The sequence below is a fragment of the Desulfuromonas soudanensis genome, assembly GCF_001278055.1.
Classification (GTDB): domain Bacteria; phylum Desulfobacterota; class Desulfuromonadia; order Desulfuromonadales; family WTL; genus Deferrimonas; species Deferrimonas soudanensis.
In genome coordinates this window covers 569106-626180 of record NZ_CP010802.1, presented here as the reverse complement: position 1 = coordinate 626180, position 57075 = coordinate 569106, and the positions used below count along the sequence as shown (strand labels likewise).

General features: G+C 60.1%; 49 protein-coding genes, 3 pseudogenes and 2 riboswitches (2 of these 54 running past the window's edge). Of the genes and pseudogenes, 23 read left to right on the top strand and 29 right to left on the bottom strand.

Going from position 1 to position 57075, the window contains the following annotated elements:
* The 8 genes and pseudogenes from DSOUD_RS02685 to DSOUD_RS02645 all read left to right on the top strand — a co-directional run.
* Positions 1-56, top strand: a pseudogene (locus DSOUD_RS02685) (DsbA family protein); its annotated part reaches 370 nt to the left of the window's first position; the annotation flags it as partial.
* Positions 53-1144, top strand: coding sequence for a cytochrome-c peroxidase (locus tag DSOUD_RS02680; protein WP_053549552.1), 1092 nt, complete (start codon positions 53-55; stop codon positions 1142-1144). The pseudogene DSOUD_RS02685 and the gene DSOUD_RS02680, both read left to right, overlap by 4 nt.
* A 70-nt stretch (positions 1145-1214) precedes the next feature.
* Positions 1215-2066, top strand: a complete 852-nt coding sequence (locus DSOUD_RS02675) for a formate dehydrogenase accessory protein FdhE (protein WP_053549551.1) — start codon at positions 1215-1217, stop codon at positions 2064-2066.
* A gap of 13 nt (positions 2067-2079) precedes the next feature.
* Positions 2080-3489: a formate dehydrogenase accessory sulfurtransferase FdhD gene (gene fdhD, locus DSOUD_RS02670; protein WP_053549550.1), complete on the top strand. Its 1410-nt coding sequence runs from the start codon at positions 2080-2082 to the stop codon at positions 3487-3489.
* A 103-nt stretch (positions 3490-3592) separates the two neighbouring features.
* Positions 3593-4795 (top strand): amylo-alpha-1,6-glucosidase, encoded by a 1203-nt coding sequence (locus tag DSOUD_RS02665; protein ID WP_232426488.1) that lies wholly within the window; start codon positions 3593-3595, stop codon positions 4793-4795.
* Between the two features lie 88 nt (positions 4796-4883).
* A complete protein-coding gene (locus tag DSOUD_RS02660) occupies positions 4884-5552 on the top strand; it encodes a hypothetical protein (RefSeq protein ID WP_053549549.1) in 669 nt (222 codons plus the stop codon).
* Positions 5553-5841: 289 nt separating this feature from the next.
* On the top strand, positions 5842-6087 hold the full coding sequence (locus tag DSOUD_RS02650) for a type II toxin-antitoxin system Phd/YefM family antitoxin (protein ID WP_053549547.1): 246 nt from the start codon (positions 5842-5844) through the stop codon (positions 6085-6087).
* Entirely contained in the window at positions 6077-6367 is a 291-nt protein-coding gene (locus DSOUD_RS02645; protein WP_053549546.1) for a type II toxin-antitoxin system RelE family toxin, read from the top strand. The genes DSOUD_RS02650 and DSOUD_RS02645 overlap by 11 nt, the downstream gene beginning before the upstream one ends.
* A 297-nt stretch (positions 6368-6664) precedes the next feature.
* Here the strand turns inward: DSOUD_RS02645 and DSOUD_RS02640 are convergent, their stop codons facing one another.
* The 9 genes and pseudogenes from DSOUD_RS02640 to DSOUD_RS18265 all read right to left on the bottom strand — a co-directional run bounded on the left by DSOUD_RS02640 (position 6665) and on the right by DSOUD_RS18265 (position 12972).
* Positions 6665-6874 (bottom strand): hypothetical protein, encoded by a 210-nt coding sequence (locus DSOUD_RS02640; RefSeq protein ID WP_053549545.1) that lies wholly within the window; start codon positions 6872-6874, stop codon positions 6665-6667.
* Positions 6875-6947: 73 nt separating this feature from the next.
* A complete protein-coding gene (locus DSOUD_RS02635; protein WP_053549544.1) occupies positions 6948-7226 on the bottom strand; it encodes a type II toxin-antitoxin system RelE family toxin in 279 nt (92 codons plus the stop codon).
* A 3-nt stretch (positions 7227-7229) separates the two neighbouring features.
* Entirely contained in the window at positions 7230-7487 is a 258-nt protein-coding gene (locus DSOUD_RS02630; RefSeq protein ID WP_053552266.1) for a type II toxin-antitoxin system Phd/YefM family antitoxin, read from the bottom strand.
* Between the two features lie 523 nt (positions 7488-8010).
* The gene (locus tag DSOUD_RS02625) at positions 8011-8205 is read right to left on the bottom strand and encodes a hypothetical protein (RefSeq protein ID WP_053549543.1); all 195 of its coding nucleotides are present in this window, start codon (positions 8203-8205) and stop codon (positions 8011-8013) included.
* Positions 8206-8294: 89 nt separating this feature from the next.
* Entirely contained in the window at positions 8295-8519 is a 225-nt protein-coding gene (locus tag DSOUD_RS02620) for a tetratricopeptide repeat protein (RefSeq protein WP_053549542.1), read from the bottom strand.
* A gap of 185 nt (positions 8520-8704) precedes the next feature.
* Positions 8705-9946, bottom strand: a complete 1242-nt coding sequence (locus tag DSOUD_RS17680; RefSeq protein ID WP_082351029.1) for a type II restriction endonuclease — start codon at positions 9944-9946, stop codon at positions 8705-8707.
* Position 9947: 1 nt separating this feature from the next.
* Positions 9948-10400 carry a very short patch repair endonuclease gene (locus tag DSOUD_RS17675; protein ID WP_082351028.1) on the bottom strand — a complete coding sequence of 151 codons (453 nt, stop codon included), beginning with the start codon at positions 10398-10400 and terminating at the stop codon, positions 9948-9950.
* A gap of 271 nt (positions 10401-10671) precedes the next feature.
* Positions 10672-11841 (bottom strand): annotated as a pseudogene (gene dcm / locus DSOUD_RS02610) (DNA (cytosine-5-)-methyltransferase); the annotation flags it as partial.
* A gap of 243 nt (positions 11842-12084) precedes the next feature.
* Entirely contained in the window at positions 12085-12972 is an 888-nt protein-coding gene (locus DSOUD_RS18265) for a hypothetical protein (protein ID WP_157671705.1), read from the bottom strand.
* Between the two features lie 397 nt (positions 12973-13369).
* Between DSOUD_RS18265 and DSOUD_RS18780 the strand changes: the two are divergent.
* A pseudogene (locus DSOUD_RS18780) lies at positions 13370-13579 on the top strand (IS4 family transposase); the annotation flags it as partial.
* A 79-nt stretch (positions 13580-13658) separates the two neighbouring features.
* Here DSOUD_RS18780 and DSOUD_RS02605 read toward each other — a convergent pair.
* The 10 genes from DSOUD_RS02605 to DSOUD_RS02570 all read right to left on the bottom strand — a co-directional run bounded on the left by DSOUD_RS02605 (position 13659) and on the right by DSOUD_RS02570 (position 23488).
* Entirely contained in the window at positions 13659-15767 is a 2109-nt protein-coding gene (locus DSOUD_RS02605; RefSeq protein ID WP_053549541.1) for a hypothetical protein, read from the bottom strand.
* A gap of 683 nt (positions 15768-16450) precedes the next feature.
* On the bottom strand, positions 16451-16951 hold the full coding sequence (locus DSOUD_RS18255) for a hypothetical protein (protein WP_157671703.1): 501 nt from the start codon (positions 16949-16951) through the stop codon (positions 16451-16453).
* Positions 16952-17132: 181 nt separating this feature from the next.
* The gene (locus DSOUD_RS02600) at positions 17133-17546 is read right to left on the bottom strand and encodes a (deoxy)nucleoside triphosphate pyrophosphohydrolase (RefSeq protein WP_053549540.1); all 414 of its coding nucleotides are present in this window, start codon (positions 17544-17546) and stop codon (positions 17133-17135) included.
* 97 nt (positions 17547-17643) lie between these two features.
* Positions 17644-17721, bottom strand: a riboswitch (cyclic di-GMP riboswitch).
* Positions 17722-18523: 802 nt separating this feature from the next.
* Entirely contained in the window at positions 18524-18853 is a 330-nt protein-coding gene (locus DSOUD_RS02595; RefSeq protein WP_053549539.1) for a type II toxin-antitoxin system HicB family antitoxin, read from the bottom strand.
* Positions 18850-19104: a type II toxin-antitoxin system HicA family toxin gene (locus tag DSOUD_RS17670; RefSeq protein WP_082351026.1), complete on the bottom strand. Its 255-nt coding sequence runs from the start codon at positions 19102-19104 to the stop codon at positions 18850-18852. The genes DSOUD_RS02595 and DSOUD_RS17670 overlap by 4 nt, the downstream gene beginning before the upstream one ends.
* A gap of 403 nt (positions 19105-19507) precedes the next feature.
* Positions 19508-19912, bottom strand: a complete 405-nt coding sequence (locus DSOUD_RS02590) for a PaaI family thioesterase (protein ID WP_053549538.1) — start codon at positions 19910-19912, stop codon at positions 19508-19510.
* Positions 19913-19974: 62 nt separating this feature from the next.
* Positions 19975-21885 (bottom strand): diguanylate cyclase domain-containing protein, encoded by a 1911-nt coding sequence (locus tag DSOUD_RS18660; RefSeq protein WP_269745871.1) that lies wholly within the window; start codon positions 21883-21885, stop codon positions 19975-19977.
* A 141-nt stretch (positions 21886-22026) separates the two neighbouring features.
* Positions 22027-22407, bottom strand: coding sequence for a putative signal transducing protein (locus DSOUD_RS02580; protein WP_053549536.1), 381 nt, complete (start codon positions 22405-22407; stop codon positions 22027-22029).
* Between the two features lie 91 nt (positions 22408-22498).
* Positions 22499-22576, bottom strand: a riboswitch (cyclic di-GMP riboswitch).
* A 140-nt stretch (positions 22577-22716) separates the two neighbouring features.
* Entirely contained in the window at positions 22717-23223 is a 507-nt protein-coding gene (locus DSOUD_RS02575; protein WP_053549535.1) for a GNAT family N-acetyltransferase, read from the bottom strand.
* Positions 23210-23488, bottom strand: a complete 279-nt coding sequence (locus DSOUD_RS02570) for a type II toxin-antitoxin system TacA family antitoxin (RefSeq protein WP_053549534.1) — start codon at positions 23486-23488, stop codon at positions 23210-23212. The genes DSOUD_RS02575 and DSOUD_RS02570 overlap by 14 nt, the downstream gene beginning before the upstream one ends.
* Positions 23489-23826: 338 nt before the next feature.
* Between DSOUD_RS02570 and DSOUD_RS02565 the strand changes: the two genes are divergently transcribed.
* From DSOUD_RS02565 to DSOUD_RS02555, 3 genes are all read left to right on the top strand, one after another.
* Positions 23827-26643 carry a hypothetical protein gene (locus tag DSOUD_RS02565; RefSeq protein ID WP_053549533.1) on the top strand — a complete coding sequence of 939 codons (2817 nt, stop codon included), beginning with the start codon at positions 23827-23829 and terminating at the stop codon, positions 26641-26643.
* Between the two features lie 85 nt (positions 26644-26728).
* Positions 26729-27301 (top strand): DUF1318 domain-containing protein, encoded by a 573-nt coding sequence (locus DSOUD_RS02560; protein WP_157671702.1) that lies wholly within the window; start codon positions 26729-26731, stop codon positions 27299-27301.
* A gap of 53 nt (positions 27302-27354) precedes the next feature.
* Entirely contained in the window at positions 27355-28833 is a 1479-nt protein-coding gene (locus tag DSOUD_RS02555; protein WP_053549531.1) for a helicase HerA-like domain-containing protein, read from the top strand.
* 120 nt (positions 28834-28953) lie between these two features.
* On the opposite strand, the gene DSOUD_RS02550 is transcribed toward DSOUD_RS02555, so the two are convergent.
* Together DSOUD_RS02550 and DSOUD_RS02545 are read right to left on the bottom strand one after the other, a co-directional pair.
* Positions 28954-31302, bottom strand: coding sequence for an Lcl C-terminal domain-containing protein (locus tag DSOUD_RS02550; RefSeq protein ID WP_157671701.1), 2349 nt, complete (start codon positions 31300-31302; stop codon positions 28954-28956).
* Positions 31303-31767: 465 nt separating this feature from the next.
* Positions 31768-32250 carry a hypothetical protein gene (locus tag DSOUD_RS02545; RefSeq protein WP_053549529.1) on the bottom strand — a complete coding sequence of 161 codons (483 nt, stop codon included), beginning with the start codon at positions 32248-32250 and terminating at the stop codon, positions 31768-31770.
* A 446-nt stretch (positions 32251-32696) separates the two neighbouring features.
* Here DSOUD_RS02545 and DSOUD_RS02540 point away from each other — a divergent pair, with 446 nt between their 5' ends.
* On the top strand, positions 32697-34607 hold the full coding sequence (locus tag DSOUD_RS02540; RefSeq protein ID WP_053549528.1) for a tetratricopeptide repeat protein: 1911 nt from the start codon (positions 32697-32699) through the stop codon (positions 34605-34607).
* 580 nt (positions 34608-35187) lie between these two features.
* On the opposite strand, the gene DSOUD_RS02535 is transcribed toward DSOUD_RS02540, so the two are convergent.
* The 6 genes from DSOUD_RS02535 to DSOUD_RS02510 form a co-directional block, all read right to left on the bottom strand.
* On the bottom strand, positions 35188-35589 hold the full coding sequence (locus tag DSOUD_RS02535; protein ID WP_053549527.1) for a HEPN domain-containing protein: 402 nt from the start codon (positions 35587-35589) through the stop codon (positions 35188-35190).
* Positions 35586-35903, bottom strand: a complete 318-nt coding sequence (locus DSOUD_RS02530; protein ID WP_053549526.1) for a nucleotidyltransferase domain-containing protein — start codon at positions 35901-35903, stop codon at positions 35586-35588. The genes DSOUD_RS02535 and DSOUD_RS02530 overlap by 4 nt, the downstream gene beginning before the upstream one ends.
* A 181-nt stretch (positions 35904-36084) precedes the next feature.
* Complete coding sequence (locus tag DSOUD_RS02525; protein ID WP_232426487.1) at positions 36085-39237, bottom strand: efflux RND transporter permease subunit; 3153 nt, start codon at positions 39235-39237, stop codon at positions 36085-36087.
* Positions 39238-39254: 17 nt separating this feature from the next.
* Positions 39255-40430 (bottom strand): efflux RND transporter periplasmic adaptor subunit, encoded by a 1176-nt coding sequence (locus tag DSOUD_RS02520; protein ID WP_053549524.1) that lies wholly within the window; start codon positions 40428-40430, stop codon positions 39255-39257.
* Positions 40427-41851, bottom strand: a complete 1425-nt coding sequence (locus DSOUD_RS02515; protein ID WP_082351022.1) for an efflux transporter outer membrane subunit — start codon at positions 41849-41851, stop codon at positions 40427-40429. Before DSOUD_RS02515 ends, DSOUD_RS02520 begins: the two co-directional genes overlap by 4 nt.
* Positions 41848-42474, bottom strand: coding sequence for a TetR/AcrR family transcriptional regulator (locus DSOUD_RS02510; protein ID WP_053549522.1), 627 nt, complete (start codon positions 42472-42474; stop codon positions 41848-41850). The genes DSOUD_RS02515 and DSOUD_RS02510 overlap by 4 nt, the downstream gene beginning before the upstream one ends.
* Positions 42475-42638: 164 nt before the next feature.
* Between DSOUD_RS02510 and DSOUD_RS02505 the strand changes: the two genes are divergently transcribed.
* Positions 42639-45272, top strand: coding sequence for a DUF2339 domain-containing protein (locus tag DSOUD_RS02505; RefSeq protein WP_053549521.1), 2634 nt, complete (start codon positions 42639-42641; stop codon positions 45270-45272).
* 764 nt (positions 45273-46036) lie between these two features.
* On the opposite strand, the gene DSOUD_RS02500 is transcribed toward DSOUD_RS02505, so the two are convergent.
* The gene (locus DSOUD_RS02500) at positions 46037-46660 is read right to left on the bottom strand and encodes a carbonic anhydrase (protein ID WP_053552264.1); all 624 of its coding nucleotides are present in this window, start codon (positions 46658-46660) and stop codon (positions 46037-46039) included.
* Between the two features lie 125 nt (positions 46661-46785).
* Complete coding sequence (locus DSOUD_RS02495; RefSeq protein WP_053549520.1) at positions 46786-47508, bottom strand: phosphatase; 723 nt, start codon at positions 47506-47508, stop codon at positions 46786-46788.
* Between the two features lie 174 nt (positions 47509-47682).
* On the opposite strand from DSOUD_RS02495, the gene DSOUD_RS02490 reads away from it, so the two are divergent.
* The 9 genes from DSOUD_RS02490 to rsfS all read left to right on the top strand — a co-directional run.
* Complete coding sequence (locus DSOUD_RS02490; protein ID WP_053549519.1) at positions 47683-50175, top strand: TIGR03960 family B12-binding radical SAM protein; 2493 nt, start codon at positions 47683-47685, stop codon at positions 50173-50175.
* A gap of 77 nt (positions 50176-50252) precedes the next feature.
* Positions 50253-51761, top strand: a complete 1509-nt coding sequence (locus DSOUD_RS02485; RefSeq protein ID WP_053549518.1) for an Rne/Rng family ribonuclease — start codon at positions 50253-50255, stop codon at positions 51759-51761.
* A 93-nt stretch (positions 51762-51854) separates the two neighbouring features.
* Positions 51855-52163 carry a 50S ribosomal protein L21 gene (gene rplU, locus DSOUD_RS02480; RefSeq protein WP_053549517.1) on the top strand — a complete coding sequence of 103 codons (309 nt, stop codon included), beginning with the start codon at positions 51855-51857 and terminating at the stop codon, positions 52161-52163.
* Between the two features lie 12 nt (positions 52164-52175).
* Positions 52176-52430, top strand: a complete 255-nt coding sequence (gene rpmA / locus DSOUD_RS02475; RefSeq protein WP_053549516.1) for a 50S ribosomal protein L27 — start codon at positions 52176-52178, stop codon at positions 52428-52430.
* A 174-nt stretch (positions 52431-52604) separates the two neighbouring features.
* Positions 52605-53648: a GTPase ObgE gene (obgE, locus tag DSOUD_RS02470; protein WP_053549515.1), complete on the top strand. Its 1044-nt coding sequence runs from the start codon at positions 52605-52607 to the stop codon at positions 53646-53648.
* 76 nt (positions 53649-53724) lie between these two features.
* The gene (gene proB, locus DSOUD_RS02465; protein WP_053549514.1) at positions 53725-54858 is read left to right on the top strand and encodes a glutamate 5-kinase; all 1134 of its coding nucleotides are present in this window, start codon (positions 53725-53727) and stop codon (positions 54856-54858) included.
* Between the two features lie 72 nt (positions 54859-54930).
* A complete protein-coding gene (locus tag DSOUD_RS02460) occupies positions 54931-56187 on the top strand; it encodes a glutamate-5-semialdehyde dehydrogenase (RefSeq protein WP_053549513.1) in 1257 nt (418 codons plus the stop codon).
* Positions 56188-56210: 23 nt separating this feature from the next.
* Complete coding sequence (gene nadD, locus DSOUD_RS02455) at positions 56211-56867, top strand: nicotinate-nucleotide adenylyltransferase (protein ID WP_053549512.1); 657 nt, start codon at positions 56211-56213, stop codon at positions 56865-56867.
* Between the two features lie 3 nt (positions 56868-56870).
* Positions 56871-57075 carry the 5' portion of a ribosome silencing factor gene (gene rsfS, locus DSOUD_RS02450; RefSeq protein ID WP_053549511.1) on the top strand. 176 nt of this gene lie beyond the right edge of the window, so the window shows 205 of its 381 coding nt (coding positions 1-205); its start codon is at positions 56871-56873; its stop codon lies beyond the right edge, outside the window.

Below are 57075 nucleotides of genomic sequence, written 5' to 3'. Positions count from 1 at the left end.
TCAAGATGTTTCGCACATTGATCGATCAGGCCCTTACCGAGGCGGCAAAACCATGACCCTGCCCCCCTTGAAAGGCCTCGGCTACAGCCGGAGGCTCTGTCAGCTCGGCCTCCTGGTCCTCCTCTTGTTCGGGACCCGGACCTGGGCGCAACTGGGCATCGTACTCCCTGCCCCCCTGGCCCCGATCGAGCTCCAGAGCACGGCCAAAATCGAGCTCGGTCACAGGCTCTTTTTCGACCGGCGGCTCTCCGGGGACGGCACCATGAGCTGCGCCGTCTGCCATCTTCCGGATCAGGCCTTTGCCGATGGCCGCGACATTTCGGGGGCGTATCCGACCACCAAACACTGGCGCAACACGCCGACCCTGCTCAACGCCGCCTACCTGAAAACCTTTTTCTGGGATGGGCGCAGTGACAGCCTGGCTCATCAGGCCGCCGAACCGATCGAGACTCCCTTCGAAATGAACAGCAACCTCCCCTATATCGTCGCCAAACTGGCGGAGATCCCTGAATACCGGGAGGCCTTTGAAAAGGCATATTCCGCCGAGATCAGCAAGGAACTGATTCTCTCGGCCCTGGCCGCCTTTGAGCAGACCCTGACCTCTCTCGACAGTCCCTTCGAGCGCTACCTGAAAGGGGAGCCGCAGCTTCTCAGCCGGCAGGCGCGCCAGGGGATGGAAATCTTTTTTGGTCCGCGTGGCGGATGCAGCCAATGTCACGCCGGGGCGATGCTCAGCGACGAGCAATTTCACAACCTCGGCGTCGCCGAAAGGAGCGACCTGCAGGAAGATTGGCAGCAGCGCGCCACCCGACGATTTGTTCTCGCCGAGAAAGGGCTGCCGATGCTGCCGCGGGATCCTGGGCGTTATGGGGTGAGTAAAGAGCCGTCGGACATGGGGTCTTTTCGCACCCCGCCCCTGCACCAGGTGGCGCAGACCGCCCCCTACATGCATAACGGCAGCATGAATACCCTGAAGGACGTGGTCGCCTTTTTCAGCCGCGGCGGGGGACATGACGCACAGAAGAGCAGACAGCTCAAATCCCCTGATTTTTCCCCCGAGGAACAGGCGGCCCTGGTCGCGTTCCTCGAAAGTCTTTCGGGAACCGTCCCCGAGGTGCACCGCCCGCACCTGCCTGGGGATTGACACCGGTCCCGAGGTTCCTTCAACCGTTGACCCTGGGCCTCAGCCCCGGGTTGACTTTAAGGAGAATACGATGCTGCAGAAACGCCTCCAACGCCTCGAGAATTTAGCCGCAGCAAAACCGGCGCTGACCGCTGTCTGCCGCTTTTACACGCGACTCTACCAACTCTTCGCCGACGCCCCCCCCTTTTTGGCCGTCGAGGCCGACCTCAAGGACGCAAAATCCCGGCAGGAACAGGGGTTCCCCCTCCTGCGCGGCGAGATGCTGCGGATCGATGCGCCTGCGGCGCAACGCTTTTTCGCCGACCTGCTGCAGGTCCTGCGCGACCACGGTCAGCAGGGGCAGGAGGAGCTTGCGTCCCTGCAAACCGCCCTGGCGGCTGGCGGCCTCGATCTGCCGAAACTGCTGCGCGCCGTTTTCGAGCGCGACCGCGAACCGCTGGCCAGAACGGCCGAGAGACTTCAGGTCCAGCCGGCTCTCCTCGAATACTCCCTGACCACCGCCCTCGGCGCGGCGCTGGAGCGCTGTCGCCACCAGGGGCTCGAAAGTGCGGTCCAGGGTTGGGATCACGGCTACTGTCCGATCTGCGGAGGGCTGCCGTCCATCGCCGAACTCAGCGGCGAGGAGGGGAAAAAGCGCCTGCAGTGCGGCCTTTGCGGCAACCACTGGGCCTTCAAGCGCCTGACCTGTATCCACTGCGGCAACACCGACCACGAAACCCTGGCCTATTTTACGGCAGAAGGCGAATCCGGCTGTCGGGTCGACGTCTGCCGCAAGTGCAGCGGCTATCTCAAAGTCGTCAACAGTCGTGAAGGCAGCGAGGACCTCCCCCTGGAGGTGGAGGATGTCGCCACCCTGCACCTCGACCTGATGGCCGCCAGAGAAGGGTTTTGCCGCGGCAAAAAAGAGACTCCGGGGAACTGAAGGAGAAGAAGGGATGAGCGAAGAGCAGCCGTTGATCATCCACCGCTATGAAAGGGGAAAGCTCCTGCCGGCCGTCCGCCCCCTGGTCGCCGAGTATCCGCTGCAACTGACCATCAACAACCGGCTTCTGGCCACCCTGATCGCCTCGCCCCACCAGCTCAACTTTCTCGTGGTGGGGTTTCTGCGCCTGCAGGGGATCATCGCCTCCCTCGACGATATCCGCTGCCTCGGAGTCTGCAGCGAACAGGGGGCTGCACGGGTGCAGATCCGCGGCGAGGTTCCGCATAATCTGCGCCCGACCCTGACCTCCGGCTGCGGCACCGGCATCAGCTTCCATCTCGATCTGCCGGAAGATCGTCCGCCGCTGGAAAGAAGACACTATCCCGCCGCGGGAGTTTTCGACCTCATGCGGCTCCTGGCGGAAAAGACCGAACTCTACGGCCGCCATGGGGGGGTCCATTCCGCCGCGGTCGGCAATACCGCCGGCCGGCTGCTGCTGCACGCCGAAGATCTCGGCCGGCACAACACTCTCGACCGGATCGCCGGGGAGGCGTTGTGCAAAGGGATCGACCTCAGCGGCTGCATGCTGGTCAGTTCCGGACGCATCTCCACGGAAATGGTCGCCAAGGCGGCCCGTCTCGGCATCGGCCTGATCGCCTCCCGGACCTCGGCCACCGAAGCGGCGGTCAGGGTCGCCCGCCAGGCCGGAATCACCCTCATCGGCTACCTGCGCGGCGAGCGCTTCGAGGTTTACACCCATCCGATACAGCTCACGCTGCCGAACTCCGCCGGCCTGATTCCGGCGACCACCGGAATCATCCTGGCCGGCGGGGAAAGCCGCCGCATGGGGAGCGACAAATCGCTCCTCCCCCTCGACGGCGAACGCTTTATCGAGCGCAGCTATCAGCTCATGGCGAGCCTCTTCGAAGAGGTTTTGATCGTCACCAATTCCCCGACGCTCTACACCGACATCCCCTGCCGCAAGGTCCCCGACCTCCATCGCGGCAAGGGAGCCCTGGCGGGGATTCATGCCGGCCTCCATCACGCCACGGAGCCCCGGATCTTTGTCGCCGCCTGCGACATGCCTTTTCTCGTTCCGGAACTGATCCGGCATCTCTGCCTGGAAAATCATGCGGCCGACGTGCACATTCCCCGCAGTCACCACGGCCTCGAACCGCTTCACGCCTGCTACGGCAAAGCCTGCCTTCCCGCCATGGAAGCCGTGCTGCAGAAGGATGGACGACGTATTGTCGACTTTTTTTCCGCCGTCAGGGTCACAGAACTCCCCGCCGAAGAATGGATGCGTTTCGATCCCGAGGGGCTCTCCTTCCGCAATATCAATACGCCGCAGGATTACTTTACCCTGCGGGAAACCCGCCCGACGATAACCCAAAAGGAGAAGAGGGTTTTGCCGGCGGAGTGAACGCGAAAAGGGGGGAGGATTGAAACGCCCCGCGACGTCGCACTTGTGCCGGACTCCGTTTCCCTGTACCTTAGGCGGCAAACCGAGACGGAGAAAACCGTTCATGAATCAGACACTTCGCGCGCCCTCCCTGGACCGGCCGCTCATCGACGCCTGCTACCTCCAGGCCCTGACCCTTTTGCGCCGCAATGCGACGCCGGCCGGCATCCTGGCGGCCAGCCGGACCGAGTCGGCCCGCGCCCGCAACTACGACACCATCTTCGGCCGCGACGCCGCCATCTGCGCCCTCGGCATGGCCGCCTCGAAGGAGCCCGATCTGATCTCCTGCGCCCGCGCCGGGCTGTTGACCCTCGGACGGAGGCAGGCGGCCAACGGACAGATCGCCAACTTCGTCCGCCCCGATTCGGGGGAGGTCGATTTCTGGTACACCGGCTGCATCGACGCCACCCTCTGGTGGCTCATCGCCCTTCACAGCTTCGACGAACGGGTGCCGGGGAGCGATCTCGGCGCACAGCTCGCGCCGCAGATCGAAGGGAGCCTCCGCTGGCTTGCCTGCCAGGAGCACCCCGCCTGGGGGCTGCTGCAGCAGAACGAAGCCAGCGACTGGGCCGACATCATGCCCCGCTCCGGCTTTGTCCTCTACACCAACGCCCTCTGGTTCCGGGTCAAGGAGCTCTACGGACTCGCCGGGGCCGGACAGACCCGCCAGAGCGCCGGCGAGCTCTTCTACCCCTTCGCCGAGACGCTCCCGACGTCCCAGCGGATGCGGCGGATGACGGATAACATCCGCGAGGGGATGCCCCCCTCCCCCTTCTTCCTGAGCTTCGTCAATTTCACCTCCTGGGGGCTGGAGGCCGATCTCCTCGCCAACACCCTCGCCCTCCTCACCGGCCTGGCCGACCCCTCCCACGGCGAACGGATCGTTTCGGCCGTGATCGAAGGGGGCGCCCACCGCCCCTATCCCCTGCGCGTCGTCGGGACCCCCATCGAACCGGGCGATCCCCACTGGCGCCCCTACATGCTGCGCCACGAGCAGAATCTCCCCTGGCAGTACCACAACGGCGGCAGCTGGCCCTTCGCCGGCGCCTTCTGGATTCTCGCCCTCGACCGGCTGGGGAAAAGGGAGGAGGCCTGGGAGGAGCTGGAAGTACTCGCCCTGGCCAATCAGGTCAACGACTGGGAGTTCAACGAGTGGTTCCACGGCACGAGCGGCGCCCCCATGGGGATGGCCGGACAGTCGTGGAACGCGGCGATGTTCCTCCTTGCCTACCACACCCTGACCGACCGCACCCCCCGAATGACGTGATGCAGGCGCTTTCGCCCCGGCATGTTCGGGTTCAATCGGCCCCTATTCGAAACGAGAATGCCCCCAACAACACAGAGAGGTGAATATCATGGTGAAGATTTTTCCAAGGATGGCCGCGACAGTCTGTTTTCTTCTGCTGGCGGCGGTTTCCTATGCCAAGCCTGCACCGCCCCAAAATCTCACAGCGATTCTCGAAGAAGTCTCTGAGCTGGAAGAACACTTCGAGGGAGGTCAATGGACTGAGGCGCGTGCGACCTTAAGCGAAATACAAAAGATGTATGCTGACGTTTACCGATCGTTCGAGAAGCAGGTGCCCGCCGACCTGCATGACCGATTCATTGCGTCGATCACTGCCCTCGGCCAGTTTCTTGAATCCGAACATGAGGAGAAATCTGAAAAAAGCTTTATTGCAATGCAGGTTCTGTTGTTCGAAATCATGGGGCATTTCGACTACAAGGTTCATCCGGTCATTCAAACGTTAAAAAAGTATATCGGAGAGGAGGCACAGGAGTCCTTGGAAAAGAAGAATTTTTCCAATGTGCTCTCGGAATTGAAAGAGGTGGTGACCTTTTTTTCAAAAAACACGGCATTGTTTCAGCAGAATGGAATTCCCAATGCCGATCTTCAATTGTTCATGTCGACCCTTGGCGAAGCAATCAAACAGGCCAGGAACAAGGAGGCAACACCGCTGAAATCCTCACTTGATGACCTGGAAAGGCAGATCGACGCTTTTCAGAAAGCATTTGCCAAGTCTTAGGGTCACCGGAATCTCCCCGGCCGTCGCATCTTGACGGCCTGGGGGCCTGGGGCCGGCGATGCGGTGTTCGACGGTTGGCGTGGTGGCGGTCAGCCCGAGGCGGCTGCCGGTCTGGCGGGTGGGTGAAATGGTACTGGAGGCTGCTGAGGGCTTTTTCAGGATGACTCAGGGAGAGGCGACATCTCTCCTGACCCGGGGGGGCCTTCCCCCGGCAGAGAGGGGCCTTGCTATCTGCGAAAATATGACCTATATTTAGCACTACATACAGCACTCAAAAGAGGTCTTAAAAATGGAACGTCTTTATGCCCGCGCCTCCGTCAGTATCAGCGACCTGAAGAAAAATCCTTCTCGAATCATCCATGAAGCAGAGGGGACCCCCGTCGCGATTCTGAACCACAATAAACCCAGCGCCTATCTCGTCCCCGCCGAGGCTTTCGAGGCCCTCATGGAAAAGCTCGAAGACTACGAGCTCTCCCGCATCGTCAAAGAGCGGGAGAGTGAACCGACTGTGCCGGTTTCCCTCGATGACCTTTAACCTCGAATTCAAGGAATCGGCGCTGAAGGAGTGGAAGAAGCTCGATGGGACGATCCGTGAACAGTTCAAGAAGAAGCTTGCCGAGCGCCTGGTCCGGCCGTGTGTCGAATCTTCCCGGCTCAAGGGAATGGCCGACTGCTATAAGATCAAACTGAAAAATGCCGGCTATCGGCTGGTTTATCAGGTAGATAACAGCCGGGTGGTGGTCATCGTCGTGGCGGTGGGAAAGCGGGAGAATCTGACGGTGTACAAGGTGGCGGGTAAGCGGGTGAGGGAGTGAGATCCAAGGCCGTTATTTTGGTCTGATCCCCGCAGCATTAGCCCCGGTGTGTTTAGCTTCAATCGTACCCATATTGAGGAACGATCAACAGAATAAATCCCATGTTTCAGCTAAAACATGGGGAGTTTCCCTTATTTCCACTGCCGGGCTCCCGGAAGTCACCGGGGGTAGAAAAGCACCCCGTTACTCCCCTGAACCCGGATAATTGACACGACAGAAAACCACGCGCCAGAAATGCTCCATGCCATGGCCGCCGTTTTCTTTGCTGACTTTCTTTTCGGCGGGATAAAAAGAAAGTCAGGCGGGTGCAGGGCGTAGCGCCTGCGGTCCTGTAAGTTGCCAGATGAATACCGGCGAGAAGAGGAGGATGGTAAACCACCAGAGGTAGAAAACATCCCTGAAAATATTGATGAGGGCGACCAGGCCCAGGGCCTTGAGAACAAATACCTGTTCGGGATGTTCACCCAGGTAATCCCAGAGTCTTTTGGAAACCTGTTTGTTCAGCACTGAGAGCACACCATGGTTGGGATTGACCCTCGCAACTTATGAACTTATGGGCATCCCCCTGCTCCGGGAGCCCTCACTTGAGTACGCGATAGATATCCTTCCGGTGCCCAACGTGGATGACCGAAACCAGAACAACATCATCATGGACCTCGTAAATGATCCGGTAATTACCCACCCGGATGCGGTACAGAGGCGGTTCTTTGGAACCGGCAAGCTGCTTACAGCCGGCTGGGCGGGGATTTTCGGCGAGGGCACGGATGGCGCTGTCGATGGCAAGGACGAGGCGACGGTCGGCCCGGGATAGCTTGATGAGGCTCTTTTGAGCCGCGGGGAGGATTCTGATTTCGAACACGGATCACTTTTCCCCGAGTCCGAGGGTCTTCCGGAATTCCTCATAGGAGACGGCCTTGTCGCGTTCCTTCAAGGCTTCCCGGACCGCCGCCAGATCGACGCGGTCCTCCAGCTCTTCCAGTAGCTCCAGGTCTTCGACAGGTACCACCGCCGCCAGTTTGCGCCCGCGACGGGTGATGATGGTCCGCTCCCCGGTGTGCCGGGCCTTCTCAAGCAGGTCGGCAAAATGCTCGCGGGCATCAGATGCAGTCAAGGTGGTCATGAGGGGCTCCAACGGTTTGGGTTTGGCTTCCGTCCAATTCCAGCAGGCGCCAGCCGCCTGCGATTCATGGCCTGGGTAAAATACCAGCCGTACAAATTGTACGTTTCGATAGCTTCGAAGTCAAGTCGGAAAAGAGGGGATGGGGAAGAGGTTCGGCCGGGTTTCAACAGAATGTTTAAATGCTGAATTCGACCCCGGTGGGGGCCCCATCCCCCGCAACCATTTCCAATCTTGACATCTTGGAAGCCTGACCCGGATGTCCAGACGCAGCCCGAAAAGCTGGCGACGAAGATCCGATTAATTCCCCTAAAATCTGGCGCGATTCACTCTAAAACCCTCCCCTTGCAGAACCTGAGCTCCTCTTCGTCCATCTCCGTGGGCGACCAACCCCAGGGCCTTGAGAACAAACCTGCTCAGAAAACTCAGAAGAGATCGCTTAGCCGCACCGCCTCGGGAAAATGGACCTGCAGCTGCCAGGCGCAGAGGGTGGCGATGACCAGCACCACGGCAAAAGGGAACCAGGTCATGCGGAAGACGCTCCCCAGCCAGTCAGGTTGAGGGGGTAGCGGAGGAGGACGTTCTCCACCCCGCTCCACAGGAGGATCTTCGTTCCGGCGAGGCCGCTCAGGCCGGTGGCGAGGAGGATGAGGGTCATGTGGAAGCGGAGGAAGAAGTGTTTTTTGAAGGTCCGGAAAAATCGGGTTTTGGGGCTGACCATGAGGGGTCCCTGAGGGGAAGGAGAAGGTCCGGCGCGTTTAGAATTCGGGTGGATGGTTAGGTCCGACTCCGAAGCAGGTGTGCCCTGACTTACTTGTCCTCCTTCAGCGCGTTCAAACGTTCCTGAGCAAGCTTTGCATTTGGCGAGCCGGCATACTTACTCACCACCTCTTCGTACAGTTTTATAGCATGCTCTTTGTTGTTCTGTTTTTCCTCGAACTGCGCAATTTCAATTTGCTGTCTCCCTGGATCGTTGGAACAGGCGGGCAAGGCGGAGCAACAGATAAACAGCAGTATCCAGAGGTATTTTTTCATACAGGCCCCTTTAAAATTATCTATCACTGCGTTGAGATGCGTCACTTTCTTCTCGGATTAAGCGGTTATAGGGCTATTTTTAGGATCAAAAATGGGCCTATAAGGGTCGAAAGAGTAGTTTTTTGTGGATAATATCTTTTAATTACAGAGGCTTGGCTTGGTCCGACCCAAATAGCCTTTAAACGTCACCGGAGCCTACCAGTGAGCAGTCGTATGTCGCTTATAAAGCTCTCCAGCGACTGTAGATAGGGTTGGATTTTTTTGTTGTAATTCGACTTGAGTGCCTCAGGCACTACGAGCCTTACCCCAGCCTCGGTCATTTCGTGAAACTGTCCCACAGACACACCCTCTTGCAAGGTCAGCAGGTGTTTCTCCTTGATCCGATCGGCTTCGTTAATAATCTGACGCCAGCGATCCTTGCAGGTTGTCTTCACAGCCAGCATTCGAAGCTGACTAGCAGGAAAGGTAGTCGTTTTGTAAAGAGCGGCAGAAGGGAAGAGAAAGTCGGGGCGCTTGCCATGTTCGGACTCGGGCTGGTGAGTAAAGTTCTCGTTCTCGACGAGCCCCTCCTCCAGAAAGATTTCGAGTGCGTGAAGCTCCAAGGACCGACCAGAGCGGGCCTTGCGGCGCTGTAGTATCGTTTGTGCGCGGGCTAAGAACTCGTCAATTGTAAGGAAACCCCTGAGCACATTCGGGAGTTCAATAGCTTCCTCGATACTACGAAACATCTCGAATTCACATTTTCTTCTGGCCAATAGTCGTGTATCAGGATTCATTCCACCCGCAGGTTTGAATTCTATGGTTTTGCTGACGATTTCAGCACCACTCGGGAAGTTCACAAGCCATGGAAGGGGAATTTCCTCCCTCTGCAAATAGCAGCTCGTTCTAACTCTCTTCGCTGTTCCGTATAGATCGGCAGTACGTTCGAGATTCGGTGCCCAGATTCGCGACTGGCCGGGGTCAATTGGACCAATGCGATCTTCGACTAAACTCTCCTCTATCTCTGTTCGGCAGACCCAGACCCGGCACTTCGACGCAGCCCCTTGCTCATCGACGAGGAATGCGAAGATAGCCAACGCCCCAGTGTTTTCTGGGTCGAGAAGGGCCGAGCCCCGACCTCCGAACCCAGTGATGCGCGCCTCGTTGCGGGTTCCAGTCCCGTGAAGTTTTTTATTGTACCAAATGGCCCGCACGATCCGCCGATCCATGTGAGAGTCGATGGAGAGGACAAATCGACAATCGGGGTTTTCTACGTCCGGCCGGTTTATTTCGGGGAAAACACGGAAGAGGAATTCCCTAGGGATGTAGGGGCCCGCTTGGTGAGTTTCGTTGGCTAAAGTGTCGTTGGCGGAAAGCCTTTTTACAAACCACACGCAGTCTAGTCCGGTGTTTTCATCCATCCAATCGGACAGGTCGGAGAGAGCCATATCAACCACCTCTTATAACATCTTGGCTTGAGCCAGAAACAATCCAACTTGAAATTCTCTCAATTAAGTCCTCAACTGAAAGCCGCTGCCTACCTTTGATCGCGCATTCCCACACTGACAGCACCCGCCACCCGATCGCTTCAAGTTCCACGAGCGTCTCGGCGTCCTTCTTTCGGTTGCGCCCTATCTTCGCGCACCAAAATTCCTGGCGGGTCGAGGGCCATTTAAATAATTGGCAGTCATGCCCATGCCAGAAACAGCCATGAATCAGGATTACTGCGCGATAACGAGGAAGGACGATGTCGGGCTTACCTGGCAAAGTTTTCACATGAAGACGATACCGAAACCCTCGTGCATGGAGATGCCGACGAACCAGCATCTCCGGGCGGGTATTTTTCCCCCGTATACCCGACATCATCCGACTTCGGGTGGCCGGGTCAACAACATCAGCCATTTGCACCCAAGGTTGGCGTTTCAACAGGCAAGATTCTTCCGTTATAGGAAATCATGGCAACAAGGGCACCGTATTGCATGACCTTGCCCGACTCACCACACCAGTTCCCACTCCCAAGATTCCAGTGTTCTATGTATTTTCTGCAGATATCCACCGCTTCCTCAGGGCTGGTAACCCATCGCCTGCTATATGGACTTTGTGGTGTTGTTTGCCCATAATCCGGGTTTCCTGTGGAGCAAAGAACAACCTCATACTTATCAATACGATCCCTTTTCAAAGCAAGAATATGCGGGGCCATGATCCTTGCCACTTCATTAACAACGGGTGAAACTACTGAGTTGCCAAACTGCTTATAAGCTCTTGTATCGGAAACCGGGATGACAAAGCTATCAGGAAAGCCCATCAATCTTGCACATTCACGAGGGGTCAATCTCCTTGGATTTTTCCCCTTGCCGCGATCAATAAGGATTTCGCTACCATCTTTATAGTAGCGGGCCGAGAGTGTCCGAGCCGTATCATTTCTGCCAACCAAACCAAAACCGAAACCGTTCCCCGCAGCCTTGTGCTTGGCTGCATAGTTCTGCAAATAAAGCCAGAGTTTGTCGGACAGAATGTACTTCATGTCGACTTTGCTCTCCGGCTCAAGAATGTCCTTAAGGGTTTTTGCTTTGGGACCTGGATGGCGGAAATCATCCCAATTAAAGCCGGTATCACCATCAAAACCGACTATAAAAATTCTTTCGCGATGCTGAGGAACAAAACCCTTGGCGTCGATTACCTTGTAATCAACCTTGTATCCCAGGTCCTTGGTTAAGGTATCCATGATTACACGAAACGTATTCCCCTTATCGTGTCGCTCAAGATTTTTAACATTTTCGAGTAAAAAGGCGGGAGGACGCAGTTCATCAAGGAAGGACGCAACGTGGAAGAAGAGGTTCCCCTGTTCTTTGCAAGCGAATCCATGCGGGCGCCCTAGAGCATTTTTTTTACTTACTCCGGCAATCGAAAAAGGCTGGCAGGGGAAACCCGCCACCAATAAATCCGGAGCAACCGGAATGTGTTTACGAACATCGTCAACAATTACGTTTATATCCCCGGCAAGTTCATGATCAACACAGAAATTGGCAAGATAGGTTTTCTGACAGTATTCATCCCACTCGCTGGTAAAAATACACTCGCCGCCATGCCCCTCGAAGGCCATTCGCAACCCACCGATTCCTGCAAACAGATCAATAAAAGTGAAGTCGCTATGTTGCTTGTGTTTGCCAAAAAACTGCAAAGCCATCTGCTCCAGAACCAGAAATTCGCTACGAGAGACACCTGTTTCTCCTGCCTCCCAACGCCTCACTGATCGGGTGGAGACACCGAGAGTTTCAGCCACTTTATCGTACCCATGAATACCAACGACCTTTTTAACTATCCAAACTGCTTCGTCTTCCATTTTTAGCTCCTCTGGGAATTTTTGTGACAATATGTCAAAACAATCCACATTGTCAAGACCCATTTATTCATAGGACCGAGGTGAAAAATGGCAGACAATCAACAACAAAAAACCGGCCTAAAGATGCCGGCATTTGATCGGTATCAGGATCATAAAGTGGGTAATTTATAGTGTCGTTAGGAACCCGCGTTTATCAGGTCGCCCGACCCCATTCACCGCGAAACAGCAATAACACCACTCTCTTCATAATGCACAGGAGATTTCGCCAGCTACACGTAACATATCAGGTCCGAACTCATTAAGAGGCCGATATAATGGTAAGCCGTTAATATTAATAGCAAAATTAGTTCTATTTTTAGTGTGTAATTCCTGATTCAATGTCTGCAATATGTCATCAGGCATATAAATAGCAATAAACCCCCACCTTTTAAGAAGATTAATCCTATTAACAGTCCAGAATTCACTCGGATCATTAAAAAAACCAAAACCTACTGATTCAAGCCGGTTTCCTGACACAACAAAACGTTCTCTTGCAGCTTCACTTTTTACGGAAATCAATATGTTGTGCGGGGCCGCCGGGATAAGAATATCTCCATAAAGTTTCAAAGAATTCATGCGCCCAGAGTTCAGTGAAAGATGAGATTTTGATGACCATATTGGCCAATTATCTGGCCCGAGTTCCATGTGTTGTACTCCGTGATTGCTTAACACCTCACTACATAAAGCTTCCATGATATCCCCTCCTCCCGCTCTTGGATTGGCTGGCGGATAAAGAAACGGGATGGTTGGCATAGTGGGATGCTGAATTTTAAAAGCATCATAAACATTATTCGAATCTATCCGTTGACCAAGCGTCACTTCACAAAGGTGGACCACTCCTCTCGCACTAGCCACATCCGGGACCTGTGCATACAAGCAAGGGCATAAATCAAGAATTCGCTTAAACGGAGCGCTGTTGGCTATTTCAGTTGGAATAGTTTCTATGTTCTCTCCCAATGGGCCACACCCACTAAGGGCTATAATTAGATTTAATCGATCTGATGGGCGAACTTTTGCCTCTGGTGAGGCAACAATGAGATCCCAATTTGCCGCACCATGGCCCATTGGGCAATGCGGGTGTAGACAGATCATGATTATTTTCCCATGTAAGGTTTTGGGCAAGAATCGGGGGTAGATTTCCGAACTTGACACCTTCTACTAAGGTCGTCGTTGGTACTGGGTCATTCGAAGGGGTCACGACTCAATTTCTGACCATGTTGATTGTTCAGACGCAACCCAGATCGTTTTTCCAATTTGTCGTTATATAAAGCAGAATGTCAGTGTGACATCGATCAAGGTGGCAGTGCCGTGGACCACCGAAGCGCCGTGCTGGTTATGAACGGAATCATCGAAATATACCGTAGGCCGTCCGATTTGAAGGATTTTTGTTCTGGACAGTGATGTCAGGGCTACACATTCTACATTTTCCTGCTTTTTTGATTTTGTAAAAAGTGTAGCCCCAACATCTATTACTACTACTCTAATTTAAAAGCTGCGCTGGACGATCGAGTTCTTTTTCGGCTGGTGGAAGCATAATCTCAGGGTCTATCAGCTGATTGCACGCAGCCCTCATGGCCTGTTAATGCAAATTCTCTCAGCTCTGATCACCTACCTGCTGCTGGCCATCTATTCCCATGAACAGCACGGTGAGCGGGTTATCATCCGGCGTGTGCGCGAATTTCGCATTACAATCGGCAATGTATTTCTTCTCCCCGTCTAAGCCAGGCATGCGCCGCACGCTCCTGCATGGCAGCTCCATGCCCTTGTTCGGCCTCTTTTTAAGACACTCCCTTCAGAAACGTCTCAAGTCTACTGGACGACTCGTACTGCCGAAGCTGATGCCAAGAAATCCCAAGTTTGGCGTCGAATTGAACTGGATCAACATAATAGAATTTCGAGTCAGACCGCAGGACGCCCTCCTTGACTAGTGCATCAAGGACACCTTTACCAATGCTGTTTCGCAGGACTCGTTGGTGCTCAATCTTATCCCGGTACTTTGCCAGTCCACCTTTACTGTGCGATGCAAATTCCGAGAAAATCCTTCGCAGTCTCCGATATTTCTCTCGAAGTGTCGGGTCGGCAAGCTCCGGCACCACTTTTCGAGCATACTTTGCAAGGGGATGAACAAGACTATGTTCGACACACTGAATCTCGATATCCCCCGCTCCAAGTGAAACCGCACCGGCGTGGCCTTGTGCCTTTCGAGCATTGATGAACAATCCAGCATTCCCCTTTGTGGCATCTTGCGTTCGTTTGGGGACGCTTCGAATAATCAGGTCAGGAGTATCAAATCGCACGACTGGCGCAAAAATGGAACAATCGCCAATCGCCTCGACTGCCGGGGTACTCGACAAATCGATATGACAAGGAAGTGTCACTCTTGTGTTTATAAGATAGGGACCAAGTGAAATAGTTTCATTATCAACAATTCCCTTAAAAATGAAGGTACGTTCTTGTTCTTTCTCTGGAAATTTTATTTCAATTGTGAGTTCGGCAGTCTTGTCATTTTCTTGATCTTGGTCCTCCCAAGATTCTCCATCTATGTTGATGGAGATTTCAACGTTAAGGTCCAAAAATTCTGAGCATGACTGTATCAGCATATTGAAACACTGGACACTGATCTCGCGTGCTTTACCAAGCTCAGCCATTATGTAAAGAAGGTGGTAAGTTGGTCGAATCGCGCTCGTATATTCATGAGCAAGTGTTCGGTATTCAGGGATGCTACTGAGCGCACAACGCGTGATCGCAACCGCAGCGAATACAACGTTGCGTACGCGGGTGTCGTCAAGAAATGGGTGTTCGGGACACCATGTTGCTACTGCTTGTTCATACCGTTCGTTTAACGCGTTGTCCTCAATAACCCGGAGGGGAAATGGGCGGGAAAGTGCCCGTGATAAGATTCTCGCACACTGCTCCTCGTTGCTAAAAAGAGACTGCCGTAACGCCTCACCATAGGATGCACCAGCGTCCGTCACGATCTGATTAATAAAATTGGGCAATGCCTTTTCTTTATGTTCCCGATCTAACAGGTAATCAGAAATCCGAATGAGAAGGTTAATTTCTAACTGGCCGCCGGTGCCATCACTCAATGCTTGTTGAATGCTATGGTAATTACGCTCTGTTCGCAGCAGTGTTCCGATGGCATCAAGAACCGGAGGGTAACCGATGAAAGACAAAAAGGTATTCTCAACCATAGCTGCGGCAGGTTGGAAGGCTGCACTGAGCCTGGTTAAGACGCCGTCGCGGGCTTGTTCGTAATTCTCTTGCTGACCAGTATCGCCCTCTATCGCGCAGGAGTCGATATAACTCTTGGCCTGATCCAGATCGAACGGATCGATCTGTACCATGCCAACATCAGCATCCTTATCCACAAGGTAGCACCAAGTGGTAAGCAGGACTTGGCTCCGACCAAAAACTACGATTGCGGTGCTAGCGGACCCCTTAGAGCGCTCGATCAAATCGTCGAGAAACGCCTCAAATCCTTGTTCTGTTGTCTTAGATCTCGCTTCGTCGATGCCGTCGATGATGATGCCGTGGGTTCCCGCGCGAAGACCTTCCAGAACGGCACCTACCTTCTCGATAGGGTAAGCGGAGGTCAGAATGCCAGTGAGAGTGTTGTCGCCGACCGGTTTGTGTTTGGCTAGGTCCAGAACCGGCAATTGTGTATCGAATGAAAGGGCGCATGCGGTAGTGGTCTTCCCTGATGCGCCCACGGCTGAAACAAGTAGAATGGACGGCTTCTCCTTGGAAAACTCGACCTTTGAAAAGTTTGGTTCAATGTAGGGGACGACCCGTTTACCTTTCACGGAGAAAGAGACGGAGGGCGTCAGAAGCTCCACCGGTTGTTTTATCGAATTAACTATAGATTTAAACGCATTGTATTTCATTTGAACCCCCTTTTTTGCCGAACAATATCAAGATGTACCCACATAATAGCGGGATTTTCGGCGCGATGCCGTATACACAACTTCTCCACTCCAAAAAATGCGGTCATTCGGAGGGGTCACGTCTCAACTTCTGACCGTGTTGATCGTTCAAATGAAACCCCCCAATCGTTTTTCCACGGTGACCTGAAAAAATCCCGCATCGTTGCGGTTATAGTACCCAACGGTTACTCCATTGAAACTCCGAGGATCCTTCACTTAACCCACCGCACCAGCAACCCCAACACTCACCGCCATGTAAGATTCGATAACCGGCAAATCCGCCTCAGCCCAATCAAGAGTATGCAACTCCCCCGCAGGCAACCAACTCACCGCAGCATGCTCGTGAAGAACAATCTCCCCCGATTCAATGGAACAAACAAGAGCATTTCGGGGTCGGACCAAGACAACTACCTGTAAAGCAGGAAAAAAGAGCCAAAAACAACCTCTCAAATGACCTTATAGGTCGATTTTTGGGGTCAATAAATAGAGTTATAATTTCTCATGCACCCGTCGGCGCACTCCCCTTGTGTCGCTCATAAGTCACTGGCCCTTTTTTGAGTCAACGAATCCCCTGCGTCCCCCAGACTCCAAGATAGAGTGTCCCCAGAGGACCTCCTGGAACGGAGACCCTCCCTGCATTTTGCTCAATTTGGGGCAACTTGGCGGGTTATACCCAAAGCATTCACAGTGTCGACACCTTGTCGATTTATCTGTACCAATAAGCAAGGCGAAACCATCACCTGGGGTGTGAAAGTTTCGGACTGAGGGGTGATTGCAGTCACAGGCAGAGTCACCTCCCCACTATTAATTGTTGCATCAGATGCACTCAATATCAGCCCATACCCAGCGTTATTTCGGCGACCCAACTCAACCAAGACAAGTACATACCGTTTAAAATTTGTTCCCGGTATTGATGGCGGCATCAGTGATGACCGATTGATGCGACGCCATAACCCCTCGTATGTGTTTTGATCTGAGATAACGGTAAGCTTAGCCTCCTCATCCGAAGTTTCGCAGGAATATGAATTATGCAGTAACGCGATCGGAATTTCTCCTGTTGGAGCATTTAGCGGAAGCATACAGCCGCAAAAAACTAAGGTCGAAAGCAAGGCGATGCCCCAATATCGGTTGGACTGGGAGCTCATTTCCCCTCCTTACTAGAGGCTTGCGAACGCAGAGGATAACCAGATATGCATAGGGGTCGCGACATCAACAGCTGACAATATAAATACCGTCCGTTTTTCCAGGGTGACCTAAAAATATCCCGCAACGTTACGGCTCTAGAACTTAGCGGTTTTTTCCATTGGGATTCCGGGTAACTTTCACTCAGCATACAGCTCCACCAACCCCAACACTCACCGCTATGTATGACTCAATCACCGGCAAATCCGCCTCAGCCCAATCAAGAGTACGCAACTCCCCCACCGGCAGCCAACTCACCGCAGCATGCTCGTGAAGAACAATCTCCCCCGCTTCAATGGAACAAACAAACGGATAAAGCGTCACGGTAAAAGTCGGATACCGATGAGTGCTGGCCGGCAAACTCTCCCCCACGCGAACGCGAACCCCCATCTCCTCCACAAGCTCCCGCCTCAAACACTCCTCGGGAGTCTCCCCCGGATCGATCTTCCCCCCGGGAAACTCCCACTTGAGGGGCAGGCTCATGGCGGCGCTGCGCTGGGCGGCCAGGACAAGCCCGTCCCGTTCGATGATGGCGCAGGTGACGTGAAGGTGTTTCATCCAACCCCTCGGGCAAAAAATCCCCACAAAAAAAGCACCCGCCTCCAATTAAGTAGATGAGTGCCGCATCCCTCGCCATCCCCGGCAACCCACCCCCTTCGACAGCTCAGCCGTCCGCCGAAACGGACCTGTTGCATTGCGTCGCCGGATCGCTCCGGCTTTGCCTTTTCGGCGGGGTGAAAGATATTTTAATGTTGCCGTAGACCTTACGACTTCAGGGAGGGGAGGTCAAGAAATTTGCTGGGAAGAGGGGCGATTTTTAATGCCTTTAATCTCTCGGGCGATGATGCTGCTCAAAGGCCGGTTTCACGCGACGACGCGACGACGCAACGAGAATCTACAATCCTGGTTTTGACCTTGACCCAAAAGCGTTGCGTCGTTGCGGCGTCGCGTGAGGCAAAGATTCTGGGTTTCTGGTTATGGATCATGCCGTGAGAATCGCCCCAAATACTCAGAAGCAACTCAAGGCACTGCAAAATCCGGTTTCACGCGACGACGCGACGACGCAACGAGAATCTACAATCCTGGTTTTGACCTTGACCCAAAAGCGTTGCGTCGTTGCGGCGTCGCGTGAGGCAAAGATTCTGGGTTTCTGGTTATGGATCATGCCGTGAGAATCGCCCCAAATACTCAGAAGCAACGCAAGGCACTGCAAAATCCGGTTTCACGCGACGACGCGACGACGCAACGAGAATCTACAATCCTGGTTTTGACCTTGACCCAACAGCGTTGCGTCGTTGCGGCGTCGCGTGAGGAAAAAGGTCTGGTTTCGGATGGTAGATTACAACCTGCAAATCAAAAGGGCAATGGGCTGGTTTCACGCGACGACGCGGCGAAGATGAATAAAACAGCTCCCCCTCCTTTGTTAAGGAGGGGGTCGGGGGGTGGTTGCCGGTAAACCTGACCACCCCCAGCCCCTCCTGAACCAGGAGGGGGGCTGAAGGAAATTCGGGACACTCCCCAGTTTTCCAGATTGTCTACTCCGCTTTGGCCAGCACATCCGCTGCCCACTGGTTCAGACTCTTGCCGTGCGCCGCGGCCATCATCACCGCGTGCGCATGGACTTCCGGGGGGATGCGCAGCATAAGCTTGCCGGAGCAGGGTTTTTGCGGTTTGCGTCCGAGTTTCTCGGACATAAGGAGGTAATCGTCGACGGCAGCCTGAAATGCCTGCTCCAGCTCCGTCACCGATTCACCGTGAAAGGTGACGATGTCGATGATCCCGGCGATGCGGCCGACAAACAACCGATCTTCGGCGTCAAACTCGACGTGCGCCGCGTAGCCGTTATAGGTAAGGGGTTTGCTCATAAGGTGACTCCTGCAGCTTCGAGAAATTCCCGCGCCGCCCGCACTTGGTAACGTTTTGCTTCCTTGCCGGGATGCGGACGATGAAAGTCGGCCCGCCGGTCATGGAGCACGAAAGCCACTCGTGACCCGGCCCCTTCGACCATTTCTGCGCCAAGGGCAAGAAACAGGGCCTCGATGCGCCGCCATTCCAGATTGGCCGGGACGGGCTGGGCGAATAACGCCAGTAGCGTTTTGCGATGCTGACTGTTCATTCATGCCTCGAATTTAGCAGATGACCTGCACGTGTGCAATCGTTTTTTGCTATCATAGGGCCATGGCCAAAAGAGCGATAGTCAAGGGCAGGTTTCACGCGACGACGCGACGAAGATGAATAAAACAGCTCCCCCTCCTTTGTTAAGGAGGGGGCCGGGGGGTGGTTGCTGGTAAACCTGACCACCCCCAGCCCCTCCTGAACCAGGAGGGGAGCAACGTCAAGGGCTGGTTTCACGCGACGACGCGACGAAGATGAATAAAACAGCCCCCCCTCCTTTGTTAAGGAGGGGGTCGGGGGGTGGTTGCCGGCAATCACACCTGACCACCCCCAGCCCCTCCTGAACCAGGAGGGGGGCTGAAGGAGAAGAGACGGGTAGGGCGAAGGGCTTTTCTTCTGGATTATCAGGGGGCCGGTGTGACATCGAGGAGGGTGGCGGTGCCGTGAACGACCAGGGCGCCGTCCTGGTTGCGGACGGAGACGTCGAGGTGGACGGTGCGCCGTCCGAGGTGGAGGATTTTCGACCGGGCGACCAGGCGGTCGCCGCTGGATACGGGGCGCAGGTAGTTGACGGTGAGCTGGCTGGTCGTCACCTGGCGGCCGGCGGGGAGGAGGGGTTCGGGGAAGAAGCAGGCGGTATCGACGAGGGTGGCCAGGAGGCCGCCGTGGGCGCTGCCGAAGTAGTTGAGGTGACGCTCGTCCACCGTCGCCTCCATCTCGGCGAAGTCGGGGCCGAAGGCGGTGATGCGGATGCCGAGGGTCACCAGAAGGGGGATGGCGTTGATGCTGTCGATGGTGGCCGGTTGCATGGAATCTCCTCGGGAGGACGCCCCCGGGCACGGGGGGGAGGGGGCGCCGGAGCCTGGCGACCTTAAAGGGTGGCGGTCAGGACCTCGATGCGGTTGCGGCCGTTCGTCTTGGCCTGGTACAGCGCCTGGTCGGCCAGGGCGACGAGCTCCCCTTCATCCGTCAGGAGATGATCCGTCGCCGTGGCCACGCCGAGGCTGATGGTGACAAACTCGGACGTCTCCGAGTCGGCGTGGGAGAGGCACATCCTGAGCACCGCTTCGCGGATGCGCCCGGCCAGGAGGGCGGCGCCCCGGCTGTTGGTATTGGGGAGGAGGGCGACAAACTCTTCGCCGCCGTAGCGGGCGACGATATCGGGGGCCCGTTCGACCACGGTCTTGAGGGCCTCGGCGATCCGGCGCAGGCAGTCGTCCCCGGCCAGATGACCGTAGCGGTCGTTAAATTTCTTGAAATGATCCACGTCGAGCATGATCAGGGAGAGGTGCGACCCCAACCGTTTGTGCCGGGAAAATTCCGTCCGTAACGCCGTGTCGAAAAACCGGCGATTGAACAGTCCGGTCATGCTGTCCGTCAGGGAATTGCTCTGGGCCAGATCCCTTTCGGTTTCCAGCTGGGCGACGAGTTTCTGGATTCTCTCCTCCGCCTCCTTGCGGTCGGTAATGTCCATGAAGACGGTGGCGAAGCGCCCCTCGCCCAGGCGATAGGCGTTGATGAAATAGTGCCGGCCGAGCGGCGGGCAATACTCCTCGAAGCTGACAGATCCGCCGGTCAGGGCGACCTGGCCGAAGATATCCAGAAAAGGGGGGGTCGGGTTGCCCGGCATGACCTCGGTGGCCCGGCGCCCCAGAATGTCGGCCACCCGTAACCCGGTCTGGATTTCGAAGGCCGGGTTGGCGCTCTGGAAATCGTAATCGACCGGCTTTCCGCCTTCGTCCAGGATGATATCGTGAACGGCCACGGCCGAAAGGGTGTGCTCGATGAGGAGACGGTGCTTCTCTTCGCTGGCCTGAAGTTTCCGGGTTTTGGCGTTGAGTTCCTTTTCCGCCAACTGCTCGATTTCCCAGGCCATAACACCGAATTCGTTGTTCGGATAGATGTATTCGCCGGACCCCGGCTCTTCCCCGGCGATGGTCGCCTTGATTTTTTTTCCCAGCTCCAGCAGCGGGCGGGAGAGACGCCGGCTCAGGACAATGCTCTGCAAAGACCCCAGGAAGACGGCGATGAGGCCGGTCAGGCCGATGAGAAAAAGAGCCTGCGATATGAAGGGGCGGAAGATTTCCGTCCTTTCCACCACGGTCACGACGATCCAGCCGAGGGAGGGGAGGGAGCTGAAGTGGGCGAGAAACTCCCGGCGGCCGAGGCGGAAGTCGAAATCCCCCTTGCTCGCCTCGCCGTAGGCGGCCGTTATCTCCCCGATCGGTTTCCCGAGGAGCGCCGGGTCGGGATGGACGATCATTTTCCCCGAGAGGTCCATGACGAAACTGTATTCCGTTTCGTATTCGTTCTGCTGGGCGATCAGGTCGACGAGCCGGTTGACGGAACAGTCGATGCTGACGACGCCGCCGTATCCGCCCCCGGCCTGCCGGAGCGCCCGGCTGGTGGAAATCAGCCGCTCCCCGGTCATGTAATCCTCGTAGGGGAGACCGATGGACGTCCCGGGTCGGCTTGCCATGGCCGCCCGGTACCAGGGACGGTCGGTCGGATCGAAGCCTTTATCGACCGGGTAGTCGTTGATCAGCATCAGTTTGTTTTTGTAACCGGAATAGATATGTCTGACGTTTTTATTGGCTTTGAGGATCGATTTGTATTGATCCAGGATTTTTCGATGAGCCTCTTCACCAAGGGACATGGCCTCCCTGACATTCTCGTTTTCCTCGAACACGAGAATGGTGTTAATTAATTCATCAAAATAACCGCTAAGTAGAATATTGATCGAATGATTTGTCCGGCTGATGACGGCGCGGGACTTGGACAATTCGGAAAAATAAAGAGTGGTCGAAATAAAAAACCCGAAGACGAGCAAAACAATCAACGCCAGAAGAGCATTGATTTTAAAGATCTCCTGCTTGACACTGTATTTAGGTCGCCGGTTACTGATAAAACCCCCTTCGCCGGTTCATTCGTCGCCGACGGATTCGGAGTCGGAACGCTTCTTTTTCCCGGTCCATCTTTTGCCGGGAACGACCCAGAAAAAAAGGAGAACTTCCATAAACATCCGGAATTTGTCCCGGATCGAGGTCTTCTGCTCCGGTTCGGCCGGAGTCTCAGCCCCGGCTTCCTGATTTCGCAAAAAGTCGGCAAGGACCTCTTTTGCCCCCTCCTCATATGCGGGGGGGACCATGACCATTTTCCGGTTGAAGAGCCTGATCTGCGGCCCGATATACATCGACCCGAAATGATCGTTCTGGACGTAATAGGGGATATCCGACCCCTCAAGGAGGCTCTTGATCAGGGCCAGCTCGATTTCATTATCGGGCGAATAGAGTTTGATCAGCATGCCGTTTCCCCGCAGCGAACGAAAAAAGCACCCATCTCTGAAGAAAAGATGAGTGCTTCCGTCGGTTGACTCCCAATGGAGACCCACCCCCTTCGACAGTCCAGCCATCCGCCAGAGCGGACCTGAAACTTTGCGTCACCGGATCGCTCCGGCTCTGCCCTTTCGGCAGGGTGTAATATTTTTTTAATTTCAAAATAAACATTACGCGGTCAGGGGTTGGAGGTCAAGGCATTTGGCAGATAAAGTCCTGTTTTGTCATCTGCGCCCATCTGCGTCATCTGCGGAGAAGGGTTTTAATGCCCATAGTCTTCATGAGGCGGCTTCGATCACCTGGCGGAGGGTGGCCAGCGGCAGGAACATTTCCAGAGGCCGCTCGCGGAAAGAGATGAAGCCGAACTGCTCGTAATAAACCCTGGCCGCGTGCCCCTTGGCGTCGACAAAGAATCCGATGATGCCGATATTATCGGCAACCAGCAGAGCCTTCTTCATGGCCTCGATCATAAGGATCTGCCCGTAGCCCCGGCGCTGCCGGCTCCGATCGATGGCCAGTCGTGCCAGTTTGGCCCCCGGCGCCCTGGCGGGGTATTTCTTTGCCAGGGCCGGCGGCAAATCCTCGGCGACCACCTCGCAGGCTGTCAGAGAGAAAAAACCGAGAATGATTTTCGGTTGAGCCGTATCGACAAGAACGAAGGTTTTCGAGATCCCCTTCTCCTGCTGTTGTCGGGCCAGGGTCTGAAGAAAGGTGTTGAGAGCCGGTTCTCCGCAATCGAAGTGCTTTCGGTCGTGGTCCTTCCCCAGGTCCTCAATCCGCAGCATTGAGCCGTTCCTTATGAGCGCGGGCGGCTTCCAGCAGTTTGGCGGCGGGCACCGGAGGATTTTCCAGCGTCTCGAAAAACAACCGGGTCGATTCCCCGCTCAGCCGGATGATGTTCTCATCCTCGACGACCTGTTTCGCCCGATCGACGGCCGCCTGGACCACGAACTGGTTCATGGTCGATCCGAGAAGCCCCGCTGCCCTTTCCAGCAGGGCGTGAACATTCTCGGGGACACGGGTGGTGATCCGTTCCGTTTTTGCAGCCATAACGACCTCCCTCCAACTTTCTTCGGTTTTTTGTGGATACAGAGGGACCATAGCACACTGGCGACACAATGACAATTCAATGGTGACACTTTGGCACCAACAGGCCTCACCCCGGGGACCGAGGAAGACATTCAAGGGCCAAACCTATCCGCAGATGACGCAGATTTACACAGATGATAAATCAAGATCTGGAATCAACCAGCCCCTGACTCCTGGATCCCGGTTTCATCTGCGCCCATCAGCGTCATCTGCGGAGCAAGGGTTTTCAGCGCCCTGGTTTTCAGAGAGTGCCCACTCCGGCATAGCCAGCCCTCCCCTTCCCCTCTATACTTGAATCCATGAACCGATCCCGATCATTTTTCCGCCGCCTCGGCAAGGCGGCGGCCCTCGGTCTGCTCCTGACCGTCCTCCTGGCCGCCGTCGCTTTTATGTATCGCGACCGCCTGGTGCAGGGACTGGTGCGGCCGCTCCTCGTCCGGGAACTCTCCCGTCGCTTTCAGGTCGAGGCGACCATCGATCGCCTGTGGCTGCAAGGGGGGACGCTGCGGGCCGAGGGGGTGGAGATCACAGGCGCAAGCGCCGGAGATCTGGAACTGGAGCGACTGGAAATGGTCGGGGGGTGGGAGCTTTTCAGCGAGCGGCGCCTGCAGAAACTGGTCCTTACCGGCGGCAGGCTCCTGCTGCAACCGGCAGAGACCGCGGGCGATTCCCCTCGGAGACCCTGGCCCGAAGGAGCGCCCTTTTCCATCGACGACCTGGAAATCCGCGACGGGGAAATCCGCCTCGCCGGCGGCGCCGAACCCTGGCACGTCGAGGGCCGCGCCACCCTCGGACGGCAGTGGTCCCTGGAACTCAAGCTGCGGCAAAATGAGGTCGGAACCCTTGAACTCCAGGGGCGGGGAGACTGGGAAGGGGGGATCCGCGGCGAGATGACGCGGTTTCAATGGCGGGGCAACGACCTCCTCGGCGAGCCGCTGCGCCTGAATTGGGGGGACGGCTCGCTGACCGGAGGGGGCGGGGAAATCACCCTGGCCGAGCTCGGGGACGACGACCTTCGCCCCCTCCTCGCCCTGGCCGGCATCCGGCTCCCGGAGGCGCCCCGATGGACGGTGAGAAACCTCGTTCTCAAGCCCTCTTTTGACGGCAACAAGCTGCAGCTCGCCGTGACGAGCGGCTCCGGCGTCCTCCGGTGGGAAGAGCGGACCCTCCTCCTCGGCCCGATGCGTCTGGAGGTCGCCGGGAAAACGGGCGCCTGGCAAGTGACCGGCGGCGGGGACCTCGGCGGCAGGAGCCGCCTGAAGATCGACCTGCACCTCGGCGAAGAGCGCCTGGAGGGGAAGGTCGAACTGAAAGTGCCCGACCTTGCCGCCTGGCAGCGCCGGCAGCCCGGCCTCGGACCCTGGTCCGCAGGCGGAGCCGTGGATCTGGAGATCGCCATCGGCGGCCGGGCGGCCGAACCCCGGTGGGAGCTGCATGCTTCGGCCAAGAGGCTCAGCCTTCCCGAAAACCCCGCCCTCCCGGCCATCGACCTCGAGGCCAGGGCCCTCCTCTCCCGGGAGAAGGAGCGCTGGCGCCTGTCTGGCGGAGTCTTGAGCGGCTCCCTCACCGGGGCTCTGAGCGCCAGGCTCTCCGGGACCTTCACGGCAGCCCTGGATAAAGAGGGGTGGTCGGCGCAGCTGCCCGATCTCCGGGCCGAAGAGCTCTCCTGGGGATCCGCCGACGGCCTTGCCGCCTGCGCCGGGATTGGGATGACCCTGCAGGGGGAGGTCGCGGCCGTCTCCGGCCGGCCGACCCGGTTTGCCGTCCGGGGAACGATGGCCGGCGGCGAGGTCCTCTACGGCGCCTACTATGCCTCCCTCGACGATTTTTCGGCGCGCTGGAACGTCAAGGGAGAGAGCGAAGCCGGCGTCCATCGCCTGGAGGCGGCCTCCGTCCAAATCCCCGAGCTCGGCGAGCTCCTCTTCTCCGGCGCCTGGGGGGGCGAGGAACGGCGGCTGAAGGCGGCCCTGGACCTCCCCGATCTGCAAAAAGCGCTGGATCGCCACGCCCCCAGGCTCCTCTTCGAACCCTTCCCCAAATTGAAGGCCCTGGCCCTGGCCGGCGCCCTGCACCTCGAGGGCGCCGGTGCAGTCAACGAAGAGGGGTGGAGCCTCGGTCTCACCATCGAACCGCAGGAGCTGAGGGTCGGCTGGGGCGAGACGATGGCGGCGACGGGAGTTTCCGGGAGGTTGCCGCTCCTCCTCGGCACCGCGGCGGCGGAAAAAGCGCTCTCCGGCACCCTCTCCTGGCAGGGACTTTCCCTCGGGCCGCTGCGGTCCGGACCGGCCAGAGTGACGACCCTCGCCCGGACCGGCCGGCTGCAACTCCCCCAAGAGCTGCGCTTCGATCTGGCCGAGGGAGAGCTGGTCCTCTCCGCTATCGACCTGGCGTTGCCGCCCCACCCCCTCGAGCTCGCCGCCCGCCTGACCGTCGCCGACGTTCAACTGCAGCCCCTCACCCGCACCCTGGAGTGGCCGATAATGAACGGCGATCTCAGCGCCGATCTCGGAGAACTCCATTACCGAAACGACGAACTCGTCACCGCCGGCAAGGCCTGGATCGAAGTCTTCGGCGGCCATGTCGGGGTCGGCAACATGCGTCTCGGCGAACTCTTCTCCCCCTACCCGGTCTTCGAAGCCGACATCGATTTTTCCGCCATCGATCTCTACCGCCTGACCCACACCTTCGCCTTCGGGGAGATGAACGGGGTCATCGACGGGCACATCCATGACCTGCGCCTCTTCGGCGCCGTCCCGACCCGTTTCGAGGCGGCGCTGCAGACGCGCAAAAGCGGCAAACGCAACATCAGCGTCAAGGCCCTCAACAACCTGACAATCCTCAGCGAGGGCGGGGTGGCGGCGACCCTCTCCCGGGGAATCTACCGCTTCATCGACTTCTACCGCTACCGCAGCATCGGCATCGACTGTTCCCTGGACAACGATCTCTTCCGCCTGCGCGGCACCGCCCTGGAGGGGTCCGATTCCTACCTGGTCTACGGCGGCCTTCTGCCGCCGCGCATCGATGTCGTCACCACCCCGCAGGCGGTTTCCTTCCGCGAGATGGTCAAGCGCCTCAAACGCCTCGACCGAGCGGGGAACCGGAACGCCCCCCTTTGAAATGGGAGCCTTCTCCGGTATAGTTAGCGGGCGGACCCACAGACGAAAGGGCCGCGTTAATCCCCACCCAAGGAGAATGGTCATCATGAAAGTGTCCCTGCGTTGTCTCTTCTGGTCCGGCCTCCTTCTGGCCGTCTCCTGCGTCACCGTCAACATCTATTTCCCCGCCGAGGAGATCCGCGGCGCCGCCGATCGCATCGTCAACGAAGTCTGGAGCGATCGCCCCGCGCCCCCCGCCCCCGCCGAAGAAAAGGCGCCGGGAAGCTCCCTCTTCCGGTTGCTGCAGCCGAATACCGCCTATGCCGCCCAGGACATCGATGTCAGCACGCCGGAGATCCGCGCCATCAAGGAGAGCCTCAAGGCCCGCGCCGGCAAACTCTTCCCCTACCTGGACGGCGGCCAGATCGGCCTCGGCAACGACGGTCTGCTCAAGGTGCGCAGCACCGAAGGGCTCGACATGCGCTCCCGCGCCGAGGCGAGCCGCCTCGTGCAGAGCGAAAACGACGACCGGATGCGCCTCTACCGGGAGATCGCCCGGGCCAACGACTTCCCCGACCGCTCCGACGAGGTCCAGGAAATCTTTGCCGGCTCCTGGCGCGATCAGGCGAGCAAGGGGTGGTATCTCGAAGGAAAAGACGGCAGCTGGAGTCGCAAGTAGGCCGTCACCCCTCACCTGTCACCACCCAACGCCCAAAGATATCGAGGATACCCATGACCGATCCGCACCGGATGCCCATCGCCAGGGGGGCAGACTTCATCGAACTGCTGCCACAAATGGCCAACCGCCACGGGCTGGTGGCCGGCGCCACCGGAACCGGCAAGACCGTGACCCTAAGGGTGCTGGCGGAGGAGTTCAGCTCCATCGGCGTGCCGGTCTTTGTCGCCGACATCAAGGGAGACCTGTCCGGCGTCGCGCTCCCCGGCGGGGACCACCCGAAGGTGCTGGAGCGGGTGGCGGCCCTCGGCCTGGAGGATTTCGTTCCCCAGGGATTCCCCACGGTCTTCTGGGATCTTTACGGCGAGCAGGGACACCCGGTGCGCACCACGGTCTCGGAGATGGGGCCGCTGCTCCTGGCGCGCCTCTTCGATCTCAATCCGACCCAGGAGGGGGTGCTCAACCTGATCTTCAAGATCGCCGACGACCAGGGGCTCCTTCTCCTCGATCTGCAGGACCTGCAGGAGATGGTCCGTTTCGTCGGCGATCATGCCGCCGAGTTCCGCACCACCTACGGCAACGTCTCGGCAGCCAGTATCGGCGCCATCCAGCGCAGCCTCCTGAGTCTCGAGCAGCAGGGAGGGGCCAACTTCTTCGGCGAGCCGGCCCTCGACCTCGACGATCTGCTGCAGACCGGCGCCGACGGGAAGGGGGTGATCAACATCCTCGCCGCCGACCGGCTGATGCAATCCCCCCGGCTCTATGCCACCTTTTTGCTCTGGCTGCTGGCCGAACTCTTCGAGAGCCTCCCCGAGGCCGGCGACCTGCAGAAGCCGAAGCTGGTCTTCTTTTTCGACGAGGCGCACCTCCTCTTCGACGATCCCCCCAAGGCGCTCCTCGACACCATCGAGCAGGTGGTGCGGCTGATCCGCTCCAAGGGGGTTGGCGTCTATTTCGTCACCCAGAACCCCCTCGATGTGCCGGAGACGATCCTCGGCCAGCTCGGCAACCGGGTGCAGCATGCCCTGCGCGCCTTCACCCCCCGCGACCAGAAGGCGGTGCGGGCGGCGGCCGAGACCTTCCGCAGCAATCCGGGGCTCGACGTCGCCCGGGCGATCACCGAACTCGGCGTCGGCGAGGCGCTCGTCTCGGTCCTCGACGCCCGGGGGATTCCGACACCGGTGGAGCGGGCGCTGGTCTGCCCGCCCCGCAGCCGGCTGCGGCCGCTCGATCCCCTCGAGCGCCAGGCGGTGCGGGGGACATCCCTTCTTTTTGGCCATTACGAGCAACGGATCGACCGGGAATCGGCCTGGGAGGTCCTGAGGGCCCGGGCGGCGGCCCGGGCGGCGGCCCGGGCGGCGGCCCGGGCGGCGGAGGTCCCGCCGGCAAAGGGGCGGGGCCGCAACCCCGGCAACCCGATGGGGGAGATGTTCGAGGCGGCGGCCAAGAGCGCCGCCCGCTCCATCGGCACCCAGGTCGGCCGGCAGATCATGCGGGGGATTTTCGGTTCGATGTTCGGCGGGAAGAGGCGGTAGAGGGGACCTCCGTTCCGGTTCTCCTGGGGGACTGATCGCTAAAGAAAAAGGCGGAGCCGCTGCGGCTCCGCCTTTTTGGTCCTCTCTGGTGAAAATTTCCACTACGGGAAAAAAACGCGGTTAGAACGCCCGAACGGCTCGAACAGGCATCATGGCACTTTTGGGATAGGGAAGAGGATATCCATCCTGGAAGGAATAGAGATAGGCATCGCGGGCATCCACCTGCGAGGAGGAGAGATAATACCAGCCAAAGCTTCCGAGACCCTGAGCGGCGAGGTTGGTCCTTATCAGGACCAGCTCGTTGAGCGAGGGCAGGAACCAGTCGCTGTAGCCGTTCAAAACCAGGCTGTCGGCGACCTGCGCGGCGATATTGGCGGTGCCGCAGGAGGCGAGAATCGCCGCGGTATTCGTTGCCCCGCTACCAAGGGGTGTCCCGGTGGCAATACTGGTCCCTTCGCAGCCCCAGGGATAACTTCCCAGATCTGTCGTGGTACAGACCAGGCCATGTTCCCCGGTGCCATCGACATAAAAAACGATGCCGCCGGCGTAATTTTGGCCGAGATAGGGGGTTGTTGGCGTAGCCGTCGTGAAAACCTTCTCGGGACCGTACGCGGTACCGGCACTGTTGGTGGCATAGGCGCGGACGTAATAGGTCCGGTTGGCATAGAGGTTGACAACATCGGAGACAAAGGGGATGGCGTCTCCCCCGTCCTGGGTATGAGGATTGCCGATCGTCGGTCCGGGGTTGTAGCTCCAGGCAACCCCCTTCTGGGTGATCGCGCAACCGCCGTCATCGGAAACCGCGCCGCCGGAGGTGGCGGCATAATAACCGATATTGGTTGCGTCATCCGTGGTCACAGTCGCTACGAGACCGGTACTGACCATGTTCTGATTGCCGTAGCCGGTGCCGGTACTGTTGGTGGCATAGGCGCGAACGTAATAGACATTGCCGCAGCCGCTCAGGCCGGTGAGGGTGCTGCCGAAAAATCCGGTGCCGCTGCCATCGACGGAACAAATATCCGCCGTGGTCGGATCGGCGTTCAAGCTCCAGCAGACGCCGCGCGCGGTAACGGCCGAGCCGCCATCCGAGCTGACATAGCCCCCGCTCGAGGCGGTGCTGCTGCCGGTGATCATCGAAGTCGAAGTGCCGACCACCGGTACCGTGGGGCCGGGGTTGACCAGGTCGGTGGTGGAAAAACCGACCTCGTTGCCATAGGCCGTTCCGAGGGCGTTGGTGGCGTAAGCGCGGACGTAATAGCTGGTCAGCGGGTTGAGCCCGGTGAGGGTGCTGTTGTAGCTTCCGTCACCGGTGCCGTCGACCGTTTTGCTGTTGGCCGTAGTTGGTGCGGGATTGAGGCTCCAGCAGACCCCCTTGGCGGTGATGGCTGCTCCGCCATCGGTGCTGATGACTCCGCCGGACCCCGCCAGATTGGACGAAATGCCGCTGACGGCCTTGGTGGTCAGAACCGGCGCCACCATGGTGAGCGTCGTCAGGCTCACCTCGTTGCCGTAGGAGGTCCCGCCGTCGTTGACAGCAAAGGCGCGCACGTAATAGGTGGTGTTGGAAGCAAGTCCGGCCAGCTCCCTGCTGAAGCTCCCCAGTCCGCCGGCTTCGGTGTAGCAGCTGTCGGCGATGGTCGGCAGCGAGGTGGTGGCCCAGCAGATCCCCCGACTGGTGACGGGTGCACCGTTGTCGCTGGTCACGTTTCCGCCGCTCAGCGCGGTTGAGTAAGAGACGGCGCTGGCGGCCGCGGTCGACACCGTCGCCAGCTGCAGGAGGCCGGTCGTGAAGGTCAGGTCGTTGCCGTAGGAGGTACCCAGGTCGTTGGTCGCGTAGGCCCGGACATGATAGAGCGTGTTCGAAGTCAAGCCGGTCATAAGAGCGATGTAGTTTCCTGCGCCGACTCCTTCGCTGACACAGGAATCCGTGAGTGTTGGGTCGGGACTCAGGGAGAGGCAGAGACCACGGCCCAGAATCGACATCCCCCCATCATCGGTGATGTCCCCTCCGGAAATGGCCGTCGCCGGGGTAATGTTGGAGATCACAGCGGTGCTGATGGTCGGCACCGTCAGGTCTTTGGTCGAAAAGGACAGTTCTTCGCCATAGGCCGTACCATCCGTGTTGGTGGCAAAGGCACGCACGTAATAAGTTGTACCGGGTGCCAGCTCATTCAGGGCTGTCGAGTAACTCCCTGTACCTGCTTCGGAAAGATAAACCGTGTCATTCAAGTCGGGGGCGGCGGACTGGGAAAGGCAGACTCCTTTGGCAACGATGAACTCGTTCCCGGAATCGGCGATGCTGGCATTCACCGTGGCACCGGTATAACTGATGGCCGCGACATTTTCAGTGATTACCGACGGTAAACTCAACTCTGAAGGGACAACGGTCACATTGTCCTCCCCCGAGCATCCCGCTAAAAACGTCACCAGCACCGTGCACACTAGGCCGATAAAGCGAAATTGGCTCATTCTCAATCCTCCTGGTAAGTGCTCATTCCCGATTCTTTTTTGACCAGACTATTTTCCTGACAGTTTTTGGGTAGGAAATAACATTCCAAAAAATTTATCACCCTTTCGGCTGAATAACAAGAGTGTCGAAATAACTTCATATTCGAGCCGGGAACAGGAATGTTGTTGTTTTGTTCCATTAAAATTATGCCCGGCACCACAAGCAAACCCACCTTCTGCAACAGTTCCAACTTCCCGTTGATCTGAACGACTGTTATATTGGGTGACGATCGCCAGACATCGTTCTATCTTTGCCGCCGTGTATTCGTCGTTGCGAACTCTACGGAAACAACAGACGCCCAGCGCTCTTGATGCAGCGCTGAGCCGTCCGCGCTGCCTGAGGTCTGGAGAGGATATTATTGATACGTCAACTAAACGCCAAACTAATCAACTGTTCAACAATGCTTTCGTATCCCCTGTCCGTTTTCATTTAATAACTTCTTCGACAAACATTCTTATGTAGTCAAGAACAAGTTCTTCCGTCATTTCGGTTATCTCGAACCGTTCGGAGAAGATGGGGCTGTTGTCTGCTCCATAAGCGACAATTGCGACCGTGGTGCTATAAGGAGGTGAAGCTGAAAAATACAATGTTGGACCGATCACCATGGGAATCCCGGATCTTCTATCCAGTCCCTTGTCCAACTGTAATTTAATCCCCTTGTAATAATTTTTTTCTGAATTCAAAGACATGGATTTTTCAATATCCACTTCTGTCTTAAATCCTTTTTGTTCGAATCTTCTTTTTGCACTGCTAACGACAGGAAAAACTATTTTGCCAATAAATTGATCCACCTTCTCACGGATTTCCTGGTCCAGCTTTTCGGCCTCCTCTGTTGCGATTTTTTGTTTCGCTTTCCCGGCACCCAGCCTGATTCTCTGTTTTTCAATTGCTTTGTCGATGAAATCCACCCTGATACCTCCTGTTTTGAGGGCCTGAGAACGGTCAGGCCTTGAATGCGGACATTTTCATTTCCAGTTATTTTATATCGCCCCCATCTCTTCTCCGATTTGGCCCCCCTCCTGGTTCAGGAGGGGCTGGGGGTGGTCAGGCGTGATGACCGGCAACCACCCCCCGACCCCCTCCTTAACAAAGGAGGGGGAGCTGTTATTCAGGGGAGTTGGAGGGACGCTGTTGATTAGTCAACTAAGGGCCGAGTTAATCAACTATTCAACAACCTCCACCTGTCCTTAACTGGGAGCGTAAAGCAATCAAGCAACAATGCCCAATATCTCGAGGTTGAGGAGCGTAAAATGGAGCGTTTATTCTCTTGCTGTTTCCAGAATTAGAGCGTATCTCTCTATCCAATGTTGACAGTTTGATTTATATAGCCGTGACAGTCAAAGGAGAGTCGTATATGGCGACAAAAAAGAAGAACGCTGAGCAAGCATCTCCCGTCGTGGGGAAGAAATCTGTGGTGAGTCTCCTGACCGCGCTGACTATGATCTTGTCTGTCGCAATGGCTCTGGCGCTGCCGCCGGCGGTAGAACTGGACCGGCTCATGCTTCATGCCCAGTCTGCATTGAAAGCCAAGTCCTACAATGAGGCCGCCGATTATTTGGCTAAGGCACAGAAACTGGGCATCGCGCTGCCCGAGAATTTCGCCTTGGGTTATGCAACGGCCTTGGCTGGGCTGGAAAAAACAGATAAAGCCAAGGATGTTTTAGATAAATATTTCAGCAAATACGGGACCAAGGGATCATCTTACCAGGAAGTTCTGGAACTGCTGGTGCGCATTGAAAATCAGGAGCAAGGTAAATCCAAGACACCTGCCCAGTCGGAGTCCCAGACAGCAGGGGCGGCAAAGAAGGGGGGCGCCGACATCGCTCCGACTCGGCCGCAATTGCCCTTTGCGGTGAGCGAAGACATCTGGCAGACCATCGAGGCGTCGGCGTTTTATCGCAATTTACCGCAACCACAGGCATACAGAATCAACTACCAGACCAGCGTTCAATCGGTATACACCGGTGCCAAGAGTTCAAAACTGCCCAAACCTGGACCGAAGAGACAAAACGTTGCCATAGAGGGTACTTCCCTGGGTGACAAAGGCTCAATGCATAAGAGTCGCATTTCTTTGGATGGCAATACCAGCGTTACAGAAAACTATTTACTCGGTGGAGCCATAAGTCTCGGCAGCACCGCAGAGGGCAAGGCAGCCTCCTTTATCAAAAGTCTCGACGAGTTGAATGGGAGCCTGTTCCCGCTGCAGATCGGGAACAGGCTGTCGGTGCGTTATCAGTCTGCCTATTTGCCAGATCGCAGGTTCGATTCTACGGTCAGCTCCTCCTGTGAAATAATGAACAAGGTGCCAGCGAGTACATTGCATCCCAGGTTGAAGGGGGATGCCTGGAACATACGCTGCCAAAACAGTTATACCAGCCATTACGACAACCGGGTCAATTCATCCGTAATCGACGACTACTACCTCGAAGACCTCGGCTTGATGCTTTCAGTTGTCGGCCAGCTCAATTTTCTGCAGAAGAAGTTCATTTTGCCGCAACCGGGCGACCAGACCGTCCTTGTTGCTGAAGGAGAGTACGGAAGCCATAACACCACCACCTATATCAGTTACGACTGGTCGGTGACCACCGAAGATCAGGAGAAGGGCAAAATCAAGCCGTCCGCACAGCCAGCCTCCACAGCGGCCGCCAGCGCAAATTGGGGCCTTGCCGATCAGGATTTTTCGATTATGACCGGGCAGGGCATGATGGAAAAGGTGCGCATGGCTGAGCGCCGGGCAGATATTCTCGCGGCCGCGCAAGCCGGCGACATGGTATCGCAATATTTGATTGGCGTTTCCTACGATACTGGCGTCGGCATCGACAAAGATGCCTTTCAGAAAATCGATTGGATTACAAAAGCCGCCGAGCAGGGCTTGGTGCGCGCAAGGGGCGCGCTGGGTCTGTCCCGAATAGCCGGTATCGGCACGACGCAGGATGACCTTTCCGGTTGGACACTGCTGATGGAGGCCTCCAATGCCGGCAATGCCTTTGCCCAATACTGGGCAGCGATATTGACCTTGAGTGGGATGGACGCAGGCGGCGGGATGGTCCGCCAGTTTAGCTATCTGAAAAAATCCGATGCTAATGCCTTATTGCGTCGTTCCGCGGAAGCAGGCTTAGCCAGTGCACAATATTCCTTGGGCCATTCATACCTGCAACGCACTGAGTTCAACCGTAAGGATTTGAAGCAGGCGCGATTCTGGCTGGAGAAGGCGGCAGCTCAGAACTCAGCCGAAGCGGCGACGGCTCTCGCAAATATGCGCTAAAAGGGGATATATTTTTGAAGCTCATACGGTGAACCTGCACCGACAGCCGATGATCCTTTGCAGGATTTTTTCCCAGCCCGCCAAAGACGGTGCGACACGAAATAGACCAATGCCGCGGTGAAGGTGATCGGTCATCTATTGAATGTCCCCATCTCTTGTCCCTCTCTTGCCCGATTTAGCCCCCCTCCTGGTTCAGGAGGGGCTGGGGGTGGTCAGGTGTGATGACCGGCAACCACCCCCCGACCCCCTCCTTAACAAAGGAGGGGGTAGCTGTTATTCAAGGAAGTTGGAGGGACGTTGTTGATTAGTCAACTCAGGGCCGAAATAATCAACTATTCGACAATGTCCCCATCTCTGTAGGAGCGGCTTCAGCCGCGATCAATCGCGCCTAAAGGCGCTCCTACATTTAAAAATTTAGCAATTGCCACCCCGCCATATTCAGTAAAATCTTCAGGGGTCAAGTCTCCAAATCTCAAATTTGAGATTTGGAGACTTGACCCCTCTGATTGCACTCAACCGACCAATCAACAACGTCCGGGTTATTTTTTGCGGAGTGTACCGAGAGTGTACCATCGGAAAGTCAGTCCGCCGAGGATACTATCCGTTCAACCTCGGCAATAAAGGCTTCAGCCATAACGAAGAACTTCCGCGCCTCCTCTTCAGTATACTGTACGAATTCCTTGTAGTCCGATTCCTGGCGAGCATCAAATAAGCGGTGCAATATCCGGGAATACTCAACTGCGACCTTCCCCGTATGAACAAATTCCTTATCGAACATCCCGATCACCCCTGCATGCTTGGAGGAACGGATATCGGTCCCCTCCTTGATGAAGAGGGCAAGGACGGCATAAAATATTGAATAATAAGAACGGTTGATAACAGTACGGGTCGTGCCGTGACTATCCAGCAGCGTTTTAACATCGGACAACGTCTCTTTTGCTTCCCGCAAACGGTACGCCAGCAAAGTCTCCTTATCGGTCATACGGTCACCCCTTCACGGGTAATGCTCCGAATGATCGATGATGAACGCAAGGCGGTCTGTTCGAGTTCAAAACGAGAAACGATGAGTGGAGAGATAACCATGAAATTCTTGAAACCGACTGCCCATGTCGTTTCGTGAATCTTCTCCTTGACCTCCGGGGTCAGCGATTCCACCTCAACAAAGACATCCATATCAGATTCTGTGTCCGCATCACCACGGGCTCGGGAACCGAAAACACGAAAGTCGAGCAAATTGGTCTGGGAAGCCAACATCTCCTTAAGTTCTCGCGCAATCTTATAGTCGTTTGCAGTCATGGCTTCTCCTCGTATCTTGAAGTTCAATAAGTTCAATAAGTATACGCATATCGCTGCAGATATCGAAATAAATATGAATTTTTCGTCAGCAACCATCCCCTGAAACAAACCGGGCCGCCCAACGGAAGATTCCGCGGGCGGCCCGATGAGCAGGGACAGAGTGCTGCAGGCTAAGAACCCCTCAATTCTCCTCCGTCGCCTCCTCGCCGTGATCGCCGTGGTTCGGGCGCAAGCCGACGAGGGCGCGCAGGTCCTCGAGGATGAGGTAGAGGGCGGGGATCAGGAGAAGGGTGATCCCGGTGGCAAAGAGGATGCCGAAGCCGAGGGAGATGGCCATGGGGATGAGGAACTGGGCCTGGACGCTCGTCTCGACGATCATCGGCGCCAGGCCGAAGAAGGTGGTCAATGAGGTGAGGAGGATGGGGCGGAAGCGCCGCGTCCCGGCATCGATCAGGGCCTGGTAGGGCGCGGCCCCCTCGCGGCGGTTCTGGTTGGCCTTGTCGATGAGGAGGAGGGAGTCGTTGACCACCACCCCGGAGAGGGCGACGATGCCGAAGACGGAGAGGATGCTGAGGTTGAAGCCCATGATCAGGTGGCCGAAGACGGCGCCGATGATGCCGAAGGGGATGGCGGCCATGATGAGGAGCGGCTGGCTGTAGCTGCGGAAGGGGATGGCGAGGAGGGCGAAGATCGCCACCAGGGCGAGCTTGAAGCCGTCGAGCATGCTCCCCATGGAGTCGCGGCGCTCCTTTTCCTCCCCCTCGAGGTTGAAGGTCAGCCCGGGAAAGTCCCGGGCGAGGTCGGCGAGGATGCCGAGGCGGAGGTCGGCGAGGATCTCGCCGGCGTTGGCGGTTTTGCTGTCGACGCTGGCGCTGACGTTGATCACCCGCTTGCGCTCGGTGCGGTGGATCTGGGAAAAGCCGCGCCCCTCGACGACCGAGGCGGCCCGGGCAAGGGGGATCTCGCCGCCGGAGGGGGTGCGTATCCGCAGACGATCGAGGGCCGAGAGGGTGCTGCGTTCCTCCTCGGGATAGCGCACCATGACCTTGACCTCGTTGCGGCCGCGCTGCAGACGCAGCGCCTCGGAGCCGTAGAAGGCGCCGCGCACCTGGCGGCCGAGTCCCTCTTCGGTCACGCCGAGGGTGCGGGCCTCGGCAGTGAGGTTGAGCTTGATCTCCTTCGAACCGCGGGAGTAGGTGTCCTGGATGTCGCCGACCCCGGGGTAGTCGCCGAGGGCCTGCTGGATCTTCTCGGCAGCCTTCTCGAGGACCCTGAAGTCCTCGTGGGCGAGCTGGATGTCGATATTGGCCCCCATGTGCACCAGATTGGAGGCAAAGGAGAGGGACTCGGCGCCGGGGAGGTCGCCTGCGGCCTGGCGCCAGGCGGCGGAGATCTCGGCGGAAGGGACGCCGCGCAGCTCGCTTTTGGTGAGAAACAGGGCGACGTCGGCCAGATGGGTACCGGAGGCACCTTCGCCCCCTCCCGGGCCGCCGCCGGCGATGCGCGAGCCGACGACGGTGTAGAGATTGCGCAGAATCGAGTCGCCCGCCGGGCGCTTGCTGTCGTAGCCGTCGATGACAGTGCGGGCCGCATCGGAAATGCGCTGCGCCAGAGCGCCCGTATCCTGGGCCGGAGTCCCCTGGGGCATCTGCAGCGAGGCGATGATGAGATCGCCGTCGACCTCGGGCATGAAGTTGAACTTGATCAGGCCGCCGCGCACCACCCCGAGGGTGAGGAGGAGGGCGGCGAGGCCGAGGGCGAGACTGACGTAGCGGTGGCGGAGGTTGATCCCGAGGAGGCGCCTGTAGGGGCCGGCGATGAAACGGTCGAGAAGGTCGCCGACCCGGCGCCGGTTGGCATCGATGGCGCCGAGGAGGCCGCCGGGGGTCTCCATGCGCCGGCCGAGAGCGAGGTGGGCGGGGAGAACGAAGAGGGATTCGACCAGGGACATCAGCAAAAGGGTGATGACGACCACCGGAATGACGCTGATGAATTTCCCCATCATGCCGGTGACGAAGACGAGGGGGAGAAAGGCCGCCACCGTGGTGAGGATGGAGAAGACCACCGGCACCGCCACCTCGAGAGCGCCGTCGATGGCCGCTTTGGCGTAGGGTTTCCCCCTCTGGCGGTGTTCGTAGATGTTCTCGCCGATGACGATGGCGTCGTCGACGAGGATCCCCAGGGCGAGGATGAAGGCGAAGAGGGAGATCATGTTGAGGGAGACGCCGAGGGCCGGCATCAACAGGAGGGTGCCGAGGACGGAGATGGGGATGCCGAGCATCACCCAGAGGGCGAGGCGGATTTCGAGAAAGAGGCCGAGGATGATGAGGACCAGGGAGAGGCCGAGCCAGGCGTTCTTGGTGAGGAGGTCCATGCGGCTCTGGAAGAGTTCGGAGGTGTCGTTCCAGGTCGCCAGGTGCACCGCTGGCGGCAGGCCGGCGCGGCGGCTCTCCACGTATTTGCCGACCAGGGCGGCGATCTCCGTCGGCTTCTGCTCGCCGACCCGGTAGACGCGGACCATGGCTGCAGGCTTGCCGTCGAAGGTGGCGAATTCATCGGTCTCGGCGAAGGTGTCGCGGACCACGGCGATGTCGCCGAGAGTGACGCGGCTGCCGTCGGATCCGGCGAGGATGGTGATGCCGGCGTATTCGGGGCCGAAGTAGCGGCGCTCCTTGGTGCGCAGCAGCACCTGGGATCCGGCGGTGCGGATCGTCCCCCCGGGGAGGTCGAGGGAGGCGCGGCGCAGGGCGAGGGCGACCTGGTCGAGGGTCAGGGCGTAGCGGCGCAGGTTTTCCTCGGGGATCTCCACGGCGATCTCGTAGGGGCGCACGCCGCCGAGATCGACCTGGGTGATCCCGGGAAAAGTGAGGAGATCGTCGCGGATCGCCTCGGCCCTCTCGCGCAACGAGCGCTCGGGGAGGTCGCCGTAGACCACCACCGAGATCACTTCGCGGCGATTGAGGAGCTTGGCGATGACGGGTTTTTCCGCGTCCCCGGGGAAGGTGGTGATGCGGTCGACCTCGCTCTTGATGTCGGCCAGGACCTGATCGACGTCTTCTTCAGGATAGATCTCCGCCGTCACCGTCCCCATCCCCTCGGAGGCCGTCGACTTGATCTCCTTGATGCCGTCGACCCCCGTCAGACCGTCCTCGATCTGCAGCAGGATCCCCTCCTCCACCTCCTCGGGACCGGCGCCGGGATAGACGACGCTGACCTGGATGCGGTCGAGGGAGACTTCGGGGAAGACCTCCTGCTTGATCTCCGGCGCCTTGATGATTCCGCCGATGACCAGCACCAGCATCAGCAAATTGGCGGCGACGTGGTTTTTGGCCATCCACCGAACCGCCCCGTTCATGAGCGGGCCTTTCCGGCGACGATGCGCAGCTTCATCCCTTCGGCCGCCCCGGCAAGGGGGGTGAGGACGACGCGCTCTCCGGCTTCGAGGCCGGCGCCGATGAGCGCCTGCTGCTCCTCAAGGCGCAGCACCTCGACCTTGCGCAGGCGCAGCAGGTTCTGGCTGTCGGCGACCCAGACGGTGCCGGCGTCGCGCAGCGCCCGGCGGGGAATGACCAGCGCCTTCGGCAGTTCTTTCCCCTGGAGGGTGACGGTGACGAACATCCCGACCTCCAGGGCCGGGCCGGCCTCCGCCGACTGCAGTCCGTAGGGGTCCTCGACCTCCACCACCAGGCGCGCCATGCGGCCGAGGGCGTCGACCTCGCCGAGAGAGCGCACCACCCTTCCTGTCCACCGGGAACCGTCCACGGCGCCGCGGATGAGCGCCGGCGAACCGTTCCCCGTCCTTCCCGGGCCGGGGACCTTCAGCCAGGGGAGCTCCTCGAGAGGGAGGGGGACCAGGACCTCGGCGGCATCGGTGCCGGCGAACTGAACGACGGCGCTGCCGGCGCGCAGGTACTGGCCGAGCTCGACCTGTTCCGAGCGGATGCGGCCGTTGAAGGGGGCGACGAGGCGGGTGCGCTGCAGATCGAGTTCGGCCTGGGAGAGGGCGGCCTGCGCCGAGGCGACTCCGGCGCGGGCGTTTTTTTCCTGAGGCTGGTAGAGGACGAGGGGGTTGGGCTCCTCGCCGTCGCCGAGAGCCAGACGGTCCCACTCCTGGCGGGCGATGCGCCCCTGCCCCTGCACCGTCGCCAGCTCGACCTCCGCCTTGGCGAGGGCGGCCCGCGCCCGGTCGACGGCCAGACGGTAGTCGATCTCCTCGATGCGCAGCAGCTCCTCCCCCTTGCGGAAGAAACCGCCGGGGACCAGGCGGGGAGAGAGGGAGACGACGGCGCCGCTGACCTGGGGGGTGATCGCCACCTCGCGGCTCGGCTGCACCGTTCCGGTGCCGACGACCTCGACGACCTTCGGCCCTTCGGCGACGGTGAAGACCTCGACCAGGGCTCCGGGATTCTCCCGCACTTCCTTCTGCGGGACGGGGCGGGAGAGGACCAGGACGCGCATGCCGACGATCCCGGCGGCGATGATGATCAGGGGGAGGCCGATTTTGATCAGTTTGCTCTTGGTACTCATGAGGAAAAATCCTTTGCTTCGGAGGCAACGGAGACGACCGGAACATTCATCATCCAGTCGCCGCCGAGGGCGCGGGCCAGGGTGATGCGGTCGGCGATGAGCTGGCGGCGGGCGGCGATGAGCTGACTCTGGGCCTCGAAATGAAGGGTCTGGGCGGTGAGGACCGGCAGGTAGTCGGAGAGTCCCTGCCGGTAGCGCTCGGTGGAGAGCCGCAGCGTCGCCTCCGCCGCGCTCTGCCGCTCGGCGAGGAAGGCGATGCGCGCCTCGGTGGCGCGCCCGGCGCTCAGGGCGTCCTCCACCTCGCGCACGGCGCCGAGGACCGCCTGGTGATAGCGGGCCAGATTCTCGCGGAAGAGGGCGCGGCTGCGTTCGACCTCCGCGCGCCGCCGCCCGCCGTCGAGGACCGGCGCCGCCAGTTGCAGGAGCAGGCTCCAGAAGTCGCCGCTGATGTCGGTGCCGCCGAAGGGGGTGCTCGAGTACCCGTAGGTGCCGAGGAGATTGAAGGAGGGGAAGCGCTCGGCGATGGCGGCGCCGATGCGGGCGTCGCTGGCGCGCAGCCGCAGCAGCGCCGCCGTCACGTCGGGGCGGCGGGCGAGCAGCTCGGAGGGGAGCCCGGCGGCGAAGGCCTCGGGGGCGGTTGGCAGCTCGACGACCGTCCCGGCGAGACCGGCCTCGGGAAAGCGGCCGAGGAGGACGGCCAGGGCGTGTTCCGCCTGGGCCGCCCCCGCCTCGGGGAGGGGGCGGCGCGCCCGGGCCGCCGCCAGGTTCTGCCGGGCCTGGTAGACGTCGAGAGCGGGGACGAGCCCCTCCCGGTAGCGGTCTTCGACCCGCGCCAGGGCGTCGAGATAGGCGGCGATGGTGCTGTCGGCCAGCCGCAGCTGGGCGCGCTGTTCGACGGCCAGATAATAGAGATCGGCGACCTGGGCCGAGAGGCGAAGGTAGAGGGCCGCCACCTCCTCCCGGGAGGCCTCCTCCTCGAGACGGGCGGCGTCGCGGCGCGAGCGGATCTTGTTCCACAGGTCGACCTCGAAGGCCGCCGCCAGGGAGAGGCGGTAGCTGGTGCCGACGGCGTCCCCCCCGAAGGAGCTGCTCCCCTCGCGCCCGGCGCGCCCCTCGACGTTGAGAGTCGGCCGGCGTCCGGCCTCCGCCTGGCGGCTCAGGGCCTGGAGCTGATCGAGGCGGGCGACGGCCTGGGCAAGGTCGAGATTGCCGGTAAAGGCTTCGGCCATCAGGGCGTCGAGCCGGGGATCGCCGAAGGTCTCCCACCACCGTCCCGGGAGGACGTCCCCTCCCCCACCCTCGAGAAAAGCGGCGGGGAGAGGGTGCGGTGGTTCGGTCGCCTGGGGCGCGTGCAGGGTGCAGCCGGCGACGAGGAGCAGCAGGATCAGCAGGGGGATCGGGAAGGACAATCTCGACATCATGGGGCCTCCAGTCCGGCGGCGACGAAGTGGATCAGGGCCTCGGCCTGGGCCGCGGCGTCGCCGGTCGGAGAAATCCCCTCGGGGAGGATGGAAAAGCGGCCGCGCCGGCACATGGTGTGCCCCATCGCCCCGAGGGCGAACTGCAGACGGCCGAAGAGGGTCTCCCGGGGAAGGTCGGGGAGGGCCTCGGCGAGAGTTTCGAAGAGGAGGAGAAAGAGCGGCTGCATCCGGGTCATGAAGAGTCCGCGCAGGGCGTCGTCGGGTTCGGCAAAGGTGCGCCCCACCAGAGTCATGAAGTCGCCGCCCCCCCCTTCGACCAAAGACAGGGCCGGGAGGATGAAGGCCCGCAGGGCGTCGCGGACCGCCGGGCACTCCCCTTTCCGCCGGGCGCTTTGTACCAGGGCCTCGAGGCTCTCCCGGCGGCTGCGGTTCATGGGGTCGAGACGGCGCTCGAAGATGGCGTCGAGAAGCGCCTCCTTGGAGCCGAAGTGGTAATGGACCGCCGCCAGGTTGACCCGGGCCTCTCCGGTGATGGCCCGCAGGGAAGTGCGATGGAAACCGTCGCGGGCGAAGAGATGCTCCGCGGCGTCGAGAATCCGTTCCTTGGTATCGATGTGGTTCATCGGCTCCCTTCCGGTTGCAGGGTGAGGGGTGGGAGAGGCGATTAAAACAAACGTTTGAATCAATTGTCAAGGGATCTTTTCAGAGCGGTTGACTCTCCCTGAGCCCGGGTGTATCAAGGGAGCATCGCTCCAAGCCCTCCCCTCCACCGACCAAGGGAGTCCCCATGACCCTGCTGCTGACGATCCTCGGCGCCGTTTTCGGCGCCCTGGCCCTGGAACTCCCCGGTCTGGTCCTCGGGGGAGGACTCGGCTACCTTCTTGCCGTCGTTGTCGATCTGCAAAAACGCCTGGAGCGCCTGGAGCAAAGGGGCGCAGAGCCGCAGCCTTCCCCCGCGCCCCCCTTCGCACCGCCAGTCCCCCGGACGTTCCCCGTTGAGGCGGCGACGAAACCCGTCCCCGGACCGATGTCCTTTGCGGAAACGCCGGAGGAGCCCCGCGGCGAGGAGTTCGTCTGGACGACGGAACCCGCTCCGTCGACGTCCTTGCCGGCACTGCAGAGGCTGCGCGACTTTCTCACCTCGGGGAACCTGCCGGTCAAGGTCGGGGTGATCCTCCTCTTCTTCGGCGTCGCCTTCCTCCTCAAATACGCCGCCCAGCAGGGGCGTCTCCCCCTCGAGCTGCGCCTGGCGTCCGTCGCCCTCGGCGGGGTCGCCCTCCTGGCCGTCGGCTGGCGTCTGCGCACCCGGTCCACCCCCTTCGCCCTGGCGCTGCAGGGGGGAGGGGTCGGCGTCCTCTATCTGACGGTCTTTGCCGCCCTGCGCCTCTACGGCGTTCTTTCCCCGGGTGCGGCCCTGGTGTTGCTGACCCTCCTTGCCGGCACGGCGGCGTTTCTGGCGGTGCGTCAGGACGCCCAGGCCCTGGCCGTCCTGGCCTGCGCCGGCGGCTTTCTCGCTCCACTTCTGGCCTCCACCGGGCAGGGGAGCCACGTCCAGCTCTTTGCCTACTACGCCCTCCTCAACGGCGGCCTCCTTGCCGTCGCCTGGTTCAAGCCCTGGCGCGTCCTGAATCTGTCCGGCTACGCCTTCACCTTCGTCATCGGCGGAGCCTGGGGGTGGCGCTACTACCGCCCCCCGTATTTCGCCACCGTCGAGCCGTTTCTCATCCTCTTCTTCCTCTCCTACGTGGCGGTCGCCGTCTTCTTCGCCCGCCGCCACAGCGGCCGCGCCCCCCTCGACCCCGCCCTCGTCTTCGGCACCCCCCTGGCCGCCTTCGCCCTGCAGGGGGGGATGCTGCACCGCACCTCCTACGGCATGGCCGCAAGCGCCCTGGCTCTCGGACTCTTCTACCTTCCCCTCGGGCGCCTCCCGGCGCTGCGGGAGACGTCGCGACTGCGCCCCCTCTCCGAGGCCTTTTTCGCCCTGGGAATTGTCTTTGCCACCCTGGCGATCCCCTTCGCCTTCGACGGCCGCGTCACCGCCGCGGTCTGGGCCCTGGAGGGAGCCGCCGCCGTCTGGATCGGAGTCCGGCAGAAACGCCTGTCACCGCGGCTCTTCGGCATTCTCCTCCAGTTCCTGGCCGGCGGACTCTTTTTCGCCGAGACCGCAGGCCACGAGCCGGCGCTCTTTCTGGCCAACGCCGACTACTTCGGAACGCTCCTTCTGGCCCTGGCCGGGCTGACCAGCGCCCTCGCCCTTTATCGGGCCCGCGACACCCTGCGCGCCGAGGAGGGGGCGGCCTCCCTCCTCCTCCTCATCTGGGGCCTTCTGTGGTGGTACGGCGGGGGGCTGCAGGAAATTTCAAGGCACCTCTCCTACCGCACCCAGCCCGGCAGCGCCCTTCTGCTGGCGGCCCTCTCCTGCGGCGCCTGCCACCTCGCCGGCCGAGCCCTGCGCTGGCCGCACCTGGCCGCCTCGGCCCTGATCCTCCTCCCCGTCATGTCGTTGTCCGCCCTGGTGATGGCCGCCGATCTCCCCCATCCCCTGGCCGGAATCGGCGCTATCGCCTGGCCGGCGGCCCTCTCCGTCCACTTCTGGATCCTGCGCGGCTGCGACGACGCCCCGCGCCCCGCCCTCCCCCTCCTTCACGGCGGCGCCCTCTGGCTGATTGCCCTCCTCGGCGCCTGGGAGCTCTCCTGGCAGATCCAGCACAACCTCCACCCCGCCGGGAGCTGGCCCCTTCTCCCCTGGGGACTGGTTCCGGCGTCCCTCCTTTCCCTGGTCGGTAGCCCCGGGGCCCGCCTTTTCTGGCCGATGAAGCGCTTCGGCGACGACTACCTGACCATCGGCTGCGCCCCCGTCGCCGCCCTGGCTTTTGCCTGGATCCTCCACGCCAACCTCAGCGCCCCCGGCGATCCCTGGCCCTTTGCCTACGCACCGCTTCTCAACCCCCTCGATTTCGCCATCGCCCTGGTGCACGGAGCCCTCATTTACTACCTGCTGCGCCTGCGCGCCGCCTCCCTCGACGGCCGGCTGCGCCTTGCCCCCCCCGTCGGACCGACCCTTCTCGGCGGCTCGCTTTTGCTCTGGAGCAGCGCCGTGGTGCTGCGCACCGTCCACCACTGGGGAGACGTCCCCTTCCGCTTCGCCCCCCTCTTCTCCTCGGTGCTGGTGCAGAGCGGCCTGGCCATCGTCTGGACGCTTCTGGCGCTCTGCGCCATGGTGGCGGCGACCCGCCGGCGTCTGCGTCTTTTGTGGCTTGCCGGCGGCGCCCTCCTCGGTCTGGTGGTCCTCAAGCTCTTCCTGATCGATCTCTCCGGCAGCGGCACCCTGGCCCGCATCGTCTCCTTCCTCGGCGTCGGGTTCCTGCTGCTGGTGATCGGATATCTGGCACCGGCGCCGCCTCGTTCGGCCTCCGAATAAAAAATTCCCTTAAAGGCGTTTCAACGCTGAGTCGCTGAGACCGGAGAGACCGCAGAGAAACCTTAATACCAATGCGTTTCCTCGTTTTTCCCCTTTCTTCGCGACTCTCCCTCCCTGCGTCTCTGAAATCTAAAGCAAGACCCGGGGGTCTCGGCCCCCGACGCCGACCTACTCTTTTGTAAAGCGACTAAAGAGTAGGCAGAAAAACGCTTGACCTGCGGTCGGCATGGGTCGTAACGGTTCGGGAAGCAATCTCCGTTTGACGTAGAGACGTCCGGCGCGGCGGCTCGACCACCGGGTGCCCTGGCCCACGGCAGTGCGATCACCGTCGCTGCCGCGGGCATTTTGTTGAGGGGCTTCTGGTGTATAAGCAGAACCTGTAAAGACAACGACAAAATCTCGGACGCTGTAGCCGTTGTTGCCGTCGCTTTTGCCTTTGCTTATGGCTTTTCAAACCAGAAGCCCTTTAACAAAATGTTGATGCAAACCCCTGCAACCGGAAGACCGGCGACCGGGAATCGAAGCTGAGGAACAAGACAACACCGACCGCCTCTCAGCACCTCAGCAATTAACGGAACCAACCCTCCAAGCCATGCCCACCGCAGGTGCCAGGCATTTTTTGCTTACTTTTTGTTGCCGTTTGGACAAAAAGTAAGGCGCCTGTCGGGGCGCGACCCGACGGTTTTGCCTTCAAAGTTTTGGCACAAAAAAATCCCCGCCTTTTCGGACGGGGATTTTTTTATTCGGCAGCGTAGAAAACCGGCTCAGGAGACGAGTTCGAAGACCGCATTTTCGTCATTGAAGTTGAAGAGTTCACCGGTCTCGAGAATGTAGTACCATCCGTAGATGTTGAGAGTCCCGGCGTCGTACTTTTCCCGGACGTAGGGGTAGGTGAGGAGGTTTTTCATCTGCACCAGGATGTTGACCTGTTCGGTGAGCCACTCCCGCTCGGCGGCCGTCTCCCCGACCATCAAGCGGTCGACCCGTCCCCGCACCTCGCGGGAGACCTCGAGCCATTTCCGGACGTGGGGGATGTGATCCAGCTCTTCGGGGGGGAGGTTGAGGGCGGAACAGCCGCCGCAGTTGGAGTGGCCGCAGACGACGATGGTGTCGACATTGAGGACCTGGACGGCGTACTCGACGGCGGAGGTGGTCGCCACGTACTCCTCGGTCTTGCGGTAGGGGGGGACGATGTTGGCGATGTTGCGGATCAGGAAGAGTTCACCGGGGGAGGTATTGGTGATCAGGTTGGGCATCAGCCGCGAATCGGAGCAGCCGATAAAGAGAGTATGGGGATTCTGGGTGCGGCCGAGCTCGCGGAAGAGCTCGCGGTGGCTCTCGAAATCCTCGGCGCGGAATTTCATGTACCCCTTGAACAGCCGGTCCATCTTCGCCCCCTCTTGCGCCAGGCGGCGCTTCAATAATTCATCCATCCTATCGAAGTATTTCTGTTGCACTCGGAGCGCTTGCCAGCTGACATTCTGCCAGCTGGGAGAAGATCCTGCAAGAAAACTCAGATACGCAGGCCGAGAAAGTCCAGGGTCGACTCCAGGGTCCGGTTCATGATCTGCTCCCAGGCGACGCCGGACTGCAGGCAAAGGGCCAGGGCATCGTCGAAGACACCGACCCCCTGGGCGATATGGGCGTCGCTCCCCAGAACCAGGGGCGCGCCGTGACGGGCGGCCAGACGGGCGATCTCCCGACAGTTGTCGCGGCTCCCCTTGCGGCTGACGCAGAAGGAGGAGTTGTTGATCTCCAGGGCCGTCCCGGTGCGGACGGCGCAGCGCACCACCGCCGAATAGTCGAGGGGAAAGAGGGGACTGCCGGGGTGGGAGATGACCCTGACCCGCCCCCGCTCCATCAGCGCCAGGAGCGCCGCGGTATTTTCTTCCACCCCGCGGCCGTCGAAACCGGTGTCCTCGTGAAAGCCGGCCATCACCAGGTCGAGGCGGTCGCAGAGATCGTCTTCGAGGTCGATGACGCCGGGACCGACGATGTTGGCCTCGACACCGCGCAGGATCCGCACGCCGTGCAGCTCCTCGGGAACGAAGCGCAGAGCGGCGAAATGATAGGGGTGGGGAGCGCCGGGGAGGGCCGGGCCATGGTCGGTCATGGCCACCAGGCGCAGGCCGCGACGGGCGGCCTCGAGGGCGATTTCGCCGATGGTGCTGTAGGCATGGCCGGAGGCCAGGGTATGGACGTGCAGGTCGGCCTGGGGATCAAAGGGATAAGCCATGGGCGGTTCCTTCTTTTCGGAGGGTTTATTTCCGGGGGTGTCGTTCTGTATACCACATCAGGCTCCGCCGGGAAAGGGGGAGGCTTCTTCCGGCGCGAAAGCCCTTGTCGGCCGACCGCCGGGCATGCTAGACTCCTCCTCTTGTCAATTCTCAAAAGAGTCAACGGGAGCACCATGAGCCTTCAGGACGTTCTCCCCCGGATTAATCGCCCCTCCCGCTACCTCGGGGGCGAACTGGGGAGCATAAAAAAAGATCTCGGCCAGGTCGACGTCAGCGTCGCCCTCGCCTTTCCCGACGTCTACGAAGTGGGGATGAGCCATCTCGGCTTTTCCATCCTCTACCACATCCTCAACGCCCTCGACGGCGTGGCCGCCGAGCGGATCTACGCCCCCTGGCCGGACATGGAGGAGCACCTGCGCCTCCACGGCGAACCCCTCGTCTCCCTGGAGAGCGAGCGCCCCCTTCAGGACTTCGACATCATCGGCTTCACGCTGCAGTACGAACTCTCCTACAGCAACATCCTCAACATGCTCTCCCTGGCGGGGATCCCTTTGCGCCGCGATGCGCGGAGCGAGGACGCCCCCCTGATCGTCGTCGGCGGCCCCTGCGCCTTCAACCCGGAGCCGCTGGCCGACTTCTTCGACTGCGCGGTGATCGGCGACGGCGAGGAAGCGCTGGTCGAGCTCTGCCAGGCCCTGCGCGCATCCAAAGCCGCCGGCGAAAGCCGCGCCCTCCTCCTGGAGCGCCTGGCCGCCATCCCCGGGGTCTACGTCCCTTCCCTGTTCGAAATTGACTACAAAGACGACGGTACCCTCGAAGCCATCCGGCCGCTGCGGAACGGCTATCAAAAGGTGCGGCGGCGTTTCCTCGCCGACCTCGACGGCGCCCCCTACCCCACCTCGCCGATTATCCCCTTCATGAACACGGTTCACGACCGGGTGTCGGTGGAGATCGCCCGCGGCTGCACCCGCGGCTGCCGCTTCTGCCAGGCGGGGTACATCTACCGTCCGGTGCGGGAGCGCTCGCCGCAGCGCATCGGCGAAATCATCGAAAAATCCCTGCAGCGCTCGGGTTACGAGGAGGTCTCTCTCCTCTCCCTGTCGACGGGGGACTACGGCTGCATCCAGCCGCTCCTCAAGGGGCTGATGGACCGCTATGCCGAGGAAAAGGTCGCCATCTCCTTCCCCAGCCTGCGGGTCGGCTCCCTGACTCCGGAGCTGATGGAAGAGATCAAGAAGGTGCGCAAGACCGGCTTCACCCTCGCGCCCGAAGCGGGGACCGACCGGCTGCGCCAGGTGATCAACAAGGGGATCACCGAAGAGGACCTTCTGGCGACCACCACCAGCGCCTTTGCTCTGGGGTGGCGGCGGATCAAGCTCTATTTCATGATGGGGCTGCCGACGGAGACCGCCGAGGACCTGGAGGCGATGGTCGAACTTTCCGGCAAGGTCAAGCGCAGCGGCAAGGGGACCGAAGGGGGAGCCGACGTCAACGTCGCCGTCTCGACCTTCGTCCCCAAGGCCCACACCCCCTTCCAGTGGGAGCGTCAGCTCGGCATCGAGGAAACCCTCAAGAACCAGGGGATGCTCCGCGACGCCCTGCGCCGCAAGAAGCTGCGCCTGAAGTGGCACGAGGCCCAGCTCTCCTTCATGGAGGGGGTCTTCGCCCGCGGCGACCGGCGCCTCGGCGCGGTCCTCGAAGAGGCGGTCGCCCGCGGCTGCCGCTTCGACGGCTGGCGCGAGCATTTCAAGTTCGACCTCTGGCAGGAGGCCTTTGCCGCCTGCGGCATCGACCCCGCCTGGTATCTGCGGGAGCGCTCGGAGACGGAAATCCTCCCCTGGGACCACATCGACTGCGGCACCCCCAAGGACTTCTTCCTCGAGGAACGGCGCCGTTCCCGCCTCGGCGCCTACACCCCCGACTGCCGGACCGGGGAGTGCTCCGGATGCGGAGTCTGCGACTTCGAAGAACTGCGGATGCGCCTCTATGAGGAGGGGGAGCTCCCCCTCACCGTCGTGACCCCCGAACCCCCCGCCGGCGAAGAACGGTACAAGATCCGGGTGCGTCTGCGCAAGGGGGGGAAGGCGCGCTTCGTCTCCCACCTCGAATTCATGACCGTCATCCACCGCGCGGTGCGCCGGGCAAGGCTTCCGGTGCGCTTCAGCGGCGGCTTTCATCCGGCGCCGCGGATCTCCTTTCCCGACGCCCTGCCGACGGGGGTGGAGAGCGAGGCGGAAATCCTCGACTTCGAACTTTACCGTCCCTTGAGCGCCCGGGAGCTGGTGGAAGGGCTCAACGCCGAACTTCCCGAGGGATTCCGGGCCCTGGAAGGGGTCTCCATCGACTGGAAAACCCCCTCCTCCTCTGTTAGCATAAGGGAGGTTCTTTACCGGGTCGAACTGCCGGAGCCGGTGGCGTCGGAGCTTCCCGCGCGCCTGGCGGCCTTTCTGGCGTCCGAATCCGTCCCGGTGGAAAAAGCCAAGGGAGCTGGGACGGTGACCGTCGACCTGCGGCCGGGCGTCCTCGACCTCGAGCTCTCCGATGGAGCCCTGCTGCTGCGCCTGAGCAAGGGGAGTCCGGTCCTTCTCGCCGGCCACCTGCTGGGGATGGGCGCCGAGGATGCGCGCTCGCTGCAGATCTGCAAAACCGCCGTGGTCCTGGGCTGACGCCGCCCCCCCAACTCGATTAATTTTAATTTTTCATATATGACACTTCAACCTTTCGCACATGCAATGGAGCCGATATGGCCAAAGAGCTGGTCATCAACACCACCGCCCACGAAACCCGGGTGGCGCTGCTGGAGAACGGGCACATCGCCGAACTCTACATCGAGCGCAACCGGGAACGGGGGATCGTGGGGAACATCTATCTGGGGAAAGTGATCCGCGTTCTCCCCGGCATGCAGGCGGCCTTCGTCGACATCGGCCTGGAAAAGGCGGCCTTTCTCTACGTCGCCGACGTCCTCGATGAAATGGAAGCGGTCGAGCAACTCATCGAGGGGCGAAACCAGCACGGCAACGCCTCCGGAGAAGACGACGAACGCCCCCCCCTCCCCCCTATCGAGGACCTCCTGCAGGAGAGGCAGGAGATCCTGGTGCAGATCGCCAAGGAGCCGATTGGCACCAAGGGGGCCCGGATCACCGCCCACATCTCCCTCCCGGGGCGCCACCTGGTCTACATGCCGACCGTCGACCACATCGGCATCTCCCGACGCATCGACAACGAGGAGGAGAAGGACCGGCTGCGGGGGATCATCGAAAAGATCCGTCCGCCGGGGACCGGCTTCATCGTCCGTACCGCCTCGGAGGGGAAGAGCGAGGAGGACCTGGTCAGCGACATGGGATTTCTCATCGGCCTCTGGGAGGAGGTCCTTCGCAACCGGGAAAACCGCTCGGCGCCCTCCCTGATCCACTCGGACCTCGACGTCACCAGCAAGGTCCTGCGCGACACCCTGACCGAGGAGGTTGATCGCATCGTCGTCGACACGAAGGAGGAATACGAGAAGATCGTCCGCTTCATCGACACCTTCGTCCCCAAACTCAAGTACGCCATCGAACTCTACGAGGACGACGAACCGATCTTCGACGCCTTCGGTCTCGAGATCGAAATCGCCCGCGCCCTCGGACGCAAGGTCTGGCTCAAGAGCGGCGGCTACATCATCATCGAGCAGACCGAGGCCCTGGTCGCCATCGACGTCAACACGGGGCGTTACGTCGGCAAGCACAACCTCGAAGACACCATCCTCAAGACCAATCTCGAGGCGCTCAAGGAGATCGCCTTTCAGCTCCGACTGCGCAACATCGGCGGCCTGATCATCATCGATTTCATCGACATGGAGAAGGAACTCCACCGCGAGAAGGTGCACTCCTCCCTCGAAGAGGCGCTCAAGAGCGACAAGAGCAAGACCAACATCCTGAAGATTTCCGAACTCGGCCTGGTGGAAATGACGCGCAAGCGGGTTCGGGAGAGCATCGGCCGCACCCTCTGCGAGCCGTGCCCCTACTGCGAGGGGAAGGGGTACATCAAGAGCCGCACCACCATGGTCTACGAAATCTTCCGCGAGCTGCGCCGGGAAATCCGCGACCTCCCCGGCTACCGGGTGACGTTGTTGGTCAACCCCGACATCGCCGCCCTCCTCTCCGACGAGGAGCATGGGGGGATCGAGGAGCTCGAGCGGCGCTTCGAAAAGCAGATCACCATCAACGCCCGCCCCGGGTTCCACCAGGAGCAGTTCGAGCTGATGATCGGCTGAGATTTTTCCCTTGACAAGGAGCCGTCGGCGGCCATATAGTTCGCCGTTACCGGCATAGTCGGACCATATTAAATTGAGAGCGAGGTGAAGTACATGTACGCGGTGATCAAGACCGGAGGGAAACAGTACAAAGTATCCGAAGGAGACCTGTTGAAGGTCGAAAAGATCGAAGGAGCGGTGGGTGATTCCATCGAGCTCGTCGAGGTCCTCATGGTCGGCGGAGAAGAGGTTAAAATCGGAGCACCTCTATTGCCTGGCGCGAAAGTTAAAGCGCAAATCGTCGAGCAGGACAAGGACAAGAAAGTCCTGGTTTTCCACTCGAAGAAACGCCAAGGCTATCGCAAGACCTATGGACACCGTCAGCCCATCACCCGCCTGAAGATTACAGGCATCGAGGCCTAAGGAGGATTACCCATGGCTCACAAAAAAGGCGTCGGCAGTTCCCGCAACGGCCGCGACAGCGCAGGCAAACGTCTGGGTGTCAAGCGCTTCGGCGGAGAGCAGGTGACCGCCGGATCGATTCTCGTCCGTCAGCGCGGCACCACTTTTCACCCCGGAAACAACGTCGGTTGCGGCAAGGATTATACCCTGTACGCACTGATCCCCGGTGTCGTCAAGTTCGAGCGCAAGGACAAGACCCGGCAGAAAATCAGCGTCTACGCCGACTGATTCGTCGGCGGCGTGGCAGCAAAAACATGAAAAAGCCCGGGGTTCGCTATCGAACTTCGGGCTTTTTCATGGTATGAAGAAGTATCCCTGAATACAGCAGGGGAGGCTGTCCTCCCCTGTCGTCATGTGCCTTCCGGCCCACGGTGTCCGGACGTTGAGAGAGAAGACCGACCCATGCAGTTCGTAGATGAAGTCAAGATTTTCGTCAAATCCGGCGACGGCGGCCGCGGCTGCCTTTCCTTCCGCCGTGAAAAATATATCCCCCTCGGCGGACCGGACGGCGGTGACGGCGGCGACGGCGGCAACATCTGGATCGAAGTCGACTCCGGGCTCTCCACCCTCCTCGATTTTCGCTACAAGGCCCATTACAAGGCCAAAAACGGCTTCCCCGGCCTGGGTAAGAACATGCACGGCAAGGGGGGGGAGGACCTGACCATTACCGTTCCGCCGGGAACGCTGATCTACGACGCCGAAACCGGCGAACTCCTCGCCGACCTCACCGAACCGGGGAGCCGATTCCTTTTCCTCAAGGGGGGGATGGGGGGACGGGGGAACGCCCGTTTCATGAGCTCGACCAACCGGGCGCCGCGACACACCCAGCCCGGACTCCCCGGGGAAGAGCGCTGGCTGCGCCTGGAGCTCAAACTCCTCGCCGATGTCGGCCTGGTCGGCATGCCCAACGCCGGCAAGTCGACCCTGATCGCCACCGTCTCGGCCGCCCGCCCGAAGATCGCCGACTACCCCTTCACCACCCTGATCCCCAATCTCGGGGTGGTGCGCTACGGCGGATACAACACCTTCGTCATGGCCGATATCCCCGGCCTCATCGAGGGAGCCAGCGAAGGGCACGGTCTCGGAACCCGTTTTCTCAAGCACGTGGAACGCACCGACCTGATTCTCCACCTCCTCGATCTCTCCGATCTGCAGGTCGGTGACCCGAAGGAAAACTTCGCCGTCATCAACCGGGAACTCTGGCGCCACAAGCCGGAGATGCTGGAAAAACCGCAGCTGGTGGTCCTGACCAAGATGGACATCACCGAGGTCCGCGAGGCCGCGGAAATCATTACCCCCTGGTTCGAGGAACAGGGGTACCGGGTCTTCGCCATCTCGGCCGTCACCGGCCAGGGCGTCGAGGAACTGATCCGGGCGGTCGGCCAGGAGCTGGATGCCCTGCGCCAGCCGGAAAAGCCGGCCGACGACGCACCCTGGTCGCCTTGACAGGCAGAGGCTCCGGCGTTAGTATCTACCCCGGTTTGACTGGACTTTCGGCACCCTATCCTCAGGCATAGTCCCCATGCGCAGGAACCTCCTTTCCCACGTCCGGCGGGTCGTCATCAAGATCGGCAGCGGCGTCATCTCGGGCGATGACGGCCTCGACAACGCCATCATCGGCGGAATCGTCGGCGACGTCGCCGAACTGCGCCGACAGGGGTACGAGGTGGTCATCGTCTCCTCGGGAGCGGTCGCCGCCGGCAAGGGGGACCTCGGCATCATCGGCCGCCCCCGCACCATTCCCCTCAAGCAGGCGGCCGCGGCCATCGGGCAGAGCCGGCTGATGCGTTCCTATAAGGAAGCCCTGCGCCCCCTGGGGCTCACCGCCGGCCAGGTCCTCCTCACCCGTGACGACCTGGCCAACCGCCGGCGCTATCTCAACGCCCGCAACACCCTGATGACCCTTCTCGAATACGGCGTCATCCCGATCATCAACGAAAACGACACCGTGGTCGTCGACGAGATCCGCTTCGGCGACAACGACAACCTCTCGGCCCTGGTCACCAACCTGGTGGAAGCCCACCTGCTGGTGATCCTCTCCGACGTCGACGGGCTCTTCGACAGCGATCCGGGGAAAAATCCCGGTGCGCAGCTGATCCCCCTGGTGGAAAGAATCGGTTCCGGCATCGAGGCCATGGCCGGAGACTCCAACTCCCACTTCGGCACCGGCGGGATGGTCACCAAGATCCGCGCCGCCAAACGCGCCAGCCTCTACGGCGTCGGCACGGCGATCATCAACGGCCGCACCCCGAAAATCCTCCTCCGCTTCTTCGCCGGCGAGGAATTGGGGACCTATTTCCTGCCGGCGCGGGACCGAATGGCGGCGAAAAAACACTGGATCGCCTTCACCAAAAAGCCCCGCGGCAAGCTCTTCGTCGACGACGGAGCGCGCAACGCCCTGGTGAGCAAGGGAAAGAGCCTCCTCCCCTCGGGGATCCAGGGGGTCGAAGGGGGATTTGACCGCGGCGACGCCGTGCGCCTGTGCACCCTCGACGGCACCGAATTCGCCAAGGGGGTCATCAACTACACCCTCCCCGAGCTGCTGCGCATCATGGGGAAGAAATCCTCGGAAATCGAGGGGATACTCGGCTATAAATACGGTGACGAAATCGTCCACCGCGACAACCTGGTCCTCGACAGCCAGGATCAGGACTGAGCCGACCGCTCGACCGGAGGCCGAAAGCCCTCTCCGACCGAATCCGCCAACGATAACCTTCGGAGTCGAAACATGTCCATTCGCGCCGAAATGCTCCAGGTCGCCCGGGAGGCCAAAGCCGCCTCCCTGATCCTGGCCACCCTCTCCTCCGCCGTCAAAAACCAGCTCCTCGAACGCATGGCCGACGCCCTGGAGAAGAACACCGAACCCCTGATCGCCGCCAACGAGCTGGACCTGGCCGCCGCCCGGAAAAGGGACATCGCCCCGGCGATGCTCGACCGTCTGATGCTCGACGAAGGGCGGATTGGCGGAATGGCCGCCGGGCTGCGCGAGGTCGCCCTCCTTTCCGACCCCGTCGGCGAAGTCACCGGCATGTGGCGCCGCCCCAACGGCATTCAGGTGGGTCGGATGCGCATCCCTCTCGGGGTCATCGGCATCATCTACGAGTCGCGCCCCAACGTCACCGCCGACGCCGCCGCTCTCTGCCTGAAGAGCGGCAACGCCGTCATTCTCCGCGGCGGCTCCGAGGCCTTTCATTCCAATTCCGCCATCGGCGAAATCCTCCGCCGGGAACTCCGCGCCCTGGGGCTCCCCGAGGGGGCGTTGCAGGTCATCACCACCACCGACCGCAATGCGGTGACCGAACTCCTCAAACTCGAGGAGGAAATCGACCTCATCATCCCCCGCGGCGGCGAGAGCCTGATCCGATTCGTCAGCGAGCATTCGCGGATTCCGGTCATCAAGCACTACAAGGGGGTCTGTCACACCTTCGTCGACGCCAGCGCCGATTTCGAAATGGCCGAGCGGATCTGCATCAACGCCAAGGTCCAGCGCCCCGGGGTCTGCAACGCCATGGAGACCCTCCTGATTCACAAGGACATCGCCGAAACCTTTGTCCCCCGCATCGCCGAAATCATGCGCGGACAGGGGGTGGAGCTGCGGGGGTGCCCCATCACCCGCGAATTCGCCGAAAACGTCAAGGAAGCGACGGAGGAGGACTGGGGGACCGAGTACCTCGACCTGATCCTGGCCGTCAAGGTGGTGGACGATCTCAGTGAGGCGATCGCCCACATCCAGCGCTACGCCTCGCTGCATACCGAGGTGATCGTCACCTCCGACTACGGCAACGCCCAGCGCTTCATCCGCGAGATCAACTCGAGCGTCGTCATGGTCAACGCCTCCTCGCGCTTCTCCGACGGCAACCAGCTCGGCCTCGGCGCCGAGATCGGCATTTCCACCTCCAAGCTCCACTCCTTCGGCCCCATGGGGCTCGAGGATCTGACCACGCGCAAGTTCGTGGTTTTTGGCGACGGGCAGATCCGCTCCTGAGCCGGTCGCAAACGCGGAGTGCCATGAAAACAGGGATTCTCGGAGGAACCTTCAACCCGCCTCACCTCGCCCATCTGCGGATCGCCGAGGAGGTGCTGGAAGCCTGCGCCCTGGACCAGGTCCTCTTCATCCCCGCCGGCGCCCCGCCCCACAAGGCGACCGCCGACGATGTCCCCTTCGCCCATCGCCTGGAGATGGTCCGGCTGGCCATCGCCGGCAATCCGGCCTTTGCCGTCAGCAACATCGAGGGGCTCCGTCCAGGAAAAAGCTATTCGGTCCACACCCTGGATATTCTCCGGGGCGAGCGCCCCGACGACGACTTTTATTTCATTATCGGCATGGACTCCTTCCGGGACCTCCCCCTCTGGAAGGACTACCGCCGTCTCTTCGAGCTGACCAATCTGGTGGTGGCGGCCCGCCCCGGGGTCGCCGTGACCGACCCACTCACGCTCCTTCCCGTTGCCATCCGGAATGAGTTCTGCTATGATGTCCCGTCAAAAACCCTCCATCACTGCGGAGGTTGCCGGATTATTTTTCTCGAGGAGACGTTTCTCGACATCTCCTCGACCCGCATCCGCCGCCTGACCGCCGCGGGACGCTCGGTTCGTTACCTGGTCCCCGAAGCGGTCGCAGACTATATTGCCATCCACAGCCTCTATGGGGGCCCCGAAAGGTCATAACACTTGTTATCAAAAGATCGTGCCATTCTGTGCGCAGCCTACGCGCTGGAAAAGAAAGCCTTGGAGGTTCGGGTTCTCGAAGTCAAGGGACTCTCCACCCTCACCGATTATCTGCTCATCGCCTCCGGCAGTTCGGACCGTCAGGTTCAGGCCGTGGCCGAAGCGGTGCGCGCCGGATTGAAGGATGAGCATGCCACCCCCCCCATGG

Excerpts from the sequence above, each read along its gene's own strand:
- DSOUD_RS02680 (WP_053549552.1), top strand. The coding sequence starts at position 53 with ATGACCCTGCCCCCCTTGAAAGGCCTCGGCTACAGCCGGAGGCTCTGT.
- DSOUD_RS02675 (WP_053549551.1), top strand. The coding sequence starts at position 1,215 with ATGCTGCAGAAACGCCTCCAACGCCTCGAGAATTTAGCCGCAGCAAAA.
- fdhD (WP_053549550.1), top strand. The coding sequence starts at position 2,080 with ATGAGCGAAGAGCAGCCGTTGATCATCCACCGCTATGAAAGGGGAAAG.
- DSOUD_RS02665 (WP_232426488.1), top strand. The coding sequence starts at position 3,593 with ATGAATCAGACACTTCGCGCGCCCTCCCTGGACCGGCCGCTCATCGAC.
- DSOUD_RS02660 (WP_053549549.1), top strand. The coding sequence starts at position 4,884 with ATGGTGAAGATTTTTCCAAGGATGGCCGCGACAGTCTGTTTTCTTCTG.
- DSOUD_RS02650 (WP_053549547.1), top strand. The coding sequence starts at position 5,842 with ATGGAACGTCTTTATGCCCGCGCCTCCGTCAGTATCAGCGACCTGAAG.
- DSOUD_RS02645 (WP_053549546.1), top strand. The coding sequence starts at position 6,077 with ATGACCTTTAACCTCGAATTCAAGGAATCGGCGCTGAAGGAGTGGAAG.
- DSOUD_RS02630 (WP_053552266.1), bottom strand. The coding sequence starts at position 7,487 with ATGACCACCTTGACTGCATCTGATGCCCGCGAGCATTTTGCCGACCTG.
- DSOUD_RS02625 (WP_053549543.1), bottom strand. The coding sequence starts at position 8,205 with ATGGTCAGCCCCAAAACCCGATTTTTCCGGACCTTCAAAAAACACTTC.
- DSOUD_RS02620 (WP_053549542.1), bottom strand. The coding sequence starts at position 8,519 with ATGAAAAAATACCTCTGGATACTGCTGTTTATCTGTTGCTCCGCCTTG.
- DSOUD_RS17680 (WP_082351029.1), bottom strand. The coding sequence starts at position 9,946 with ATGGCTCTCTCCGACCTGTCCGATTGGATGGATGAAAACACCGGACTA.
- DSOUD_RS17675 (WP_082351028.1), bottom strand. The coding sequence starts at position 10,400 with ATGGCTGATGTTGTTGACCCGGCCACCCGAAGTCGGATGATGTCGGGT.
- DSOUD_RS18265 (WP_157671705.1), bottom strand. The coding sequence starts at position 12,972 with ATGATCTGTCTACACCCGCATTGCCCAATGGGCCATGGTGCGGCAAAT.
- DSOUD_RS02605 (WP_053549541.1), bottom strand. The coding sequence starts at position 15,767 with ATGAAATACAATGCGTTTAAATCTATAGTTAATTCGATAAAACAACCG.
- DSOUD_RS18255 (WP_157671703.1), bottom strand. The coding sequence starts at position 16,951 with ATGAGCTCCCAGTCCAACCGATATTGGGGCATCGCCTTGCTTTCGACC.
- DSOUD_RS02600 (WP_053549540.1), bottom strand. The coding sequence starts at position 17,546 with ATGAAACACCTTCACGTCACCTGCGCCATCATCGAACGGGACGGGCTT.
- DSOUD_RS02595 (WP_053549539.1), bottom strand. The coding sequence starts at position 18,853 with ATGAGCAAACCCCTTACCTATAACGGCTACGCGGCGCACGTCGAGTTT.
- DSOUD_RS17670 (WP_082351026.1), bottom strand. The coding sequence starts at position 19,104 with ATGAACAGTCAGCATCGCAAAACGCTACTGGCGTTATTCGCCCAGCCC.
- DSOUD_RS02590 (WP_053549538.1), bottom strand. The coding sequence starts at position 19,912 with ATGCAACCGGCCACCATCGACAGCATCAACGCCATCCCCCTTCTGGTG.
- DSOUD_RS02580 (WP_053549536.1), bottom strand. The coding sequence starts at position 22,407 with ATGCTGATCAAACTCTATTCGCCCGATAATGAAATCGAGCTGGCCCTG.
- DSOUD_RS02575 (WP_053549535.1), bottom strand. The coding sequence starts at position 23,223 with ATGCTGCGGATTGAGGACCTGGGGAAGGACCACGACCGAAAGCACTTC.
- DSOUD_RS02570 (WP_053549534.1), bottom strand. The coding sequence starts at position 23,488 with ATGGCTGCAAAAACGGAACGGATCACCACCCGTGTCCCCGAGAATGTT.
- DSOUD_RS02565 (WP_053549533.1), top strand. The coding sequence starts at position 23,827 with ATGAACCGATCCCGATCATTTTTCCGCCGCCTCGGCAAGGCGGCGGCC.
- DSOUD_RS02560 (WP_157671702.1), top strand. The coding sequence starts at position 26,729 with ATGAAAGTGTCCCTGCGTTGTCTCTTCTGGTCCGGCCTCCTTCTGGCC.
- DSOUD_RS02555 (WP_053549531.1), top strand. The coding sequence starts at position 27,355 with ATGACCGATCCGCACCGGATGCCCATCGCCAGGGGGGCAGACTTCATC.
- DSOUD_RS02550 (WP_157671701.1), bottom strand. The coding sequence starts at position 31,302 with ATGAGCCAATTTCGCTTTATCGGCCTAGTGTGCACGGTGCTGGTGACG.
- DSOUD_RS02540 (WP_053549528.1), top strand. The coding sequence starts at position 32,697 with ATGGCGACAAAAAAGAAGAACGCTGAGCAAGCATCTCCCGTCGTGGGG.
- DSOUD_RS02535 (WP_053549527.1), bottom strand. The coding sequence starts at position 35,589 with ATGACCGATAAGGAGACTTTGCTGGCGTACCGTTTGCGGGAAGCAAAA.
- DSOUD_RS02530 (WP_053549526.1), bottom strand. The coding sequence starts at position 35,903 with ATGACTGCAAACGACTATAAGATTGCGCGAGAACTTAAGGAGATGTTG.
- DSOUD_RS02525 (WP_232426487.1), bottom strand. The coding sequence starts at position 39,237 with ATGGCCAAAAACCACGTCGCCGCCAATTTGCTGATGCTGGTGCTGGTC.
- DSOUD_RS02520 (WP_053549524.1), bottom strand. The coding sequence starts at position 40,430 with ATGAGTACCAAGAGCAAACTGATCAAAATCGGCCTCCCCCTGATCATC.
- DSOUD_RS02515 (WP_082351022.1), bottom strand. The coding sequence starts at position 41,851 with ATGATGTCGAGATTGTCCTTCCCGATCCCCCTGCTGATCCTGCTGCTC.
- DSOUD_RS02510 (WP_053549522.1), bottom strand. The coding sequence starts at position 42,474 with ATGAACCACATCGATACCAAGGAACGGATTCTCGACGCCGCGGAGCAT.
- DSOUD_RS02505 (WP_053549521.1), top strand. The coding sequence starts at position 42,639 with ATGACCCTGCTGCTGACGATCCTCGGCGCCGTTTTCGGCGCCCTGGCC.
- DSOUD_RS02500 (WP_053552264.1), bottom strand. The coding sequence starts at position 46,660 with ATGGACCGGCTGTTCAAGGGGTACATGAAATTCCGCGCCGAGGATTTC.
- DSOUD_RS02495 (WP_053549520.1), bottom strand. The coding sequence starts at position 47,508 with ATGGCTTATCCCTTTGATCCCCAGGCCGACCTGCACGTCCATACCCTG.
- DSOUD_RS02490 (WP_053549519.1), top strand. The coding sequence starts at position 47,683 with ATGAGCCTTCAGGACGTTCTCCCCCGGATTAATCGCCCCTCCCGCTAC.
- DSOUD_RS02485 (WP_053549518.1), top strand. The coding sequence starts at position 50,253 with ATGGCCAAAGAGCTGGTCATCAACACCACCGCCCACGAAACCCGGGTG.
- rplU (WP_053549517.1), top strand. The coding sequence starts at position 51,855 with ATGTACGCGGTGATCAAGACCGGAGGGAAACAGTACAAAGTATCCGAA.
- rpmA (WP_053549516.1), top strand. The coding sequence starts at position 52,176 with ATGGCTCACAAAAAAGGCGTCGGCAGTTCCCGCAACGGCCGCGACAGC.
- obgE (WP_053549515.1), top strand. The coding sequence starts at position 52,605 with ATGCAGTTCGTAGATGAAGTCAAGATTTTCGTCAAATCCGGCGACGGC.
- proB (WP_053549514.1), top strand. The coding sequence starts at position 53,725 with ATGCGCAGGAACCTCCTTTCCCACGTCCGGCGGGTCGTCATCAAGATC.
- DSOUD_RS02460 (WP_053549513.1), top strand. The coding sequence starts at position 54,931 with ATGTCCATTCGCGCCGAAATGCTCCAGGTCGCCCGGGAGGCCAAAGCC.
- nadD (WP_053549512.1), top strand. The coding sequence starts at position 56,211 with ATGAAAACAGGGATTCTCGGAGGAACCTTCAACCCGCCTCACCTCGCC.